This window comes from Sphingomonas sanguinis (assembly GCF_001476905.1).
GTDB lineage: Bacteria > Pseudomonadota > Alphaproteobacteria > Sphingomonadales > Sphingomonadaceae > Sphingomonas > Sphingomonas sanguinis_B.
Genome location: NZ_LDTE01000044.1, coordinates 1 through 57,152 on the forward strand (window position 1 = coordinate 1; position 57,152 = coordinate 57,152).

General features: G+C 66.5%; 51 protein-coding genes and 3 pseudogenes (1 of these 54 running past the window's edge). 30 read left to right on the top strand and 24 right to left on the bottom strand.

Translation table 11 applies throughout. The features are described from left to right. Positions 1-100 (top strand): annotated as a pseudogene (locus SB4_RS19530) (IS5/IS1182 family transposase); the annotation flags it as partial. 195 nt (positions 101-295) lie between these two features. Here the strand turns inward: SB4_RS19530 and SB4_RS08285 are convergent. The 9 genes from SB4_RS08285 to SB4_RS08320 all read right to left on the bottom strand — a co-directional run bounded on the left by SB4_RS08285 (position 296) and on the right by SB4_RS08320 (position 7,616). Then, complete coding sequence (locus SB4_RS08285; protein WP_058752191.1) at positions 296-751, bottom strand: TonB-dependent receptor plug domain-containing protein; 456 nt, start codon at positions 749-751, stop codon at positions 296-298. Positions 752-815: 64 nt separating this feature from the next. Then, positions 816-1,034: a copper chaperone PCu(A)C domain-containing protein gene (locus SB4_RS18895; protein WP_082670066.1), complete on the bottom strand. Its 219-nt coding sequence runs from the start codon at positions 1,032-1,034 to the stop codon at positions 816-818. A gap of 74 nt (positions 1,035-1,108) precedes the next feature. Beyond that, a complete protein-coding gene (locus SB4_RS08290) occupies positions 1,109-1,801 on the bottom strand; it encodes a superoxide dismutase (RefSeq protein ID WP_058752192.1) in 693 nt (230 codons plus the stop codon). 138 nt (positions 1,802-1,939) lie between these two features. Further along, positions 1,940-2,371: a DUF2946 family protein gene (locus SB4_RS08295; RefSeq protein WP_058752193.1), complete on the bottom strand. Its 432-nt coding sequence runs from the start codon at positions 2,369-2,371 to the stop codon at positions 1,940-1,942. A 443-nt stretch (positions 2,372-2,814) separates the two neighbouring features. Then, the gene (locus tag SB4_RS08300; protein WP_058752194.1) at positions 2,815-4,017 is read right to left on the bottom strand and encodes an FAD-dependent monooxygenase; all 1,203 of its coding nucleotides are present in this window, start codon (positions 4,015-4,017) and stop codon (positions 2,815-2,817) included. 18 nt (positions 4,018-4,035) lie between these two features. Next, positions 4,036-4,821 carry an alpha/beta fold hydrolase gene (locus SB4_RS08305; protein ID WP_058752195.1) on the bottom strand — a complete coding sequence of 262 codons (786 nt, stop codon included), beginning with the start codon at positions 4,819-4,821 and terminating at the stop codon, positions 4,036-4,038. Positions 4,822-4,850: 29 nt separating this feature from the next. After that, on the bottom strand, positions 4,851-5,483 hold the full coding sequence (locus SB4_RS08310) for an OmpW/AlkL family protein (protein WP_058752196.1): 633 nt from the start codon (positions 5,481-5,483) through the stop codon (positions 4,851-4,853). 232 nt (positions 5,484-5,715) lie between these two features. Further along, positions 5,716-6,645: a LysR family transcriptional regulator gene (locus SB4_RS08315; RefSeq protein ID WP_058752197.1), complete on the bottom strand. Its 930-nt coding sequence runs from the start codon at positions 6,643-6,645 to the stop codon at positions 5,716-5,718. Between the two features lie 44 nt (positions 6,646-6,689). Then, positions 6,690-7,616 carry a LysR family transcriptional regulator gene (locus tag SB4_RS08320; RefSeq protein ID WP_058752198.1) on the bottom strand — a complete coding sequence of 309 codons (927 nt, stop codon included), beginning with the start codon at positions 7,614-7,616 and terminating at the stop codon, positions 6,690-6,692. 109 nt (positions 7,617-7,725) lie between these two features. Here SB4_RS08320 and SB4_RS08325 point away from each other — a divergent pair, with 109 nt between their 5' ends. Genes SB4_RS08325 through pcaF form a run of 11 tightly spaced genes read left to right on the top strand, consistent with a single transcriptional unit; the run spans position 7,726 to position 17,194 of the window. Then, on the top strand, positions 7,726-8,883 hold the full coding sequence (locus SB4_RS08325) for a muconate/chloromuconate family cycloisomerase (RefSeq protein WP_058752199.1): 1,158 nt from the start codon (positions 7,726-7,728) through the stop codon (positions 8,881-8,883). A 3-nt stretch (positions 8,884-8,886) separates the two neighbouring features. Continuing rightward, complete coding sequence (gene catC, locus SB4_RS08330) at positions 8,887-9,177, top strand: muconolactone Delta-isomerase (RefSeq protein WP_058752200.1); 291 nt, start codon at positions 8,887-8,889, stop codon at positions 9,175-9,177. A gap of 59 nt (positions 9,178-9,236) precedes the next feature. Next, positions 9,237-10,130, top strand: a complete 894-nt coding sequence (locus SB4_RS08335; RefSeq protein ID WP_058752201.1) for a dioxygenase family protein — start codon at positions 9,237-9,239, stop codon at positions 10,128-10,130. 19 nt (positions 10,131-10,149) lie between these two features. Further along, the gene (locus SB4_RS08340) at positions 10,150-11,526 is read left to right on the top strand and encodes a Rieske 2Fe-2S domain-containing protein (RefSeq protein ID WP_058752202.1); all 1,377 of its coding nucleotides are present in this window, start codon (positions 10,150-10,152) and stop codon (positions 11,524-11,526) included. Then, the gene (benB, locus tag SB4_RS08345; protein ID WP_058752203.1) at positions 11,523-12,011 is read left to right on the top strand and encodes a benzoate 1,2-dioxygenase small subunit; all 489 of its coding nucleotides are present in this window, start codon (positions 11,523-11,525) and stop codon (positions 12,009-12,011) included. Before SB4_RS08340 ends, benB begins: the two co-directional genes overlap by 4 nt. Positions 12,012-12,035: 24 nt before the next feature. Then, complete coding sequence (benC, locus tag SB4_RS08350) at positions 12,036-13,067, top strand: benzoate 1,2-dioxygenase electron transfer component BenC (RefSeq protein WP_058752204.1); 1,032 nt, start codon at positions 12,036-12,038, stop codon at positions 13,065-13,067. Then, positions 13,064-13,840 carry a benzoate diol dehydrogenase BenD gene (gene benD, locus SB4_RS08355; RefSeq protein WP_058752205.1) on the top strand — a complete coding sequence of 259 codons (777 nt, stop codon included), beginning with the start codon at positions 13,064-13,066 and terminating at the stop codon, positions 13,838-13,840. Before benC ends, benD begins: the two co-directional genes overlap by 4 nt. Before the next feature lie 10 nt (positions 13,841-13,850). Further along, positions 13,851-14,564: a CoA transferase subunit A gene (locus SB4_RS08360; protein ID WP_058752241.1), complete on the top strand. Its 714-nt coding sequence runs from the start codon at positions 13,851-13,853 to the stop codon at positions 14,562-14,564. Then, positions 14,561-15,211, top strand: coding sequence for a 3-oxoacid CoA-transferase subunit B (locus SB4_RS08365; protein ID WP_058752206.1), 651 nt, complete (start codon positions 14,561-14,563; stop codon positions 15,209-15,211). The genes SB4_RS08360 and SB4_RS08365 overlap by 4 nt, the downstream gene beginning before the upstream one ends. Next, positions 15,211-15,987: a 3-oxoadipate enol-lactonase gene (gene pcaD, locus SB4_RS08370; protein ID WP_058752207.1), complete on the top strand. Its 777-nt coding sequence runs from the start codon at positions 15,211-15,213 to the stop codon at positions 15,985-15,987. Before SB4_RS08365 ends, pcaD begins: the two co-directional genes overlap by 1 nt. Before the next feature lie 4 nt (positions 15,988-15,991). Then, positions 15,992-17,194: a 3-oxoadipyl-CoA thiolase gene (gene pcaF, locus SB4_RS08375; protein ID WP_058752208.1), complete on the top strand. Its 1,203-nt coding sequence runs from the start codon at positions 15,992-15,994 to the stop codon at positions 17,192-17,194. Between the two features lie 44 nt (positions 17,195-17,238). On the opposite strand, the gene SB4_RS08380 is transcribed toward pcaF, so the two are convergent. Both SB4_RS08380 and SB4_RS08385 read right to left on the bottom strand, forming a co-directional pair. Continuing rightward, complete coding sequence (locus tag SB4_RS08380) at positions 17,239-18,357, bottom strand: NAD(P)-dependent alcohol dehydrogenase (protein WP_153006137.1); 1,119 nt, start codon at positions 18,355-18,357, stop codon at positions 17,239-17,241. Positions 18,358-18,396: 39 nt separating this feature from the next. Further along, positions 18,397-19,854 carry a benzaldehyde dehydrogenase gene (locus SB4_RS08385; protein WP_206597990.1) on the bottom strand — a complete coding sequence of 486 codons (1,458 nt, stop codon included), beginning with the start codon at positions 19,852-19,854 and terminating at the stop codon, positions 18,397-18,399. A 607-nt stretch (positions 19,855-20,461) separates the two neighbouring features. Here SB4_RS08385 and SB4_RS08390 point away from each other — a divergent pair. From SB4_RS08390 to SB4_RS08400, 3 genes are read left to right on the top strand one after another with little or no spacing between them, the layout of a single operon-like run. Further along, positions 20,462-22,057: a pilus assembly protein TadG-related protein gene (locus SB4_RS08390; RefSeq protein ID WP_058752211.1), complete on the top strand. Its 1,596-nt coding sequence runs from the start codon at positions 20,462-20,464 to the stop codon at positions 22,055-22,057. Next, entirely contained in the window at positions 22,054-22,650 is a 597-nt protein-coding gene (locus SB4_RS08395; RefSeq protein WP_058733494.1) for a TadE/TadG family type IV pilus assembly protein, read from the top strand. The genes SB4_RS08390 and SB4_RS08395 overlap by 4 nt, the downstream gene beginning before the upstream one ends. Beyond that, positions 22,560-23,423: a TadE/TadG family type IV pilus assembly protein gene (locus SB4_RS08400; RefSeq protein ID WP_241488537.1), complete on the top strand. Its 864-nt coding sequence runs from the start codon at positions 22,560-22,562 to the stop codon at positions 23,421-23,423. Before SB4_RS08395 ends, SB4_RS08400 begins: the two co-directional genes overlap by 91 nt. Positions 23,424-23,501: 78 nt before the next feature. On the opposite strand, the gene SB4_RS08405 is transcribed toward SB4_RS08400, so the two are convergent. After that, entirely contained in the window at positions 23,502-25,844 is a 2,343-nt protein-coding gene (locus SB4_RS08405; protein WP_058752213.1) for a bifunctional diguanylate cyclase/phosphodiesterase, read from the bottom strand. A gap of 167 nt (positions 25,845-26,011) precedes the next feature. After that, complete coding sequence (locus SB4_RS08410; protein WP_058752214.1) at positions 26,012-28,366, bottom strand: bifunctional diguanylate cyclase/phosphodiesterase; 2,355 nt, start codon at positions 28,364-28,366, stop codon at positions 26,012-26,014. 291 nt (positions 28,367-28,657) lie between these two features. On the opposite strand from SB4_RS08410, the gene SB4_RS08415 reads away from it, so the two are divergent. Both SB4_RS08415 and hemN read left to right on the top strand, forming a co-directional pair. Then, entirely contained in the window at positions 28,658-29,791 is a 1,134-nt protein-coding gene (locus SB4_RS08415; protein ID WP_241488543.1) for a DUF2252 family protein, read from the top strand. 71 nt (positions 29,792-29,862) lie between these two features. Then, positions 29,863-31,185 carry an oxygen-independent coproporphyrinogen III oxidase gene (hemN, locus tag SB4_RS08420; RefSeq protein ID WP_058752216.1) on the top strand — a complete coding sequence of 441 codons (1,323 nt, stop codon included), beginning with the start codon at positions 29,863-29,865 and terminating at the stop codon, positions 31,183-31,185. A gap of 6 nt (positions 31,186-31,191) precedes the next feature. On the opposite strand, the gene SB4_RS20500 is transcribed toward hemN, so the two are convergent. Beyond that, positions 31,192-32,793 carry an amino acid ABC transporter ATP-binding/permease protein gene (locus SB4_RS20500; RefSeq protein WP_058752217.1) on the bottom strand — a complete coding sequence of 534 codons (1,602 nt, stop codon included), beginning with the start codon at positions 32,791-32,793 and terminating at the stop codon, positions 31,192-31,194. Beyond that, a complete protein-coding gene (gene cydD, locus SB4_RS08430; protein WP_058752242.1) occupies positions 32,790-34,421 on the bottom strand; it encodes a thiol reductant ABC exporter subunit CydD in 1,632 nt (543 codons plus the stop codon). The genes SB4_RS20500 and cydD overlap by 4 nt, the downstream gene beginning before the upstream one ends. A gap of 124 nt (positions 34,422-34,545) precedes the next feature. Here cydD and SB4_RS08435 point away from each other — a divergent pair, with 124 nt between their 5' ends. Genes SB4_RS08435 through SB4_RS08445 form a run of 4 tightly spaced genes read left to right on the top strand, consistent with a single transcriptional unit; the run spans position 34,546 to position 38,164 of the window. Continuing rightward, positions 34,546-36,114: a cytochrome ubiquinol oxidase subunit I gene (locus SB4_RS08435; RefSeq protein WP_058752218.1), complete on the top strand. Its 1,569-nt coding sequence runs from the start codon at positions 34,546-34,548 to the stop codon at positions 36,112-36,114. A 13-nt stretch (positions 36,115-36,127) separates the two neighbouring features. Then, the gene (gene cydB / locus SB4_RS08440) at positions 36,128-37,267 is read left to right on the top strand and encodes a cytochrome d ubiquinol oxidase subunit II (RefSeq protein ID WP_058752219.1); all 1,140 of its coding nucleotides are present in this window, start codon (positions 36,128-36,130) and stop codon (positions 37,265-37,267) included. Positions 37,268-37,279: 12 nt separating this feature from the next. Further along, positions 37,280-37,396 (top strand): cytochrome bd-I oxidase subunit CydX, encoded by a 117-nt coding sequence (gene cydX / locus SB4_RS18900; RefSeq protein ID WP_082670070.1) that lies wholly within the window; start codon positions 37,280-37,282, stop codon positions 37,394-37,396. A 57-nt stretch (positions 37,397-37,453) separates the two neighbouring features. Continuing rightward, positions 37,454-38,164: a Crp/Fnr family transcriptional regulator gene (locus SB4_RS08445; protein ID WP_058731869.1), complete on the top strand. Its 711-nt coding sequence runs from the start codon at positions 37,454-37,456 to the stop codon at positions 38,162-38,164. Here SB4_RS08445 and SB4_RS08450 read toward each other — a convergent pair. Continuing rightward, positions 38,161-38,697 carry a hypothetical protein gene (locus SB4_RS08450; RefSeq protein ID WP_058752220.1) on the bottom strand — a complete coding sequence of 179 codons (537 nt, stop codon included), beginning with the start codon at positions 38,695-38,697 and terminating at the stop codon, positions 38,161-38,163. The genes SB4_RS08445 and SB4_RS08450 overlap by 4 nt on opposite strands. 117 nt (positions 38,698-38,814) lie before the next feature. On the opposite strand from SB4_RS08450, the pseudogene SB4_RS18905 reads away from it, so the two are divergent. The 4 genes and pseudogenes from SB4_RS18905 to SB4_RS08470 all read left to right on the top strand — a co-directional run. Next, positions 38,815-39,318 (top strand): annotated as a pseudogene (locus SB4_RS18905) (aldehyde dehydrogenase family protein); the annotation flags it as partial. Positions 39,319-39,387: 69 nt separating this feature from the next. Beyond that, positions 39,388-40,422 (top strand): zinc-dependent alcohol dehydrogenase, encoded by a 1,035-nt coding sequence (locus SB4_RS08460; RefSeq protein WP_058752243.1) that lies wholly within the window; start codon positions 39,388-39,390, stop codon positions 40,420-40,422. Between the two features lie 153 nt (positions 40,423-40,575). Next, positions 40,576-41,598 (top strand): annotated as a pseudogene (locus SB4_RS08465) (glycoside hydrolase family 43 protein); the annotation flags it as partial. Between the two features lie 189 nt (positions 41,599-41,787). Beyond that, positions 41,788-42,057, top strand: a complete 270-nt coding sequence (locus tag SB4_RS08470; protein ID WP_058752223.1) for a hypothetical protein — start codon at positions 41,788-41,790, stop codon at positions 42,055-42,057. 172 nt (positions 42,058-42,229) lie between these two features. Here SB4_RS08470 and katG read toward each other — a convergent pair whose 3' ends face one another. The 8 genes from katG to SB4_RS08510 all read right to left on the bottom strand — a co-directional run bounded on the left by katG (position 42,230) and on the right by SB4_RS08510 (position 53,476). Further along, the gene (gene katG / locus SB4_RS08475) at positions 42,230-44,455 is read right to left on the bottom strand and encodes a catalase/peroxidase HPI (protein ID WP_058752224.1); all 2,226 of its coding nucleotides are present in this window, start codon (positions 44,453-44,455) and stop codon (positions 42,230-42,232) included. A gap of 144 nt (positions 44,456-44,599) precedes the next feature. Beyond that, the gene (locus tag SB4_RS08480; protein ID WP_241488538.1) at positions 44,600-45,019 is read right to left on the bottom strand and encodes a DUF2721 domain-containing protein; all 420 of its coding nucleotides are present in this window, start codon (positions 45,017-45,019) and stop codon (positions 44,600-44,602) included. Beyond that, the gene (locus tag SB4_RS08485) at positions 45,016-45,552 is read right to left on the bottom strand and encodes a GNAT family N-acetyltransferase (RefSeq protein ID WP_058752225.1); all 537 of its coding nucleotides are present in this window, start codon (positions 45,550-45,552) and stop codon (positions 45,016-45,018) included. Before SB4_RS08485 ends, SB4_RS08480 begins: the two co-directional genes overlap by 4 nt. Further along, a complete protein-coding gene (locus tag SB4_RS08490) occupies positions 45,549-46,055 on the bottom strand; it encodes a 4'-phosphopantetheinyl transferase superfamily protein (protein WP_241488539.1) in 507 nt (168 codons plus the stop codon). Before SB4_RS08490 ends, SB4_RS08485 begins: the two co-directional genes overlap by 4 nt. A 56-nt stretch (positions 46,056-46,111) precedes the next feature. Next, complete coding sequence (locus tag SB4_RS08495) at positions 46,112-50,119, bottom strand: Pls/PosA family non-ribosomal peptide synthetase (protein WP_058752227.1); 4,008 nt, start codon at positions 50,117-50,119, stop codon at positions 46,112-46,114. A gap of 36 nt (positions 50,120-50,155) precedes the next feature. Then, positions 50,156-51,118 carry a glycoside hydrolase family protein gene (locus SB4_RS08500; RefSeq protein WP_153006138.1) on the bottom strand — a complete coding sequence of 321 codons (963 nt, stop codon included), beginning with the start codon at positions 51,116-51,118 and terminating at the stop codon, positions 50,156-50,158. Continuing rightward, positions 51,115-51,882: an SDR family oxidoreductase gene (locus SB4_RS08505; protein WP_241488540.1), complete on the bottom strand. Its 768-nt coding sequence runs from the start codon at positions 51,880-51,882 to the stop codon at positions 51,115-51,117. Before SB4_RS08505 ends, SB4_RS08500 begins: the two co-directional genes overlap by 4 nt. A gap of 82 nt (positions 51,883-51,964) precedes the next feature. Continuing rightward, complete coding sequence (locus SB4_RS08510) at positions 51,965-53,476, bottom strand: MFS transporter (protein ID WP_193753769.1); 1,512 nt, start codon at positions 53,474-53,476, stop codon at positions 51,965-51,967. Positions 53,477-53,650: 174 nt separating this feature from the next. On the opposite strand from SB4_RS08510, the gene SB4_RS08515 reads away from it, so the two are divergent. From SB4_RS08515 to map, 5 genes are all read left to right on the top strand, one after another. After that, positions 53,651-54,661 (top strand): alpha/beta fold hydrolase, encoded by a 1,011-nt coding sequence (locus tag SB4_RS08515; protein WP_058752229.1) that lies wholly within the window; start codon positions 53,651-53,653, stop codon positions 54,659-54,661. A 214-nt stretch (positions 54,662-54,875) separates the two neighbouring features. Next, positions 54,876-56,051, top strand: a complete 1,176-nt coding sequence (gene nhaA, locus SB4_RS08520; RefSeq protein ID WP_058752230.1) for a Na+/H+ antiporter NhaA — start codon at positions 54,876-54,878, stop codon at positions 56,049-56,051. Positions 56,052-56,104: 53 nt separating this feature from the next. Continuing rightward, positions 56,105-56,464, top strand: coding sequence for a YbaN family protein (locus SB4_RS08525; RefSeq protein ID WP_058752231.1), 360 nt, complete (start codon positions 56,105-56,107; stop codon positions 56,462-56,464). 43 nt (positions 56,465-56,507) lie between these two features. After that, positions 56,508-56,714, top strand: coding sequence for a ParD-like family protein (locus tag SB4_RS08530; RefSeq protein WP_058752232.1), 207 nt, complete (start codon positions 56,508-56,510; stop codon positions 56,712-56,714). Position 56,715: 1 nt separating this feature from the next. Further along, positions 56,716-57,152 carry the 5' portion of a type I methionyl aminopeptidase gene (map, locus tag SB4_RS08535; protein WP_058752233.1) on the top strand. It continues 328 nt past the right edge of the window, so 437 of the gene's 765 nt are visible here — the first part of the coding sequence; its start codon is at positions 56,716-56,718; its stop codon lies off the right edge, out of view.

Consider the following 57,152-nt stretch of genomic DNA (forward strand, 5'->3'; position numbering starts at 1 on the left):
TCGCAAGGACTTCCGCCGTGTCGCTACCCGCTACGATAAACTCGCCGTCAACTTCCTCTCAGGCGTCGCCATCGCAACCGCGCTCGCATTCTGGCTCTGATTGAGTCTCAGCCCTAGGGCCTGTCTTCAGCTCTCCATTTTCTGTCCCTCGTTCATCGTATCGATAGATAGGTCTGCCGCCCCGTGTCGTGTTTGCGATTGTCCAAACCCGCCGCACAGCTGACCCAGTGCTTTCGGGAGACGGAGAGCTGCAAAGCGAGCTACGATGATCCTGTAGCTAACGCTAATATATCCATTATACCGGATATATAGATAATGATTCGACCATCGCCGCCCTCGGCGCGCTCGCGCAGGGCATGCGCCCGGCATTGTCGTTGGACGGCACGCCATCGATCAGCAGCTTGACCGCGTTGATCTCGCCCTCGCCATTGAACCCGCGGATCGAGAAGCGGCCCGAGGTCGTGCCCTGGTTGAAATCGGTCAGGACGACGCCGGGCAGCCGCGCGAACAGCTCCCAGGCATTGTCGACATTCTGGCGCTGCGCGACGTCACCGCTCAGCACGTCGACCGAGGTCAGGACGTTGGCGGTCGAGCGCGCCATGGACTTCGCGGTAACGACAACCTCGTCTCCGCCGATCGTGACCTGCGTATCGGCGCGGGCGGGTGCATCGTCGCGCTGCTGCGCGGTGGACGGCGCAGCGATCAGGAAACAGGAGGTGGCGGCCGCCACCATCAAACCGGTCTTCGACATAAAATCCCCCAAGACCCGCTCCCAAGCGGGCCGAATGTGTTCGTTATGGTTGCGAACGGATGCGTCAGGCCATGCAGAGACGGGCCAAAGCCTCGACCCATCCGCAAAAGCCCGCGATCAGTTCGATCAGCATCAGGTGGTGGCCGCCGGTGGGCAGCACCGCGTCGCTACCCGCCGAGCTTTCGACGCCACCGGCGAGCGGACGCATCCGCACGATGCCGCCTTCCAGCGACATCATGCGAATCTCGACCTTGGCCGCACGAGGCGACGTGGCCGACAGCAGGCGCGGTCAGCACAGCGACAAGCTTCGACGCGACACGATAAGTCGTGATCGATCCTTCGGCCTTCGGAGGCGGATCAGCGCGTGAGCGTCGCGGCGTAGCGATCGGACACCGTTTTCCAGTCGACCACCTGCCACCAGCCATCGAGATAATCGGCCCGTCGGTTCTGGTATTTGAGGTAGTAGGCGTGTTCCCACACATCGTTACCAAGAATCGGCGTGCCTTTGACCTCCGCCACATCCATCAGCGGATTGTCCTGATTGGGCGTCGAAGTGATGGCGAGCGTGCCGTCGGCCTTCACCACCAGCCAGACCCAGCCAGAGCCGAACCGCTTGGTTCCGGCCTCCTTGAACGCGGCCTTGAACGCGGCGAGCGAGCCGAACTGGCGATCGATCGCGGCGGCAAGCGCCGGCGACGGCTGTCCTGCCTGCGCGGGCGGGGCCATCGTCTTCCAGAAGAAGCTGTGATTCCAGTGACCGCCCGCGTTATTGCGCACGGCGACGGGCAGCGTTCCGGCCTTTGCGACCAACGCATCGAGCGACTGGCCCTTCAGCGCCGGATCGGCCGCGACGGCCTTGTTGAGCGCGTCGACATAGGCCTGGTGATGTCGATCGTGATGAATCGTCATCGTCTGGGCGTCGATCACCGGCTCCAGCGCAGCGGCGGTATAGGGAAGCGGTGGCAGGCTGAAGGGAGCGGGCGCGACTTGCGCGACCGCCGAGGTCGCAACGCACAGGGCGGCGATGCCGAATATGGTGCTTTGGAACATGGGATTTGCTTTCGAGCTGAATCTAGGCCCCGCATCGTCGATCGCGCGCGACCGAACAACGACAGGAGACATGGTTCGCGCGGCAGCCGACAGGACTGCGCGACGACGGTTTAGCTGGCCGGTTTCCCGGTCAATTCGTCAGACCGAAAGCGGAGGACCGCGAAGGGGTGGTCGCAGATAGGGGGCGGCACGCGGTGCGACCTGTGGGGTCGAACGCAGCGCCATGATCGCGACGACGGCAAGCGCGATGGCCAGCAGCACGACGTCGACGGCCCCCAAGACCTGGGCGGACAGACCCGCAAAGGCGCAAGGCATTTCAGGCTTGCCGTGATCTGTCGACTCGCCTTTGTCGCGCATGGTGCCCTGCGCCATGGCCATGGGCTGATCCATGCTTGGCATGACCATCGCCTCAGGCTGAGCCGCCATACCGGAACAGAGCGTGAGGGCGATCCGCTCGTGATCGGATGCGATCATGTAGCCGGTGGGCACTAGCAGCTTCAACAGCATCGCGGCGGCACAAATCAGCGCCGCAAGGTGGCGTTGCGCCAGGATATGCCGGAAAGCCTGCACGATCGAGTCATTATCGTGAACCCCGTTTCATGTCACTTGGACAATCTGTCAGTGACATCATGGGTTGGTCTGTTGCAATCGGGAGAAGAGATGGCGGCGCGTGACAATCAGCCTCAATCGTACCATCGTTCAATCACACAGGTAGGGTGACCCGCTCCCCGGACATCATTCCATGGGTCGGTCACCACCCCTGATGTTCGGCATCAGCCCGATGGCGGCACCTCCCCCTTCCCATCGCCTTTCGGAAGCCGCCTGCGGCCGGAGAACCCCACGCTCGATCATTCTTGAGCGAGCGCTCGCATCGGCTGATCGGGGCACCCGCCGATTGGCGTCGTTCCCCCCTGAGATTCTCTCCTTCGGAAAGTGACGTCGTCAGCCTGTCTCTCGGACGGCCATGTGCCATGCCGTTACGCCGCCGGTCGGACGAACGATGGCCAATTCCCTCAGTTGCCCATCGCACGGCTGGCTGGGACGCCTGACAATCGCGCAGATGCATCGAACTTGTGAATCCAGCCATAGCGTTCGGGGAAGCGATGCATCGCACGGTGCCGGGTCGCATCGGGAAGGCCCGCATCGGTATGGAGCGCGCGATTGGCGTCCCATGAGCTGCGCTGGATGAGGCGGGTGCGGAGGGCCCGCTCCTTCTGATAGGCGGCAAAGCGCGCATCACGGTTGGACGACGTCAGACCATCGAGCATCGTCGCCAGGGTAATGGCATCCTCGATCGTCGTATTCGCACCCTGCCCATGATGCGGCAGCATCGCATGAACGGCATCGCCGATCAGAACAACCGGCCCGCGATGCCAGTCGCGAAGCGGCGGAGCCACGAACAGGCCCCAGCGTCGTTCGACATCACCCGCTGCGACCATCTGGCGAACGGCCGGGTGCCAGTCGGCGAAGGCCGCCACCGCTTCCCCCGGTTCGATCGGCACCGTCCCGCCGCTACCGGACCAGGCGGTGGGCCCCTCCACCACCGCGAAGAAGTTGACGTGCCCGCCATCGCTGCCGATCGCATAATGCAGCAGATGGGCATCCTGGCCGATCCAGAACTGAATCGCCTGGGGATCGGGCAAAGCGTTCAGTCGCTCGACCGGCACGATGCCGCGAAACGCGCTGGTCCCGGAATAGCGTAGCGGCTGTCCGCCGACCCATTGCCGGGTGATGGAGCGAACACCGTCGGCACCCACGACGATATCGGCCTCGACGGGATCGCGTCCGACGAAGTGGAGCGCCACCCGTTCGCCCACCGTCTCGATCCGCTCCAGCCGATGCGCCAGATGGATATGCTCCGTCCCGACCGCGCGGCCCAGCGTCGTCTGCAGATCGGCGCGGTGGATGCCGAGATAGGGCGCGCCGAACCGATCGCGATAGGCACCGCCCTTGCGCACCGCATGGGCCGCCAGGCGATCACCGGACAGCCCGTCGCGGTAGATCAGCTCGGTCGGCTCGACCCCCGTCCGCTCCAGCTGGTCGATCAGGCCCAGCCTTTGTAGCTCACGGGTGGCATTGGCCGACAGGGCGACCGCCGCGCCGATCTCGCTCAGCTCCGCCGCCTGTTCGTACAGCGTCGCCTCGATCCCTCGCGCCCGCAGCGCCAGCGCGAGGGTCAGTCCGCCGATACCGGCGCCGATGATCGCGATCTTCATGGATAGCCTCCGTAATCCTTACGCGGCCGTCGCCGTCTGGCGATACTCGGCCGGGGCATCGGCGAAATCGGCGATCGCCTCGGCCAGCCGTTCGGGCATCGAGTAATAGGGCGCATGGCTGGCCGGGAGCGACACGACCGCGACCGGACCGGGAAACTCCTTCTGCATCTGACGCTGCACGGCGATCGGAATCCCGACATCGTCCAGCGCCTCGATATAGAGGCGCGGGATATCCAGCGCGCGGCCCTCCATCGGATTGGGCGTGCCGAAGGGCACGGTCGTCTGGGTCTGGATGAACTGTTCGGCAGGCGGCATTCCCTCGCCGGGATAATCGCCCATGAAGACTTCGCGGAACCGCTCCAGTCGCGAGAAATCCGCCTGTAGCCCGCGTCCCTCATCGACCGGCTGGATCAGGTCCAGCGCGTGAGGCGTGCCCCGGTTGGGCTCGCCGGGCAGGACGAAGGTTTCCGGCGTAACACCGGGCGCGGTGAGGAACGCGGTCAGGTAGATCAGCCCGGCCACCTTGTCGGGATGGTGCTGCGCCAGCCACGAGATGGATGCACCGCCCATGCTGTGCCCCAGAAGGATCGACTGCCCCTCGGCCCGCGCCAGGATGTCTGCGACGGGGCGGGTATAATGCTCCATGTCGACGACCGACAAATGGCCGCCATCGCCGGGCGTATGGCCGGTCAGGTCGGGCGCATGGACGCGGTAACCGCGCGCTTCGAGAAGCGGGACGACCGCGTCATAGCAGGCGCCGCGGTTCCAGGCGCCATGGATCAGGATAATATCGGTAACGGTCATGACATGTCTTCCTGTTCGAGCCGGGGGGATCAGAAGCGATATTGCAGGCCGACCTGCGCGATGAGGGGATTGAGCTGGACGCGCGCCGTACCCGGCACGAAGCCGTTCGGCGTGCCAAGCCGGAAGCGGGCGTTGGTGCTGGTCCAGACCTTGCTGGCCGCGCCGAACACACCGATCCGCTCGTTGAGCGGCACATCGATGCCGCCCGTGATCGCGGGACCGACGGTATTGCTGGTGCGGAAATCCTTCAGCACGCCGTCTTCGGTCTTGAAGATGATCGTCCAGTTCAGGCCGCCGCCGATATAAGGCCGCACCCCGCCCGGACGCCCGAAATGATAACGCACGCTGTAGAGGCCGGGACCATAGGTCACCTTACCCAGCGTGCCCGCCCCCGCCAGCGTTCCCGATGCGGTCAGCGTGCTGGTCGGCGGCACGCCGACGGTCGCCGCGACCGACACGTTGGGGGTCAGAAAATAGCCGATATCGAGGCTGACGCCGTTGTTGTTCGACGCGGTGGCGTTGGCGCCCGGCAGCGGCTGCCCGGCGAGCTTCACATCGGCCTTTTCGTCGAACATGACACGCGCCGCGCCGAGCCGGACATAGAATCGCCGCTCCTTGCCGTCCGGCGATTGCTGGGCCTGTGCCACGCTCGGCAGCATCATGCACAATCCCGCAACACCGGCGAGCACCCCGCCCTTTCGCAAAGCTCGCGTATATCCATATGGTATTGAAGCCATTTTCCGCTTCCTCTCCATCTGCCGTCGCTATCTGTCGTGCGACTTGTCCCGAAGCGATTTCGCTTTCGTGAGGGGCAGAATGTCGGGGCGCGCATCGTGCGTCCAACACCAACTCCATATGATGGCCATACCCAAAAGGTTGGCCGGATCACGCCTCTTAGCCGCCCCCGGTCATCCGCAGGATCGCATCGGGGATGGGATAATCCCAGGCGCCGTAGCGCTCGCGGATCACCGCCGCCATGGCGACCAGTTCGGGCGAGCGGTCGTCCTTGCGAAAGCTCATGATGATCGGCGATGCGACCGGTTCGACCAGCGGGCGATAGCGGACGCCGTCGACCCGCGACCGGCGAACCGAGGCCGGGACGATGCAGACCCCCTCCCCAGCCGCGACCAGCCCGATCGCGATCTGCAACTCGCTGACCTCGTGCGCGATAACCGGGGTCACGCCAAGATCGCGGAAATGGCCGACGACCTGATCGGCATAACTGGGTCGCGGGGCGTTGGGATACAGGATCAGCGGGTCGGTCGCCAGCGACGCCAGGGACACCCCGCCCCCCGCCGTCAACGGATGCGTGGCCGGAAGCGCGACGATCAACGGCTCCTCGCGCAGCACCACCCGCGCCACGGCGTCATCCTCGAACCGGATACGCCCGAAGCCGACATCGATCCGTCCGTCCTTCAGCGCAGCGATCTGCGAAAGCGTGCCGCCCTCGATCAGCGACAGGTCGACCGACGGCATCGCCGCCCGATAGGCCCGAATGATCGCGGGGAGGCGCGAATAGATGGTGGAGGCGACGAAGCCGATCGCGAAGCGCCGCTGCTGCGACACCACGGCTTTCGCGATCATCGCATCCATATCGGCCATGCGCGCCAGGATGCTGATCGCCTGGTCATAGACGAGATGGCCGATCGGCGTCAGCCGCAGCGGCTTGGCGGAGCGATCGATCAGGGTCGCGCCGACCCGTTCCTCGATCTGCTGGATCTGGCGGCTGAGCGGCGGTTGTGCGATGTGGAGACGCTCGGCGGCACGGGTGAAATTGCCTTCCTGCGCAACGGTCACGAAATAGCGCAGCTGCCGTATGTCCATCCTGTCATCCTCTCCAAAGCCGGCGGGTCGGTGGCAGCCGTGTGTTATTCAAGGTTCGCCAGCAGCGCTTCGGGCACGCCATAGCCCCATTCGGTATATTTGCGGGCGATGATCCGCAGAACGGCGCGCAACTCGGGCGAGGCGTCGCCGACTCGGTGGCTCATGATGATCGGCGAATGCGCGGGTTCGACGAGATCTAGATAGCGCACATCCTCGGTCCGCGCCTTGCGTACCGACTCCGGGATCACCGCCACCCCCTCTTCGGCGGCGACCAGACCGATCGCGATCTGCAACTCGCGCGCCTCGACGATCTGGTTCGGGCTCAGGCCATTATCGTGGAACAGCGACAGGACCTGATCGGCATAGCTGGGACGCGATGCACTGGGATAGAGAACCAGCTTTTCGCGCGCCAGGGCCGACAGGGATACCGGCGCGCCGTCCTGACCCAAATGGCTTCCCATCGGGACCGCCGCGACGAGCGACTCCCGCCGGAGCACGGTGCGCCGCACCGCCGGATCGTCGAAGCGGATACGGCCGAAACCGATATCGATCCGCCCCTCCTTCAACGCCGCGATCTGGTCCAGCGTCGGGCTTTCGACCAGTGTCAGCTCGACATCGGGCATCTCGGCCCGGAACTCGCGGATCAGCGCGGGCAGGCGCGCATAGATGGTCGAGGCGACGAACCCCATGGTGAACCGTCGCCGGTCGGTCGCGATCGCGGCATCCATCATCGTCCGCATGTCATCGACGCGCCGCAGCACCTGCACCGCCTGATCGTGGAACAGCTGCCCCATCGGGGTCAGCGCGAGCGGTCGGCTCGTCCGGTCGATCAGGGACGCGCCGACCTCCGCCTCCAGTTGCTGGATCGACCGGCTGAGCGGCGGCTGCGCCATATGCAACCGTTCGGCCGCGCGGTTGAAATTCCGCTCGGCGGCCACCGTGACAAAGTAACGAAGCTGACGCAGGTCCATAGGATCATACTCTCCAAGTATCGCCAGAAGACCATAATGATCTTTGCGCGTCCAGATCGCCAAGCCTAGTTTCCGGGGAAATTCGGATAAAACTGGATAGGAAGAGGTTATGGCCACGATCGTCGAGATCGATACCTATATCGTCGATATCCCGACGATCCGGCCGCACGTGCTCGCGATGGCCACCATGCATCACCAGTCGATCGTGCTGGTCCGGCTGCGCGACTCCGACGGCGTCGAGGGGATCGGCGAAGGCACGACCATCGGCGGTCTCAGCTATGGCGAAGAAAGCCCGGAGGGCATCAAGCTCGCCATCGACACCTATATCGCCCCCGTCCTCGAAACCTGCGACCCGTCGCAGGTCGGGGCCGCGATGGCCAAGATCGGCAAGAGCATCTTCGGCAATCACCTCGCCAAATGCGCGGTCGAAACCGCCCTGCTGGACCTGGCTGGCAAGCGGCTGGGCGTGCCCGTCTCCACGCTGATCGGCGGCGGCGCGATCCGCGACCGGTTGCCGGTCGCCTGGACACTGGCCAGCGGCGATACCGCGCGCGACATCGAGGAGGCCGAACGGGTCCTGGCCGAACGGCGGCATAACATCTTCAAGCTCAAGATCGGCAAGCGCGACGTGCGCGCCGATGTCGCCCATGTCGCCGCGATCAAGCGCGCGGTCGGCGACCGGGGCAGCGTGCGCGTCGACGTCAACCAGAACTGGAGCGAGGCGCAGGCCGATCTCGGCATGAAGCTGCTGGAGGAGGCGGGCGTCGATCTGGTCGAACAGCCGGTCGCGCGGCACGATCATGCCGCCATGGCCCGGCTGTCCGCCAAACATGTCGTCCCGTTGATGGCGGACGAGGCACTGCACGGGCCTGCCGACGCCTTCGCCATTGCGGCGTGCGGCGGGGCGCGGGTCTTCGCGGTCAAGATCGCCCAGTCCGGCGGCCTGCTACCGGCCCATGCCGTGGCCACGATCGCACAGGCGGGGGGCGTCGGGCTCTATGGAGGTACGATGCTGGAGGGCGGGGTCGGCACCGCGGCGTCGGCGCATCTCTGCGCGACCCTGCCGTCGCTGGCCTGGGGGACCGAGTTGTTCGGCCCACTCCTGCTGACCGAAGACATATTGGCCGAGCCTCTGCACTATGCCGATTTCCACCTGAGCGTGCCGACCGGCCCCGGCTTGGGCATCGCGCTGGACGAGGACCGCGTCGCGTTCCACCGACGCGACCGTCGCTCCCCTACCCTTCATGTCGTCGCGGGAAGAGGTTGAACCATGTTGTTTCACGTCGAAATGGATGTCGACATTCCGCTCGGCTTCGATGCCGAGGAAGCGGCACGGCTCAAGGCCGCCGAGAAGGCCCGTTTCCAGGAGCTGCAACGCGCGGGCACCTGGCGCCACATCTGGCGGGTGGTCGGCCAATACGCCAATGTCAGCATCTTCGATGTCGGCTCCAATGCCGAGTTGCACGACATCCTGATGAGCCTGCCGCTCTACCCCTTCATGACGATCCGCGTGACGGCGCTGTGCCGTCACCCCTCGTCCCTCCACGACGACGACCGCTGACGATCGGAACCGCACGACCGCCGACGAGCGGCCGGACAGACAGAATATAGGAGAGTGTGATGGATATCAGCTTCGTGAAAACCCCCGCCATCCAGGATCTGCTCGACCGCGTCGCGGGCACGGCGTCCGACAAGGGCGATCCGCGCGTCAAGGCGATCCTGCGCGACCTGGTGGAATCGCTGATGGTGCTGATCGTCAAGCACGACATCGACGAGAACGAAGTCTGGGGCGCGGTCAACTTCCTCCAGAACGGCGCGGGCGAGTTCGGGCTGCTGATGCCGGGCGTCGGCCTCGAACATTTCCTCGACCTCTATATGGACGCCAAGGACGCCGAGGCGGGCAAGAGCGGCGGCACGCCCCGCACCATCGAGGGGCCGCTCTATGTCGAGGGCGCGCCGCTGGTCGACAATGACGCCAATCTGACCGACGATCCCGACGATACCGACACCCTCTACATGGCCGGACGGGTCACGGGACCGGACGGCGAGCCGGTCACGAACGCCATCCTCCATGTCTGGCACGCCAATTCCAAGGGCTTCTACTCGCATTTCGACCCCACCGGCGAGCAGACGCCGTTCAACAACCGCCGCCGCATCCGGCTGGGCGACGATGGGCGCTATGCGTTCCATTCCAAGATGCCCAACGGCTATAGCGTACCGCCCGGCGGTGCCTCCGACCGGTTGATGCAGGTGCTCGGCCGCCACGGCAATCGCCCGGCCCATGTCCATTTCTTCATCGAGGCGCCCGGCTATCGCCAGCTGACGACGCAGATCAATTTCGGCGACGATCCCTTTGCCGCCGACGACTTCGCGTTCGGCACCCGCGAGGGGCTGCTGCCGGTGCCGAACCGCCAGGGCGACACCGCGCACATCGCCTTCGATTTCCAGCTCCAGCGCGCCGACGATGCCGAGGAGGAAGCCTTCTCGCACCGCGCCCGTCTCGCCGTCGCCTGATCCCCGGAAGGATATTGTCATGACCGACCTTCGCGAACGCCTTGCCACCGCCGTCGTCGACGATCCCGCCACCGGGGCCTTCCGGTGCCGCCGCGACGTGTTCACCGACCCCGCGCTGTTCGAGCTGGAGATGCAGCACATCTTCGAGGGCAATTGGGTCTATCTGGCGCATGAAAGCCAGATCCCGGAGAATAACGACTATCTCACCACCTATATCGGTCGCCAGCCGATCATCATCACCCGCGACAAGACCGGGACGCTGAACGCTGTCATCAACGCCTGCGCGCATCGCGGCGCGATGCTGTGCCGTCGCAAGCATGGCAACAAGGGCAGCTTCACCTGCCAGTTCCATGGCTGGACCTTCAGCAACGCGGGCAAGCTGCTGAAGGTCAAGGACGGCAAGACCGGCGATTATCCCGCCGGGTTCAATACCGAAGGGTCGCACGACCTGACCCGCGTCGCCCGGTTCGAGAATTATCGCGGCTTCCTGTTCGGCAGCCTGAACGCCGACGTGCCGCCGCTCGAGGACTGGCTCGGCTCGACGCGCATCGTCATCGACCAGATGGTCGACCAGGCACCTGACGGGCTGGAAGTGCTGCGCGGCAGTTCGACCTATGTCTATGACGGCAACTGGAAGCTGCAGATCGAAAACGGTGCCGACGGCTATCATGTCAGTGCGGTCCACTGGAATTATGCGGCGACCGCCAACCGCCGCGCGGAGGACTCGATCAAGGCGGTCGATGTCGATGGCTGGTCCAAGAGCGTCGGCGGCGTCTATGCGTTCGACCACGGCCATATCCTGCTCTGGACGAAGCTGCTCAACCCCGAGGTTCGCCCGATCTATGCGCATCGCGAGGCGCTGGCGGCGCGGGTCGGCGAGGAGCGCGCGGAATTCATCGTCGGGCAGACCCGCAATCTGTGCCTCTATCCCAACGTCTATCTGATGGACCAGTTCTCGACCCAAATCCGGGTCGTCCGCCCGATCTCGGTCGATCGCACCGAAGTGACCATCTATTGCTTCGCGCCGAAGGGCGAGAGCAACGCCGACCGCGCCTTGCGCATCCGGCAATATGAGGATTTCTTCAACGTCAGCGGCATGGGCACGCCCGACGATCTGGAGGAATTCCGCTCTTGCCAGAAGGCCTATGAGGGCGCGGGCGAACTGTGGAACGACCTGAGCCGCGGGGCGACGCGTTGGATCGCCGGGCCGGACGGAAACGCGCGCGCCATGGGCATCGAACCGCTGCTCAGCGGCGAGCGCAGCGAGGACGAGGGGCTGTTCGTCCGCCAGCATGAATATTGGGCGCAGTCGCTGATCGCCGCGATCAACCGCGACGGCGGCGGGAATGGCGGTGCCACGCTGCGCCCGGTCGACCGGCTGGAGGTGGCGGCATGAGCCTGACCTACGACCGGCTCCTCGCCTTCCTCTACCGCGAGGCACGGCTGCTCGACGATCGGCAATGGGACGAGTGGCTGGACTGCTACGCCCCGCACGCGGTCTTCTGGATGCCCGCCTGGGACGATGACGACATGCTGGTGGAGGACCCGCAGCGCGAGATTTCGCTCATCTACTATCCCGATCGCACCGGGCTGGAGGACCGCGTCTTCCGGATCAAGACCGAGCGATCGGGGGCGAGCATGCCCGAGCCGCGCACCAATCACGCCGTATCGAACGTCGAGATCCTCGGCGAGGCAGACGGGCAAATGCAGGTGCGGTTCAACTGGCACACGCTGAGCCACCGCTACAACGAGACGCTGAGCTTCTTCGGCACGTCCTTCTACACGATCGACACGACCGGCGCGCAGCCGCTCATCACCAACAAGAAGGTCGTCCTGAAGAACGACTATATCCGCCAGGTGATCGACGTTTATCACGTCTGATGCCCGGCGCCCGGAGAGGATATCATGGGCTACAGTATCGCATTGAACTTCGAGGATGGCGCAACGCGCTTCATCACCTGCGCCCCGGGTGAGACGGTGCTGGACGCCGCGTTCCGCCAGAGGATCAACCTGCCGATGGACTGTTCCGACGGCGTGTGCGGCACCTGCAAATGCCGCTGCGAACAGGGCGCCTATGATCTCGGCGACGACTATATCGACGAGGCGCTGACCGCCGACGAGGCGGAGGAAGGGCTGGTCCTGACCTGCCAGATGCGCGTCTCGTCCGATTGCGTCGTCGCGGTGCCCGTCCCCTCCACCGCCTGCAAGGTGAAGCCCGCCGTGCATGAGGGTGCCGTGGCGGCGGTGGACCTGGTGTCCGACAGCACGATCCTCCTCACCCTGCGGCTGGACGATCCAGCCGCGCTCGGCTTCCTGCCCGGCCAATATGTGAATCTGGCGGTGCCGGGCACGGACCAGCACCGCGCTTATTCCTTCAGTTCCAAACCCGGCGCGGCGGAGGCCAGCTTCCTGATCCGCAACATGCCCGGCGGGCTGATGAGCGGATGGCTGACATCTGTCGCCAAGCCCGGCGCGCGCATGAGCTTCGTCGGCCCGCAAGGCAGCTTCTTCCTGCGGGCGGTGGAGCGGCCGACGATCCTGCTGGCGGGTGGCACCGGCCTGGCCCCGATCCTGTCGATGCTGGAGGTGTTGGCCGATACCGGGACGGACCAGCCGCTCCACTTGATCTACGGCGTGACCCGAGACGGCGACATGGTCGAGGTCCCACGGATCGAGGCGCTGGCAGGCCGCCTCCCCTCGCTGAGCTGGACCGCGTGCGTCGCCGATCCCGAGAGCGCGCATCCGCTGAAAGGCTATGTCACCGATCATCTGACCGATACGCACCTGAACGCGGGCGATTGCGATATCTATCTGTGTGGGCCGCCGCCCATGGTCGAGGCGGTGCGCGTCTTCCTGCGCGACAAGGGCGTCGAGCCCCGGCATTTCCACTATGAGAAGTTCGCGCCGAGCGAAGCGCCGGTTGCGGTGGCAGCATGACATTCGCCGGACGCTTTCGCGACAAGGTGATGGTGGTGACTGGGGCCGCCCAGGGCATCGGCCGCGGCGTGGCGCTGCGCGCCGCCGCCGAGGGTGCTGCCGTCCTGCTGGTCGACCGCGCCGACTTCGTTTCCGACGTCGCGCGGGAAGCGGGCGAGCGGGCGGCGTTTTTCGTGTGCGACCTCGAAACCCATGACGGAGCGGCCGCCGCGATGGCAGCGGCGGTGACCGCCTTTGGCCGCGTCGACATCCTCGTCAACAATGTCGGCGGCGCGATCCGCATGCGTCCCTTCGCCGCCTTCGAGCCGGAGCAGATCGAGGCGGAAATCCGCCGTTCGCTGATGCCGACGCTGTGGGGCTGTCACGCGGTCCTGCCGATCATGCTGGGCCAGGGCGGCGGCACGATCGTCAACGTGTCGTCCAACGCGACGCGCGGCATCCGGCGCGTTCCCTATTCGGCGGCGAAGGGCGGGATCAACGCCCTCACCCAGGCCCTCGCAATGGAATATGGCGCGGCGGGCATCCGCGTCGTCGCGACCGCGCCCGGCGGCACGCAGGCACCGCCGCGCATCGTGCCACGCAACCCGAATGGCGACGACACCCGCGAACAGGCCTGGATGGCCGAGGCGGTGGAGCAGGTCACCAGCTCCACCTTCCTGGGGCGCTATGCCACGCTGGACGAGCAGATCGCGCCGATCCTCTTCCTGGCCTCGGACGAGGCTTCCTACATCACCGGCTCGGTCCTGCCCGTGGCCGGTGGCGATCTGGGCTGACTGGAGCGATATGAAGAGCAAGATTTATCCCTCGCCCGCCGCGGCGCTCGACGGGCTGTTGTTCGATGGCATGACGATCATGTCGGGCGGCTTCGGCCTGTCAGGCAATCCCGAAAGCCTGATCCCGGAAATCCGCGCGAGCGGGGTGAAGGGGCTGACCGTCATTTCCAACAATGCGGGGGCGGACGGCTTCGGCCTTTGGATGCTGCTGGAAAGCCGTCAGGTCGCCAAGATGATCTCTAGCTATGTCGGCGAGAACAAGCTGTTCGAGCAGCAATATCTGTCGGGCGAGCTGGAGCTTGAGCTCAACCCGCAAGGCACGCTCGCCGAGCGCATCCGCGCAGGCGGCGCGGGCATCCCGGCCTTCTATACGAAGACCGGCGTCGGCACCGTCGTCGCCGAGGGCAAGCCGGTCGAGACGTTCGAGGGACAGGAGTATGTCCGCGAAACCTGGCTGCGCGCCGATCTATCGATCATCAAGGCGTGGAAGGCCGATCCGGCGGGCAATTTGATGTTCCGCAAGACCGCGCGCAACTTCAACCCGAACATGGCGACCGCCGGCAAGGTGACGGTGGTCGAGGTGGAGGAGATCGTCGAGGCGGGCACGCTCGACCCCGACGCCATCCACACGCCGGGCATCTATATCGATCGCATCGTGCTGAGCACGATCAACGAGAAGCGTATCGAAAAACTGACGACCCGCGCGCGGGAGGAAGTCGCATGAGCTGGACCCGTGACGAGATGGCGGCGCGCGCCGCCCGCGAACTTCAGGACGGTTTCTACGTCAACCTCGGCATCGGCATCCCGACGCTGGTGGCCAACCATGTCCCCGCCGGGATCGACGTGACGCTGCAGTCCGAAAACGGGCTGCTGGGCATCGGCCCCTTTCCCTATGAGGGCGAGGCCGACCCGGACCTGATCAACGCGGGCAAGCAGACGGTCACGACGCTGCCGACCTCCAGCTTCTTCTCCAGCGCGGACAGCTTCGCGATGATCCGCGGCGGCCATATCGACATGGCGGTGCTGGGCGCGATGGAGATCTCGGCGGGCGGCGACATCGCCAACTGGACCATCCCGGGCAAGATGGTGAAGGGCATGGGCGGCGCGATGGACCTGGTCGCGGGCGTCCAGCGCATCGTCGTCGTGATGGACCATGCCAGCAAGACCGGCAGCCCGAAGATCCTGCCCGACTGCACCCTGCCGCTGACCGGCAAGGCCTGTGTCGACCTGATCGTCACCGATTTGTGCGTCATGGCCTGCGACAAGCCGGGGCTGCGGCTGGTCGAACTGGCCCCCGGCGTCACGCTGGACGAGGTCCGGGCGAAGACCGGGGCACCATTCGCGGCGGATATGCTGGAAGGCGTCGTCTGATGCCGTTCGTCGCATCCAATGGGGCCGACATCTATTGGAAGGTCGAGGGCGAAACCGACCGGCCGCGCCTCGTGCTGCTCAATTCGATCGGCACCGACATGGACCTGTGGAGCCCGGTCCTGCAGCTGCTGCGCGAACACGCCACGCTGCTGAGGATCGACACCCGTGGGCATGGCGCGTCGGACGCGCCGCCGGGCGACTATAGCTTGGCCTGGCTGGCCCGTGACGTCGCGGCGGTGATGGACGCGGCCGGATGGGACAAGGCCCAGGTCGCTGGCGTGTCGCTGGGCGGCATGATCGCGATGCAGATGGCGCTGGACATGCCGAAGCGGGTGACGGGCCTGATACCGATCTGCACCTCCGCCACGATGGACCGTGCCGCATGGACCACGCGCGTCGATACGGTGCGCCGCGACGGCATGGCGGGGATCGCCGATCTGGCCATGTCGCGGTTCCTCTCCCCCGCCTTCATCGCCGAGCGACCCGGCCATGCGGCGACGATCCGTCGCGCGCTGCTCACCATGCAGGCCGAGGGCTATGCCGGATGTGCCGCCGCGATCCGCGACATGGCCCTGGCCGATCGGTTGGGTGGGATCGCCTGTCCGACCCTGGTGATCTCGGGCGAGCGCGACAGCTCGACGCCCTATGTCGGCCATGGCGAGCATCTGGTCTCGGCCATTCCCGGCGCGCGGCATATCGCCCTTCCCGCCGCCCATCTCGCGCCGCTCGAAGCGCCCGATGCACTGGCCGACGCTATCCTGAACCATCGGAGTTGACCTCATGACCGCCGCTTTCATCTGCGACGCCGTTCGGACCCCGATCGGGCGGCTGAACGGCGCGCTGGCCGATATCCGCGCCGACGACCTCGCCGCCGTGCCGATCCGCGCCTTGGTCGAGCGTAACCCGGGCGTCGACTGGAGCGCGGTCGACGACAGCATACTCGGCTGCGCCAACCAGGCGGGCGAGGACAATCGCAACGTTGCGCGCATGGCCGTATTGCTGGCGGGACTGCCCGAGGCGGTGCCCGGAACGACGGTCAACCGACTGTGCGGATCGGGCCTCAACGCGGTCGGCTGCGCGGCGCAGGCGATCCGCTCGGGCGATGCCGAGCTGATCATCGCGGGCGGTGTCGAGAGCATGACCCGCGCGCCCTATGTCATGGGCAAGGCCGCCTCCGCCTTCGACCGCGCACAGAAGATCGAGGACACCACGCTCGGCTGGCGTTTCGTCAACCCGGCGATGAAGGCGGCCTATGGTGTCGACACGATGCCGCAGACCGGCGAGAATGTCGCCGATCAATGGCGCATCTCGCGCGAGGATCAGGACCGGTTCGCGCTGGCCAGCCAGGAAAAGGCCGCCGCCGCCATCGCCAGCGGCCGGATGGCGGCCGAGATCGTCCCCGTCACCATCCCCCAGAAAAAGGGCGAGCCGCGCATCGTCACGCAGGACGAGCATCCGCGCGCGACCAGCCTTGAGGTGCTCGCCAAGCTGAAACCCGTCGTCCGCGCCGACGGCACCGTGACGGCGGGCAACGCCTCCGGACTGAACGACGGGGCGGCCGCGATGATCGTCGCGTCCGAAGCGGCGGCGGGGCGATACGGCTTGACGCCCCGCGCACGCATTCTGGGCATGGCCGCCGCCGGGATCGCGCCGCGCATCATGGGCGCCGGTCCCATCGAAGCGGCGCGCAAGCTGTGCCGCCTGACCGGCGTGGCGATCGACGATCTCGATGTGATCGAACTCAACGAAGCCTTTGCCAGCCAGGCGATCGCAACCCTGCGCGACCTGGGGCTGGCGCAGGACGACCCCCGCGTGAACCGCAACGGCGGGGCTATCGCACTGGGGCATCCGCTGGGCATGTCGGGCGCGCGGATCGTCATGACCGCCGTCGAGGAACTGCACAGGACGCAAGGGCGCTATGCGCTGGCCTTCATGTGCATCGGCGTGGGTCAGGGCATTGCCCTGATGATCGAGCGGGTCTGACGCCCGGGACGGGCGGGGGCAGGCGTCCCCCGCCCGCTTTGCCATCAGGCGGGCAGCCGCAGAATGGGCTTGATCGTCACGCCGCTCTCGCTGTCGGCGACCGCCTGATTGATATCGGCGAAATCATAGAATTTCACCAGCCGGTCGAAGGGGAAGCGCCCCTGGGCGTGGAGCGCGATCAGCTCGGGGATGAAGACCTGCGGCACGACATCGCCCTCCACGATGCCCATGATGCGCTTGCCCGGCACCATGACCATGTTCACGTCGAAGCTCGCTTCGGTGCCCAGCTTGGGCGCGCCGACGATGCCGCAGGTCCCCATGATGGTCAGCGCGTCGATCGCCTGGCGCAGCACCTCTGGCCGACCGCTGCTCTCCAGCGTGAAGTCCGCGCCGCCGCCAGTGATCTCGCGGATCGCTTCCACCGCATCGGTTTCGCGGCTATTGACGACATGCGTGGCGCCCAGTTCCTTCGCGAGGTCGAGTCGGCTGGTCGTCACGTCGACCGCGATGATCGTGGTCGCGCCCGCGACGCGCGCCGCCATGATCGCGCTGAGGCCCACCGCGCCCGAGCCGAACGCGGCGAAGCTCGCCCCCGACGGCACTTCCAGCGCGCGCAGCACGGCCCCTGCCCCGGTCTGGATACCGCAGCCGAGCGGCCCGAGCAGTTCCAGCGGCGCGTCCTTCGCGACCTTCACGATGTTGCGCTCGTGTGCCATCGCGAAACTGCCAAAGGAGGACTGGCCGAAGAAGTGATCGTGCAGCGCCCCGCCATGGGCATCGCACGTGGCCGTCGAGCCGTCCTTGCGGCCACCGCCGAAGTTCAGCGCGAAGAAGTCGCCGCAATGCGCCGGGTGCCCAGTCAGGCACGGACCGCAGACGCCGCAGGACGCGAAGCTGAGCACGACATGGTCGCCCGGCGCGACGGCGGTCACGCCCGGGCCCACCGCCTCGACCACGCCCGCGCCTTCATGGCCGAGGACGGCGGGCAGCGGCACCGGGTAATATTGGTCGCGCACGATGATGTCGGTGTGGCACACCCCCACCGCCACGATCCGCACGAGCACCTCGCCCCCTTGCGGTGACGCGATCTTCGCTTCCTCGATCGCAAAGGGGGCGCCCTGGTCGCGAACCACGGCGGTGGTGATGCTGCGCATCTCAGTCATTATCGTCTCCTGCATCATGATATGTGGTTGGGTGGGCGGTCAGAAGGGATAGGCGGGCGCGGCGCCCTTCACCGTCACCCACTGCCAATGGGTGAACTCCTCCCAATTGGCCGGGCCGCCGATCGCGGAGCCGTTACCGGAAGCGCCCACGCCGCCGAAGGGATTGACCACCTCGTCGTTCACCGTCTGATCGTTGATGTGGAGCAGGCCCGCGCGCAGCCGTTCGCCCAGCGCCATGGCCCGGCCGACATCCTTCGAGATCACCGCCGCCGACAGGCCGTATTCGGTGTCGTTGGCGAGCGCGACCGCCTCGTCGTCCGTGTCAAACGGCACCAGCACCGCGACCGGGCCGAAAATCTCCTCCTCGAACGCCGCCATGCCCGGCTTTACCCCTTCCAGCACGGTCGGGGCGAGGCATAGTCCCTCGGCCTTGCCGCCCGCCAGAAGGCGCGCACCGGCGGCGACGCTGCGTTCGACGATATCGACCGCATGGTCGAGTTGCGGCTGGCTGATCAGCGGGCCGATCGCGACCGTGCCCGACATCGGATCGCCCACCGGCAGCGCCTTCGCCTTCTCGGCCAGTCGGGTAGCAAAGGCGTCGAAGATCGCACGATGCACCAGAATGCGCCCGGCCGTCATGCAGATCTGCCCCTGATGCAGCCATGCCCCCCAGGCGGCGTTGCGCGTCGCGAGGTCGAGATCGGCATCGTCCAGAACGATCAGCGTGTTCTTGCCACCCAGTTCCAGCGAGACCTTCTTGAGGTGACGGCTCGCCGCCTCGCCGACCTTTCGGCCCGCCCCGGTCGAGCCGGTGAACTGGATCATCGCGACATTCGGGTCCGCGCACAGTGCCGCCCCCGCCTCGCCGCCGCCGGGCAGCACGGACAGCACGCCGGCGGGCAGACCCACCAGCTCGAACAGACGCGCGATCACCAGCCCGCCGCAGATCGCCGTGCGCGGGTCGGGCTTGAGCATCACCGCATTGCCGACCGCCAGCGCGGGCGCCACCGCGCGCATCGCCAGATAGAGCGGAAAGTTGAACGGCGCGATCACCCCGACCACGCCGAGCGGACGACGGCGCGCCAGGCTCAGCCGCCCCGGCTCGCTGGGCAGGACGAGCCCCTGCGCCTGATGCGGCATCGCCGCCGCCAGCTCGATCGCCTTGATCGTGATCGCCAGCTCGAACTCCGCCTTGGCGCGCACCGAGCCGCTTTCCCGCATGGTCCAGGTCACGATCTCCTCGGCATGCGCCCGCGCCAGCGCCGCCGCCTGCACGAAGACGCCCGCCCGGACATCCGCCGTCGCCGCGGCCCAGCCCTGCTGCGCGGCGCGGGCCGCCGTCGCCGTTTTGGTGACCGTGGCGGCATCGACCGAGGCGGCCCGTGCCAAAACCGCGCCAGTCGCCGGTTCGAGGACGTCATAGCCTTGGCCGCCCTCGATCCAGTGTCCGTCGAAGAACCGGCCGTCGAGATGCGCGGCGTCGAGCAGGGATGTCATTTCGCTCTCCATCATGATCGTTGAGATGTGGGACGGCGCGGTGCTGAGTGGCTCTGCGTTCAGTCGTCCATTAGGGCGTGGGTGCGGTCGGACACGGGCCGATGACGCTCCGAGCCAAAGAAAACCCGCATCGGGCCTGCCGAGAAGGGATGTGAGACAGCAGGTCCTTGGGATCGCCCCAGGCGCCGCTTGGACCGGAATCGATCCTGCCCGACGCTCCTGAAAAGGTCAGCATGCCGAACACCATCGAGTGGCATGATACCCATCATACGCTTCCTCTCCACAGGATATCGCATTCGGTCGTTGCGACTGGTCCGCAGCTCTCGCCGTTGTGGTGGCAAGCATGTCGGGGACGGCGCGGTCCGTCCAACACCAACTTCATATCCGAACGATACCCGCAGGGTTATCGAGCATACGCCGCCCTGCCCTACAGGCCGCTCGTCAAGATCGCCCCGTCCTCGTAAACCTGCCGTTTACGTTATGCCGGTACGGCCGCCGGATGAACTGCCGACTTCCGTCTTGTGGTTTGCCCCGACTGCGGTGGCCATCACGTTCCACGGAGTCAGGTGTCCTGGCCGGACTCACCGCCAATCGACGCGGCAATGTCATGACTTTGTGGGCATTTTTCCTCATTCCACTCGTCGCGCTCATCGGGTCGGCCATTGATCTCGGCACCGAATATGTGACGCGCAAGCAGATGCAGATCGCGTGCGACGCGGCGGTTCTGGCGGGTCGACGCGCGATGACCGACGGCACCGTCGACGACGGCGTGAGGGCCGAGGCCACCAAATTCTTCAATTTCAACTTTCAACAGGGCATGTTCGGATCGAAGCCGTTCACCCCCTCTATCTCCAGCACCACGGACTCGAAGACGACCGTCGTCATCAATGCCGCCACCACGGTTCCGACGTCGCTGATGCGGATATTCGGATTTGTCGAGCTGCCGGTGAGCGTCAGTTGCAATGCGTCCCAGGATTTCGTGAACACCGACATCGTCTTCGTGCTGGATACGACCGGCTCGATGCGGGACAAGGCGACGTCCAGCGACTCCCAGACCAAGATCGAAGCGCTGCGTTCGGCCGTGCTGGCGCTGTACGATCAACTGGAACCGATTCAGAAGCAACTGACCGCATCGGGCATGCGCCTTCGCTACGGCGTCGTTCCCTACGCCAGCGCCGTCAACATCGGTGCAGCGATCCGTGCCGCCAATCCCAATTACATGCTGTCCGGCCCCTGGACTTATCAATCCCGGCAGGTCGTGAGGGAGTATATGAGCTCCAGAAGTTGCTCATACTGGTATGGCAGCTATGATTCCGGACGCGGTATCTGCACCTATTTCAACTATCTTCCCCGTAGTTTCGACACCTCGCGATATGTGTCCGGGGCGAGCGTCGATGTGGCGGACCTGGTCGGCACCGCCGATGACAGAGGCATTACGCCGGTTCAAAACACGCCCAGGAAAGTGACCTGGGCAGGGTGCGTCGAAGAACGACAGACCGTGCGGATGGGCCCGAACGATACGGCCATTCCGGTCGGCGCGACGGATCTCAACATCGATCTGATACCGAACAATACGGAAACCAAATGGAAACCCTATTGGCCCGAGGTTGAGTACACGAGTTATCCGGCGCGAGCGTACAGCAACGACCCCTTCAAGCCACAATTTGCGTGTCCGTCTCCAGCCGCATCGATGCAGGGGTGGACCAGGGACGACCTGAACAAGTATCTCAACACCCTTAATCCCGATGGCGGCACCTATCATGACAATGGAATGATGTGGGGCGCCCGCTGGGCATCGTCCGGGGGCATTTTCGGTAGCAACAACCCGGAAACGTACAACATGATGCCCGTCAAGAAATACATCATCTTCATGACGGACGGGCTGTTCGACACCGGATACGCAAGCCTCTATTCGTCCTACGGCGTGGAAAGACTCGACGCACGGGTCACGCCCGGCGGACAATATTCGGATCAGAACGACCAGCTTGACCGCCACAAGCAGCGCTTCAACCTGCTGTGCTCGCGCGCCAAGTCCATGGGATATTCGATCTGGGTGATCGGCTTCGCCACCACGCTCGACTCGTCGCTGACCAACTGCGCGAGCACGCCCAGCCAAGCCTCCACCTCGTCGAACCAAGCAGAATTGATGGCGCGCTTTATCGAAATCGGCAAGAATATCGGCGCGTTGAGACTGACCCAATGAGACAGAGCTATAAGGACGCGCTTCGCCGCATCGGTGGCGACCGTCGCGGCGCCACGGTGGTGGAGTTCGCCCTGATCGCGCTCCCCGCCATCGCGATCATGGGCGGCCTGTTCGACCTGGGCTATCGCCAATATGTCGCCACACAGGTGCAGGATGCCCTGGATCGCGCAGCCCGGCGGGTCACGATCGGGACGGGCACGACGGCGGCGCAATTGACGGCCATGGTCGGCGACAGCGTCAAGGCAATCTCTCGGGACGCCGACGTCGTCGTCGTGCCCACCAGCTATGGCAAATTCCAGCAGGTCGCCAAGCCCGAGCCGATCACCACCGACACGCCGCCGCTAGGGCAGTACAACGCCGGGGACTGTTTTCGTGATATCAACGGAAATGGCGTCTGGGACGCCGATGGCGCACGTGCGGGCACCGGCGGTTCGGATGACGTCGTTCTCTACACCGCGACCGTGACCTATCCCGAGATCATTCCCATGAGCCGGTTGATGGGATGGAGCCCGGTAACGACATTGACCGCGACCACGATGTTGAAGAACCAGCCCTATGCCTCGCAGGCGGAGCCGGTGATCCAATGCGGATGAAACGCCTTGTGGAGCGGTTTGCCGGTGTGGCGGGCGATGGCCGCGGCGTTGCGATGATCGAGTTCGCGCTCGCCGCGCCCATAATCCTGCTCCTGGGTCTGGGCGGGGTGGAGGTCGGCAATTACGTGCTGGCCAATTTGCGCGTTTCGCAGATCGCGATGGCGGTGGCGGATAATGCGGGTCGGATTCGGACCACGATGGACGAGGCCGATGTCACGGAGATCATGATCGGCGCCATGAAGATGGGAGAGCCGCTCTCTTTTGCGGCCAAGGGTCGGATCATTCTGTCCGATCTCGAACAACGCACCACGACCACGGGCTCGGGGGGCCAAGGCCCGGTATCCGCCGGCAACCCCAATGGCTATCGTCAATGGTTCCGCTGGCAGCGCTGCGCCGGCGCCCTGGCGGCTTCGTCCTCGCTCGGCGTGCCCAGGAACGAGGGCGGTGGCCCGATCACCAATCTGGACGACACCACGAACGCCGATCATGGCGCGGTCGAAAACGTTTCGACCATGGACGGCGTGGGCACGCCGGGGAAACAGATTGCCGCCACGGGCGGTACGGCGGTGATGGTGGTCGAGGTCATCTATGACTATCAGCCCATCGCCCCGGTCAGCTTGGTCACTGCCGCACTCGGCAACCTGACGATCAGGCGCGTCCTGGCCTTCAATGTCCGCGAACGGACCAGCTATTCGCTGCGGAACGACGGAAGTCTGACGGGAACCAAACGCGCCGATTGCCAGATTTATGGCGCGGCGGTTCCGACCGTGTGAGCCGGTTAGGCATCGGTAAGATCTGACCGACCGTGGAACAACTTGCACCACGGAAGGCAGCCCTGAATGTCGATGTCCTTATGCCGCGTGCGAAGTGGATTCCGGGAGCGCGACACTCTCGTTGGGCTGCATCAACCCAGGCCTCCCCAACAGATATCCCTGGGCTTCGTTACACCCTTCCGCTCGCAGGAATTCGAGCTGCGAACGCGTCTCCACGCCCTCGGCAAGGACGGGGATCGACAGGCTTTCGCCCAGTGCAAGCACCGCCCGGATGATCGCGGCCGACTGCGGCGCCACGTCCAGTTCGGTCATGAACGAGCGATCGAGTTTGATTTTGTCGAACGGAAACGATCGTAGCGTCGAGAGCGATGAGTAGCCGGTTCCAAAATCGTCCATGGCGATCGACACGCCCAGCGACTTTAGCTGACGCAACACATGCGTCGTGCGCTCGGGGTCCGTAATCATCGCGGATTCCGTGATTTCCAGTTCCAGTCGGGCGGGGGCCATGCCGGTTTCGATCAGAATCTGATGGACGAGCCGAGGCAGATCGACATGACCAAGCTGGACGGGAGAGAGGTTCACCGCAATTTTCCACGGCATCGGCCAAGTCGCCGCTTCCTGGCAGGCCCGTCGCAGGACCCACTCGCCAATCGGCATGATCAAGCCGGTCTGTTCGGCAATCGTGATGAACTCAAACGGCGAAACATTCGTGCCATCGGGCTTCGTCCAGCGCAGCAGCGCTTCGTAACCGGTGATCTCGCCCGTCTCGACCGATGCCTGCACCTGCCAGTGGATAGCAAACTGATCATGATCCAGTGCGTCGCGCAGTTCGGTCGCGATCCGACGACGGGCGCGGACCGTTTGATCCATTTCCTCTTCATAAAAGCAAAAGTCGGTCGTGATGCTGGATTTCGCGCGGTACATGGCAAGATCGGCGTTGTTAATCAGCGCCGAAATCTCATCGGCATCCTGCGGCCACAGCGCGACACCCACACTCATGCCGCAGCTCAGCGTCGAGTGGTCATAAGCGACCGGCGTCGTAATCGCGCACCGCAGTCGATCGATCAGGTCGATCGCATCGTCGTGATCCTGGATGCCGATCAAAGCGACGAATTCGTCCCCGCCCAGGCGCGCCAGAAACTCGCCGGGCTGTGCCAGTTCCTTCATCCGCATGCCGATGGTCGACAGTAAATGATCGCCGGCGGCATGGCCATGCGTGTCGTTGACCTCCTTGAAGCGGTCGAGGTCGATCGACAGCAATGCCAGGCGGCGCCCAGGTTCGTCTGGCGCCGCCTGGCGATGGGACCATTCCAGGAAAGACGTCCGGTTGGGCAGTCCTGTCAGACTGTCATTTCGTGCCAAATGCGCGATGCGTCGCTCCTGCGCCAGCCGCTGACGCACGTCACGAAGAGCATAGATCATGTACGACTTTTTGTCGTCGGTATCGACGCGAAGCGCGACCTCCACGGGCATGGGGGAGCCGTCGGCCACCTCCAGACTACGCTGCGCGAGGGTACCGGGCTCGACCGATCCAATGTCCGAAACCCAGCGTTGCAGGGACTGGCCCACCACACCCTCGTCGATGCCCAAAAGCTGCGTAAATGCGCCGTTCGCCGCGACGATCACGCCATTGCTTTCGATGATCATCGCATCGACGCTGCCCTCCATCACCTGGGCCATGCGGCGGCGCCAGGCGACATTGGCAGACACGTCCAGGACATAGGTGGCAAAACCAGTGCCGAGCACGAGCATGCCGACTGCCGCGACTGCGCACGCCATGATGATCGTCGCGCTCTGGCTGTCGGTCTGGCCATGTTCCGCCGCGGTGGGAAAAACGGCCAGAGCCGCCATGCCTGTGAAATGAAGCAGGACGATGCTCGTCATCACGAGCGCGGTTGCAGGCCATGGGCTGCCCCGCTGGCCAGTCGACAGAGCGCGGGTGAAGGCCAGCGCGCCGAAGACAAGGGCAAACACAATCGACGCTGCCACATAGGCGGGCGACCATTCGACCAACCCTTTGGCCGCAAAAGCCATCATGCCGGTATAGTGCATGGCGGTGACCGCCAAGCCGAACAACAATCCTCCCGCCAGCGGCGCGAATGGCTGACGACGGACCGCAATGGTCAGGGCGATGGAACTGCCGATCATGGCAATGACGAGCGAAAGGGCGGTCAGCAGCGGGTCATAGGCGACTGCCACGCCCGGCTGATACGCCATCATCGCAATGAAATGCGTGCACCAGATCGTCGCGCCGGTCGATACGCCCCCCATGAAACCCCAGGCCAGATGCGTACCGGGGTCTGCGGTACGCAGCCGCTGAAGCAGCCTTACCGTGATCGCAGAGCCCGTCAGGCAGAATAGCGCGGCAAGCGCCACCAGTCGCAGATCATGATTTTCCGTAAGGCAAGTTAGAAAGCGCATCGGTCCTCCAGACCGGGCGACCTATATACATATGTTAAACCACTGTCTAAACTGGACAGTTAAAAGAGGTGGTTAACGGAATTTCAGTTTCGCTGCACCTGAATTTCAGAGCCTATAACCGGGTTAAACAGTCCTCAGCGGCACGCTTTCCGCCGCCGATCCGCACGTCACGCCACCTTCTCGGCAGGAACTTGGTGCAGCGTACCCATCTCCACCAATGGGATGAGCGGGCGACCGATATGGTAACCTTGCGCGGCGTCGCAGCCGATTTGTCGACACAAGTCGAGCTGTTCGGAGGTTTCGACGCCCTCGGCATGGGTGATGACGCCCAGCTCGCCGCCCAGCGCCACCGTCGCCCGCAGCACCGCCATCGACCGCGGATCACTCGCCGCACGCAGCACGAAGCTGCGATCGATCTTGATCCGGTCGAAACACAGGTCGCGAAGATGCGAGAGCGATGACTGCCCGGTGCCGAAGTCATCCAGGGCGACCTTGAAGCCCAGCTTGCGGATACGCTCCAACCGGCCTGCGACCGTTACCGGGTCCTGGATCAGCGCCGTTTCGGTAATTTCGATCTCCAGCCGCTCAGGCGCCAGGCCATTGACCAGGACAGCCTGGGCGAGATGGTCGAGCAACGCGTCCGATGCCAGCTGTGCGGCCGACACGTTGACCGCCACATACAGATGCGGCGACCAATCCACCATGTGTCGACATGCCTCGGCGATCACCCACCGTCCGATCTCCTCGATCAGACCCGCCTCCTCGGCGATGGGAATGAAGACGTCGGGCGCGATCCAGCCGCGGACGGGATGCTGCCAGCGCAGCAGCGCCTCGTAACCGCAGGTCACGCCGGACGCGAGGTCGGAGATCGGCTGGAACGCCAGGTGGAAGCCGCCGTCCCTCACCGCGTCACGAAGGCCTTCGACGATCTCCTGCCGCTGGAGAAGCGCCTCGGTCATACCATGCTCGTACCGATGGGCACGGCGGCGACCCGCCCGCTTGGCATCATAGAGCGCCAGGTCGGCGCGTCGCATAAGCTCCTCGCCCGTCAGCCCCGCCACCCATTCGGCCACGCCGATGCTGCACCCGGGAAGCAGGCGATAGCCGTCGATGGTGACGGCTTCCGTCATCCGGGTCACGACCGTCTGGGCAAAGGCGGTGGCCTGATCGATCGGCAAGGCCATCACGATCGCCATTTCGTCGCCGCCCATGCGAGCGACGAAGCTGTCCGGCCCGACCAACCCACGAAGGATGTCCGCGCAATGGACCAGCAGCTTGTCGCCGATGCCGTGGCCGAACGTGTCGTTGACCTGCTTGAACTCGTCGAGATCGATGAGCAGCAGGCTGAACGTCTCCGCCCTGCCGATCATGGCCGACTTGTGCTCCTGAAGCGCCCGGCGATTGCCGAGGTCGGTCAGGGCATCGTGATGGGCATGATGGCTCAGCTTCCGGCTGGCCTGCCGCTCGGCCGTCACGTCGTTGAAGGTCAGGACGACCCCCTGCTCGATCACCGGGCGGCACTGCATGACATAGGTGCGGCCGTCCTCCATTTCGCACTCGCGGTCGAACGACCCACCAGTGTAAACCCAGGATTTCATGGCCTGGCCGACAAGGGCGCGCTTGTCGGGATGCCAGTTCCGGTATCGCGCAATGGTGTCCAGAAACGTGTCGATCGTCACGCCGGTCCGGAGCGCTTCCGGCGGCGTATCGAATTGGGCCAGGAAGCGCCTGTTATATTGGCGAAGCCGCCCCGCCTTGTCGATGAAGACCAGGCCGTCCGACATGCTCTCGATCACCGCCTTAAGCGTCTGTGCCTCGCGTTCACGTCGCAACCGTGCCTGGGAGGCGGACAGGACGCCGCCCAGGCAGGCGATCGAGACGGCAAAGGCGGTGCAGGCCGCGACCAGGCCGGGCGACATGGCGCTGCCGTGAACGACAGCCAGCCGCGCGGTCACGATGTCCCCGGCCAGGCTGATGAAATGGACGGCGCACACCGCGCCCACAAAGGACATGCCGGTGGCCAGCCGCGGAAAGAGGGGCGCGCGACGGACTTGCCAGCCGACAAGGATCGCCGTCCCGACCAGCCCGCCGATCAGGTTCGTTGCAACGGAGAATTCGTGACCGCAATCGACCAGCGCCGACAGGCCGACGGCATGCATGCACCAGATGCCGAAACCGGCCGTCACGGCCAGAGCGACCTGCCTGCTCTGCTGCTCCACCCTGGCAAGCGCGGCGATGGGAAGCCCAACCAGCAGCACGCCCACCGCCGCAGAGATCGCCGTGCGGTACGGTGCATAGGTCAGGATCAAGTCCGGGCGATAGGCGGTCATCGCACTGAAATGAGTCGACCACACGCCCAGTCCTGCGGCCAGCGCCAGCCCTCCGTCGCGCCAGCCGATCGGGCCGGTGCGGGTATGGCGCACCTCTGCGGTCAACAGCGCGACCAGCCAGCCGGAGGTCAGGCAGATGCCGATGGAAACCGCCAGAAGGTACGGAGAATAGGGCAGCAGGGAGAAGATCAAGGGGAGCCGATCGCAGCTGGGAGATTGGCGGCGGCTATCCCACCTCCTTATTAACAATCTATTTTAATGAGGCGCTTTATGAGCCTTGGTCCTACCGATGATCGCGCCTGGACGCGGCGAACAAGGCTGTAGCAACACTGGCAGCCGAACGGGGCTCGCCATCGCTCAGCAATATTTTGTTACTTTTCCGGCCGCTCCGCGTTTTGACGACCCAACCCTTCGAGATCCCGACACCGCATGCCCCAGACCGCCGACCGTTCATCCATTCTCGAAGCCAAGCGCAATTTGAAGATGGCGCGATCCGTTCACGCCTATGTTCGCGGCAATACCGCCAAATTCTATGAGTGGCTCGCAGGGTCGGAAGTGGCGCGGCGAGTGCCCGAAGGACCTCCCGTCTGGATTTGCGGCGATTGCCATCTCGGCAATCTGGGGCCGGTCGCCAATGGCGACGGCTCGGTCGACATCCAGATTCGCGACCTCGACCAAGCGGTAATCGGCAATCCGGCGCATGACCTGATCCGGCTGAGCCTATCGCTGGCCACGGCCGCCCGTGGCTCCGACCTGCCGGGCGTGGTCACGATGCGTATGATGGAGGAAATGGTGGATGGCTATGCAACCGCCATGCGCGATCCGGTGGACGGCGATCCCGGCGTGGAGTCGGATATCGTGCGCAGCGTCGAGCGCGAGGCGCTGGGTCGCCGCTGGCGTCATCTGGCCAAGGAGCGGCTGGATGCGGTCGAGCCCCGCATTCCGCTGGGCAAGAAATTCTGGGAACTGACCCCGGAAGAACGCGACGCGCTGCATACCCTGTTCGCCGACGAACGCGTCGGCGCGATGGTCCTGTCGCTGAAGGGCAAGCCGCAGGACCGCGACGTCCGGCTGGTCGATGCGGCCTATTGGATGAAGGGATGCAGTTCGCTGGGCCTGCTGCGTTATGCCGTGATCGTGGCGCTGAAGACGCGCAAGGGCAACTGGTCCTATGCGCTGGTCGACCTGAAGGAAGCAACTGCCCCCATCGCGCCCGCCGCGCCGGGCGCGGACATGCCGCAGGACGATGCCGAGCGGGTCGTGACCGCCGCGCGCCACCTGTCGCCCTATTTGGGATCGCGCATGATGCCGGTCACCATGCTGGGCCGTTCGCTCTTCATCCGCGAGCTGACCCCGCAAGATCTGAAACTGGAGGTCGACCAGTTCAGCCGGGGCGAAGCGATCCGCGCCGCCCGCCACCTGGCCTTCGTCGTCGGCACCGCCCATGCGCGTCAGATGGACAAGGCCACACGCGCCCGATGGCTGGCGCTGCTCGACGCGGATCGGCGCGGTACACTCGATACGCCGTCCTGGCTGTGGGAAAGCGTCGTGTCGCTCTCGGGGCGGCATGAGGCAGGCTATCTCGACCATTGCCGACGCTACGCGCTGGCGGCGTGACGGGGAACGTCCGCCCATCCTTTTGACGGCGATCAAAGGCTTGGTGACGGCGCCGGGGCAGACCGTGTCGCATGTGGCCCTATCACCCCGCTCTGCTCGCCCGGCCCGTGCCGCGCTATACCAGCTATCCCACCGCCGCCGAGTTCGGCGATCAGGTAGCGCATGGCGATATGGTAACTGCGATCGAAGCGGTCGGGGCCGATACTCCCGTCTCGCTCTATCTGCACATCCCCTATTGTCACGAGATTTGCTGGTATTGCGGGTGCAACACCGGCGCGGCGAACCGGACGGCGCGGCTCGATTCCTATCTGGCGCGGCTCCATGCCGAGATCGACCTGTTCGCCCGGCACCTGGCGGGGCGGGGACGGATCCGCCGGATCGCCTTTGGCGGCGGCAGCCCCAATGCCATCGCGCCCACCGCCTTTGTAGCGCTCGTGGCGCATCTCCGCACCGCCTTCTTGTGCGACGATGCCGTCCTGTCGCTGGAGCTCGACCCGCGCGGCTTCGATGCGGACTGGGCGGCAGTCATCGGCGAGGTCGGGGTGGAGCGGGTCAGCCTGGGCGTCCAGACCTTCGATCCCGGCCTGCAAGCCGCGATCGGCCGCGTCCAGCCGCAGGAGCAGGTGGTCCGCTCCGTCGAGTTGTTGCGCGCCGCCGGGGTCGCCTCGATCAATTTCGACCTGATGTACGGCCTGCCGAGGCAGGATGCGGGCCGGTTGGAGCGGACGCTGGAGCAGACGCTCGCGCTTGCACCGGAGCGGCTGGCGGTGTTCGGCTATGCGCATGTCCCGCACCTGATCCCGCGCCAGCGCCGGATCGACGCCGCATCGCTGCCAGGGGCCGCCGAGCGCTTTGCCCAGGCGGCCTTGGCCCATGACTGGCTGACGGCGGCGGGCTATCGCCCGGTCGGCTTCGATCACTTCGCCAGGCCGGACGATCCGCTGGCGCAGGCGGCCGCGAAGGGTGAGCTGCGGCGCAATTTCCAGGGCTTTACCGACGACCCCGCTGAAATCCTGCTCGGCCTGGGCGCCAGCGCGATCAGCGCCTTTCCCGACCGGCTGCTCCAGAACGCCAAGAAGGCGGGCGAATGGCATGAGTCGATCCGCGCCGGTCGGTTCGCGACCGAACGCGGGCTCCACCGCGATCTCCTCGACCAGCAAAGGGGCGATCTGATCGCGGACATCCTGTGTCGTGGCGTCGCCGAGATCGGCAACCTGCCCGGGCGGGAGCTGATCCGCGAGCGGCTCGATCGGTTCGAGCAGGTCGGGCTGATCGCATGGCAGGACTGGCAGTTGCGGCTGGCCGACGACGCGCTGCCCTATGCCCGCAGCATCGCCGCCATGTTCGACGCGTGGCGAAGCGAGGACGAGCAACGGTTCAGCCAGGCCGTCTGACCCGGCTCAGGCGGCGCAGCGTCGGAGCCCGGTCGTCACCGGGTGATGCCGGTCGCACAAGGCGGACAAGGCCGGACGATGGCTGACCAGGATCAGCCCCTGCCCGGTGCGCCGCAACCGCGCATCCAGGCGGCGAGCGATCTCGGCCGCGACATCGGCGTCCAGCCCCTCACCCGGCTCGTCGAGGAGCAGCCAGGGCGCTTCTCCCAGATAGGCGCGCGACAGCGACAGCCGCCGCCGCTCGCCGCCCGACAGCCGGGCGCCGTCATCGCCCAGCCAGGTGTCGAGCCCTTGGGGCAAGGCCCGCACCACCCCATCGAGCGCGGCGTCACGCAGCGCGTCCCAGAGACGCTCCTCGGTCGCGTCGGGCATGGCCAGCCGGAGATTGTCGCACACCGTACCCGCCATCAACGCGGCATCCTGCGGTGCCCAGGCAAAGGTCGTGCGCAGAGTCTCGGGCCCCAGCGTCGCCGCGTCCCGGCCGTCGATCAGAACCCGCCCCGGCGACAGCGCGCGGAGGCCCAGCAGCCCCTCGACCAGGCTCGTCTTGCCAGACCCCGATGGCCCGGTCAGCGCAACCCGGCTACCCGGCGCGAACAGCTCGCCATCGATGACCAGCATCGCCGCACCGCGCGCCTCGATCACGGGCCGGGCCGCCTCCGCCGCCGCGAACACCGCGTCGAGCCGTGCCTCGGCCTCGCAGAGGCGGCCCGTCTCGGTCATGGAGCGCAGCATCGGCGCGATCGCATCGACCGTCATGGCAGCCGCCAGCGCGGCGAGCGCCGCGACGGGAGCCCCCGCCCCCGCCGACAGGACCAGAGCGGACGCCGCCGCCAGCGCGACGCCGATCGCGTGCAGCCCCTCGAACCGGGCGGCGACCGCCACCGCCTGTGCCTGCGCGTCGGCCAGACGGTCGCCCGCCGCTGCGATCCGCGCGACCGCCCAATCCTCCTGGCCGAAGCAGCGCAACTCCGCCGCCGCCCCGCCGCACATCGCCACCTCTTCGCGCAGCACCCCCATCGCCTGCTGAACCGCGCGGCCGGGCTGCTCCAGTCGCGTGGCCCAGAGCCGGCCCAGGCCCAGAGCACCCCCGGCACAGCCCAGGGTGGCGACCATGCTCCACCATCCGCCAAGCCAGGTCAGCGCCGCCCCCGACACCAGTGCGGCGACCATGCCCCATGGCCCCGACAGGCGGACGAAGCGCCATTCCACGGCATCGACATCGCCGATCAGCCGCGCCGTCGCCTCGCCCCGCCCCAGGCCGAGCGCCACCGAAGGCGGCGCAGCGGTGATCGCGCGGTAAAGGGCGGGACGCAGCCGGGCGAGCGCGCCGAACGCCGCGCCATGGCTCGCCAGCCGTTCGCCATAGCGCGCGCCAGTGCGCAGGATCGCCAGCAACCGGATCGCGGCGGAGGGCAGCATATAGTTGAACGCCTGCGCCGCCACGATCCCCGCTCCCCCGGCCAGCGCGGCGGCGGTCAGGAACCAGCCCGACAGCGCGAGCAGCATCACCGATGCAGCGGCGACCAGCGCGGCACACAGCCCCGCCCGGCGCAGGCGACGACGCTCCCGATGGCGTTCGGCGGCAATCAGATCGTGCAGCGTCATGCGGCGGCTCCCAGATGAACGATGCGCGTCGCGATGGCCGCGAGCGCAGGGCTGTGGGTGGCGATCAAGGTTGTCCGCCCCCGGGCGGCAACGGCGATGGTGGCGATCAGCGCCGCCTCGGCAGCGAGGTCGAGATGCGCGGTCGGCTCGTCGAGCAGCAGGAACGGCGCGGGCTTCAGCAGCGCACGGGCCAGCGCGATCCGCCGCCGCTCGCCACCCGACAAACCACTGCCGCGCGCATCGATCACCGCGTCCAGTCCGCCCGGCCGACGATTGAGCATCGGCATCAGCCTTGCGGACATTACCGCGCGCTGGAGCGCCACGTCATCGGCCTGCGGGTGCGCCAGCAGTAGGTTCTCGCGGATCGTACCCGCGATCAGCAGCGGATGCTGCCCCGCCCAGCTCGCCTGTCCCGCGAGCGATATCAGCGGTGCACCGCCAGCCTCGACGCTCCCGGCGGTCAGCGGTGCAAGACCGAGCAGCAGGTGCAGGACGCTGGTCTTGCCGCTGCCCGACGGGCCCAGCAAGGCCACCATCTCGCCGGGCTCGATCCGCAGCGACAGGTTCGACACGGCGGGGCCGTCGCTGCCCGGATAATGGATCGTCACATCGCGCAAATTCAGCGGCGCGGCCGCCGCGACGGGCCCGGCGCGCACCGGATCAGCGATGGGGATCAGCATGTCGGCCGCCGTCTCGGCCGCCTGCTTGTCGTGATAGGCGGCGGCCAGGCGACGCATCGGCGCGTAGAATTCGGGTGCCAGCGCCAGCACGAAGAAGGCACGGCCCAGCGTCAACGTCTCCGGCGCAGTGAACGGCAGCAAGCCGAGCAGCGAAAAGCCGCAATAGACCGCGACCAGCGCCACCGACAGCGCCGCAAAGAACTCCAGTGCGGCCGAGGACAGGAAGGCGACGCGCAGCACGCGCATCGTCCGGTCGGCCAGCTCCTGCGCCGCCGCACCGATCGCCCCGGTTTCCCGCGCCTCGGCCCGGAAGGCCAGCACGACCGGCAAGGCCCGCACCCGGTCGGCGAAGCGCGCCGACAGGCGGTGCAGCGCGACGAACTGACGCCGGGACTCGTCTGCCGCCGCGCCGCCCGCCAGGATCATCGCCGCGACGAAGGGCAGCAGCGTCGCCGCCAGGATCAGCGCGGCGACCCAGCTGGCACAAGCGGTCGCGGCCAGCACCAGCATCGGTGCGATGGCGGCGGCGCGGCGGGCGGGCAGGAAGCGGGCGACATAGCCGTCCAGCGCCTCGACCGCATCCACGGCTTGCGTCGCCAGCAACCCGCCATCGATCGGGGCACCGGCCGCACGGTGGAGCGTGGCGCCGACGACATGCCGTCGCTGCGCCCGCTTGACCTCGCCCGCCCGCGCCGCGCCGCGCCGCAGCGCCAGCGTCGCGAAGAGCGCGCGCAAGCCCCCCATAGCCAGGGCAAGCATCGCCCAGGGCCACACCGCTCCCTGCCCCGCCACCGCCGTCACGCCGCCCGCCAACCCCGCCGCGAAACCGGTGGCGGCCAGCGTATCGAGCAGCAACAAACCCGACGCGCCGTCCCGCCGCCCGGCGGCATCCTTCAACCAGCGATTGCGCGACCTGGCGGCCAGTGGAGCATGGGCGATCGTCGTCATGGCCCGACCCTCGCCCCGATCGGCCACCCCGTCTTTGACCATGGTCAATGTCGACGGGGGCCTGCGCGCCTAGCGAGTCGACACGCAAGGGGCCGGGGGGCGGCTCCTTCAATGGAGACATGCTATGGACCCCGGGGTCATCGACCTGTCGCGGCTGCAATTCGCGGCCACCGCGCTGTATCATTTCCTGTTCGTGCCGCTGACGCTGGGCTTGTCGATGATGCTGGTCATCATGGAATCGGTCTATGTCATGACCAATCGCCCGGAATGGCGCGTGACCACGCGCTTCTGGGGCAAGATCTTCGGCATCAACTTCGTGCTGGGCGTCGCCACCGGCCTGACCATGGAGTTCCAGTTCGGCACCAACTGGTCCTATTTCTCGCACTATGTCGGCGACATCTTCGGCGCGCCGCTGGCGATCGAGGGGCTGATGGCCTTCTTCCTGGAGGCGACGTTCGTCGGGCTGATGTTCTTCGGCTGGGACCGATTGTCGAAGCTGGGGCATCTGATCGTCACCTTCATGACGGCGCTGGGCACCAACCTGTCCGCGCTGTGGATTCTGGTCGCCAATGGCTGGATGCAAAACCCGGTGGGGGCGAGCTTCAACCCCGATACGATGCGCATGGAGGTCACCGATTTCGGCGCGGTGCTCTTCAATCCCGTCGCCCAGGCCAAGTTCGTCCACACGGTGAGCGCGGGCTATGTCTGCGCCTCGGTCGTGGTGCTGGGCGTGTCGGCCTTCTGGCTGCTGAAGGGGCGGTTCCTGCCCGTCGCGCGCCGGTCGATGACGGTGGCGGCGGCGTTCGGCCTCGCCTCGTCGCTGTCGGTCGTCGTGCTGGGCGACGAGAGCGGCTATGCGCTGACCGATAACCAGAAGATGAAGCTCGCCGCGATCGAAGCGGTCTGGCACACCGAGCCCGGCCCCTCGGGCCTCACCCTGTTCGGCCTGCCCGACACGGTCGCGCGCGAGACGCGCTACAAGGTCGAAATCCCCTGGGTGCTGGGCCTGATCGCGACGCGCAGCCTGGACGGCACGGTCGCGGGCATGTCCGAGCTGGTGCTGAAGGCGCAGGAGCGCATCGCCTCGGGCGTGATCGCCTATGACGCCGTGCAGCGGCTGAAGGCGAACCCGAACGACGTCGCCCAGCGCGCCCGGTTCGAGGCGCACAAGCGCGACCTGGGCTATGCCCTGCTGCTCAAGCGGCAGATGGCCGACCCGCGCGCCGCGACGGCGAAGCAGATCGAGGCGGCGGCATGGGACACGGTCCCCAATGTCGGCCTGCTCTTCTGGAGCTTCCGCATCATGGCCGCGATCGGCTTTGCCATGATCGCGCTGTTCGCCACCGCCTTCATCCTGTGTTCGCTCCGGATGCACATGGATGCGCGCTGGTTCCTCCGCCTCGCGGTGGCGGCGATCCCGCTGCCCTGGGTGGCGATCGAGCTCGGCTGGCTGGTCGCCGAACTGGGGCGACAACCCTGGGCGATCGAGGGTGTGCTGCCGACCTTCCTCGCGACCAGCTCGCTATCGCGCGGAGCGCTGTGGACCACGCTGGCCGGGTTTACCGCGCTCTACGGCCTGCTGGCGGTGATCGAGATTCGGCTGATCCTCGCCGCCATCGCGCATGGCCCGGAGGAGCGAGACGACCAGCCCGCGCCCGGACCGATCCCCGCCGCCATTCCCGTCACCGCCTGAAGGAGGCCAGGACATGTTCGACTATGAGATGTTGCGCCTGATATGGTGGGCGCTGCTGGGCGTGCTGCTGATCGGCTTTGCCCTGACCGACGGGTTCGACCTGGGGGTCGCCGCCCTCCTGCCCTTCGTCGCGAGGAGCGATGCCGAGCGGCGGATGGTCATCAATTCCATCGGGCCGACCTGGGAGGGAAACCAGGTCTGGTTCATCCTGGGCGGCGGCGCGATCTTTGCGGCCTGGCCGTTCGTCTATGCGGTCAGCTTTTCGGGCTTCTACCTCGCGATGTTCCTCGTGCTGGCCGCGCTGATCCTGCGGCCGGTGGGGTTCAAATATCGCTCGAAAAAGCCGGACGCCGCATGGCGCGCGCGCTGGGACTGGGCGCTGTTCGTCGGCGGGCTGGTTCCGGCCCTCGTCTTCGGCGTGGCGGTCGGCAATGTGATGATGGGTGCGCCGTTCCGCCTGGATGGCGACCTGCGCGCCTTTTACGACGGGACGCTGATCGAGTTGTTCACGCCCTTCACGTTGGCCTGCGGATTGCTGTCGGTCACGATGCTGGGGCTACATGGAGCGGCATGGCTGTCGATCAAGGTCGAGCATGGCCCCGTCCATGACCGCGCCCGCGCCTTCGGCACGGTCGCGGCTATCGCTTCCATTGCCTTGTTCGCGATCGGCTTCGCCTTCGTCGCGTGGGGCGATATCGGCTACCGGGTGGTCGGCACGGTCGATCCGTTCGGGCCATCCAACCCGCTGCGGATGACGGCGGAGCGGGCGGGCGGGGCCTGGCTGGACAATTATGCCGCCTATCCGTGGATGATGGCGCTGCCGGTGGTGGGCTTTGCGGGCGCGGTGCTGGCGTTGGCCGGTATCCGGGGGCGGCGCGAGGCGCTGGCCTTTGCCGGTTCGTCGCTGGCCGCGACGGGGATCATCGCCACCGTCGGCTGTTCGATGTTCCCCTTCATCCTGCCGTCCAGCATCGATGCGCATAGCAGCCTGACGGTGTGGAACGCCTCGTCCACGCAAAAGACGCTGGGCATCATGTTGTTCGTCACGGTCGTCTTCCTGCCGATCGTGCTGGCCTACACCGCCTGGGCCTACCGGGTGATGTTCGGCCGGGTGACCAGCGAAGCCGTCCGCACCAACCCCGACTTTTACTGAAGGAGCCCGATCATGTGGTATTTCTCCTGGGTCCTGGGCCTTGGCCTCGCGGTCGGCTTCGGCATCCTCAACGGCATCTGGCACGAATTCCACCTGCCGCGCGAAGACGACGTGTCGCCACGACACTGACAGATAGGACAATCGGTCCGACGACAGGGGATCATGGCTGCGCTATAAGGCAAGGCCATGATCCCAAACGACGTTTGTGCCGACTGCGCGGTACGCGACCGGGCCTTGTGCGGCAGCCTGAACGACCAGGAACTGGTCGCCCTCAACGCTATCGGCCAGCGCCGCCAAGTGACGCGCGGCCAGGCGATCGCCTGGGCGGGGGACGCGGCGGTGATCTGCGGCAATTTGTTGTCCGGCGTCTTGAAGCTGACCGCCGCCACCGCCGATGGGCGCGAGCAGACGGTCGGGCTGCTCTATCCGGCCGATTTCTTCGGCCAGCCCTATGCGGGCGATGTCGACTTCACCCTGACCGCGCTGACCGATGCGGAACTCTGCGTCTTTCCGCGGCCTGCGTTCGAGCGGGTGCTGGACGACCACCAGCGCATGGAGCGGTTGCTGCTCCAGCGGACTTTCGCGTCGCTGAACGAGGCGCGCGGGCGGATGCTGGTGCTGGCGCGCAAATCGGCCGGGGAGAAGCTGGCGGGCTTCCTGCTCGACATGGCGGCGCGCGCGGGCGCCAGCGGATGCCGGGCCAGCCGCGACGGCCCGGTGACCTTCGACCTGCCGCTGACGCGCGGCCAGATCGCCGATGTGCTGGGCATGACGATCGAGACGGTCAGCCGCCAGCTCACCCGCATGAAGCAAAGCGGCCTGATCGGCCTGCCCGGCGGCCGCGCCATCACGATCAGCGACCGCGAGGGCCTGGCCGCCCGCGCCGAAGCGGCTTAATCCAGCAGGCTGTCGGCCAGCGCCTCGATCAGCAGCGACCGGGCCTCGGGCGTCAGCCGGTGGCCCGCCAGCGCGATGATGGTCAGCTGCTCGAAATCGACCGCGCGGCGGCATCCGGTGAAGAAACTGCGCAGCATGTGACCCAGCGTCTCGGGCGTGGCGAAGGCGTCGCCTTCGTCAAAGGCGGCGACCAGTTCACGCGCCGCCGCGACATCGGCCAGCTGGCGGTACTGGACATGATCGAGCAGCGTCCGGCCCAGCGCATCCTCCCGCCCGCTCGACAGCATCATCCGCAGGTCATGCCCCTCCTCGCGCTGCCCACCCAGCACCAGCGAGTCGAGCGCCGTCAGGAAATCCGCCATGACCGGACCGGCGGGCCGTTCGGGCAGACCATCGGCCATCTCCTCCGCCTGCGTACAGAGCGCCAGCCGCTGGCGATGCGCGCGGATCAGGCGGATCAGGTCGATCTCATGGATGACGTGCCAGCGCCGCGCGAACGGTACGACGCGGGCTTCGGGCGGGTTGCGATCCATCGCGGGTCCATCTCCTTCGTCGCCCTCGTGACGAAGAAGAGCCGCCGCGACATTGACGCCCGTCAAAGACGCAGGCGGGCCAGATGCCGGTGGATCATGCTGCGGTGACGATTGTCTGACAGGGCGATCGAGGGCTTCGCCATGTTCGCGATTAACCCAGGCGAGCTCTGCACCTGCCCCGGCCGCGCGCTGGTGCATGAGCCCATCTATGACCGCGTTATGGGAAGGGCGGTCGCGCGGTTCGAGGCGATGATTCAGGGCAATCCGCTCGACCCCGCCAGCCATGTTTGGCGACCACAACAAGATGCGTGTTTTCCATGAAGAGATTTTCGGCCCCGTCGTCTCGGTCGCGACCTTCAAGACCGATGAAGAGGCGCTGAGCATCGCCAACGATACGCTTTCCGGCCTGCGCGATGGCATCCGCGCCTATCGAATGGGCCGCGCGATCCAGGCGGGGGGCGTTTGGACAAGTGCTACCACGCCTATCCGGCGCACACGGCGTTCGGCGGCTACAAGTGCTCCGGCATTGGGCGCGAGACGCACCGGATGATGCTCGACCACTACCAGCAGACCAAGAATCTGCTCGTCAGCTACTCGGCCAAGAAGTTCGGCTTCTTTTGACCCCGGTCAAGGCAGGGCTCGGTGGGTGCACCCATCCTCGACTGGTCCTTATCCGACAGGAGAAGTATGATGGCGAAGACGATGAAGGCTGCGGTCGTGCGCGCGTTCGGCGAACCGCTGACCATTGATGAAGTCCCGGTGCCCGAGGTCGGCGATGGCCTGATCCAGGTCGCGATCCAGGCATCCGGCGTGTGCCACACCGACCTGCACGCCGCCGAGGGCGACTGGCCGGTCAAGCCCAACCCGCCCTTCATTCCGGGGCATGAGGGTGTCGGCTATGTCTCGGCGGTCGGCAAGGGCGTCAAGCACATCAAGGAGGGCGACCGGGTCGGCGTACCCTGGCTCTACACCGCCTGCGGCCACTGCGTGCATTGCCTGGGCGGCTGGGAGACTCTGTGCGAGAGCCAGCTCAACACCGGCTATTCGGTCAATGGCGGCTTTGCCGATTTTGTCATCGCCGATCCGAACTTCGTCGGCCACCTGCCCGCCAATATCGGCTTCACCGAGATCGCGCCGGTGCTCTGCGCCGGGGTGACGGTCTATAAGGGGCTGAAGATGACCGATACCAAGCCGGGCGATACGGTCGTCATTTCCGGCATCGGCGGGCTGGGCCATATGGCCGTGCAATATGCGGTCGCGATGGGCCTGAACGTCGCGGCGGTCGATGTCGACGACGCCAAGCTGGACCTCGCCCGCCGTCTGGGCGCGAAGGTGACGGTCAACGCCCGGACCGAGGCCGATCCGGCGGCGGCGCTCAAGCGCGAGACCGGTGGTGGCGCGCAGGGTGCGCTGGTCACCGCGGTCAGCGAGCGTGCCTTTGCGCAGGCCGTGGGCATGATGGCGCGGGGCGGGACGGTCGCGCTGAACGGCCTGCCGCCCGGCGACTTCCCGCTCAACATCTTCGGGCTGGTGCTGAACGGCATTACGGTCCGCGGCTCGATCGTCGGCACCCGGCTCGACCTTCAGGAGTCGCTCGACTTCGCCGCCGATGGCAAGGTCAAGGCGACGGTGGCCACCGCGCCGCTCGCCGAGGTCAACCAGGTGTTCGACCGGATGCGGCGTGGCCAGATCGAAGGACGCATCGTCCTCGACCTCGCCGCCTGACCCCACTCGCCGCCGGACACGCCATAGACGCGTATCCGGCGGCTTTTCAAATGTCGGAGTGATAGGCTAGACATCCTGCATGGGTCGTCATCGCGACGGTCCGAACGATAAGGCACGACCGACAGACGGCGCGGCCATCGCGGAGGATGAGGAATGCTGAGCCGACGTTTTTTCCTGGCCGGGGCGACCACCGCCATGGCGACGCCGACCATCCTGCGGGCCAAGGGCGCGCCGGTGATCGTCAATCCGGTCGTCCGCCAGCGCGCCGACGCCCAGGTGTTCCGCCATACCGATGGCTGGTATTACCTGACCGGCTCGGTCCCCGAATATGACCGGCTGGTGCTGCGCCGCTCGAAGACGCTGGAGGGCCTGTCGACCGCGCCGGAGAAAGTCCTGTGGCGGCATCTCAAGAGCGGGCCGATGTCGGGCTTCATCTGGGCGCCCGAGCTGCACCTCGTGGGCGATAAGTGGATCATGTACTTCGCGGCGGGCCCCAGCGGCGGCGGCGAGGACGTGTTCCGCATCCGCACCTTCGCGGTGGTATGCGACGGGCCCGATCCGATGGCGGGCAACTGGTCGATGCTGGGCCAGCTTCAGACCGAATGGGATACGTTCACCCTCGATTCCACCAGCTTCGTTCACAAGGGCCAGCGCTATCTCGCCTGGGCGCAGCGCGAGCCGGGTATCGACACCAATTCCAACCTGTATCTGGCACCTCTCGCCACCCCGCTGACGCTGGCGGCCAAGCCGGTGCGGCTGTCGGTCCCGACGCTCGACTGGGAAATCCAGGGGTTCAAGGTGAACGAGGCCCCTGCCCTGCTGGCGCGCAACGGCAAGCTGTTCATGACCTATTCGGCGAGCGCGACCGATGCGCGCTATTGCATGGGCATGCTGACCTGCGACGCCAAGGCCGACATCATGAACGCGGCCAACTGGTCCAAGTCGCCGATGCCGGTCTTCAAGACGTCGGTAGAGCACAAGGTCTTCGGCCCCGGCCATAACAGCTTCACCGTCGACGAGCGCGGGCGCGACGTGCTGGTCTATCACGGCCGCGACTATGCGGAGATCAAGGGCGATCCGCTGTTCGATCCCAACCGCCACACCCGGATGCAGTATTTCCGCTACCGCCCCGACGGCACCCCCGATTTCGGCGAGCCGGTGGCGAACGGGCCGCTGCGGATGGGGTGAGATATGATGAATTCCTCCCCTGCAAGGGGAGGTGGCAGGGCGAAGCCCTGACGGAGGGGTGTCGCCCTCTCGATAGCGGGACACCCCTCCGACGCGCTACGCGCGCCATCTCCCCTTGCAGGGGAGGAATAGTCTGATGGTGCTTGGGTGCCGCGCGCCGCTCGGCTAAGAACGGGCATGGATTTCGACCAACTGCTCATCCGCTTCTTCGGCACCGAGGATATCGGCGACCTGTCGCCCGACCAACTGTCCGCCGGGATCGACCGGCTGCGGGTGCAATTCGGGCTGGAGCGCGACAGCGGCCGTCGCTTCGCTCTGTGGTGTCTCGCTTACATGCTGGGCGTCGCGCCAGACCTGGACGACGCCTTCGACGACGAAGCCGACAAAGAAGCCGCGCGCGATTTCATGGACACGATCGACCGCGAGATGGACGAAGACGAAGAGTGATCGGCTAGACGCACCCTCACCCTTCCCACCCGCTTGCGCGGCTGGGCCCCTCCCTCTCCCGATGGGAGAGGGAGGAAGGCGCGAAGCGCCGGAAGGGTGAGGGTGCGGCATCCATGAAAAAGGGGCCGTACCTTTCGGCACAGCCCCCTTCCCGTTCACCCGTTGCGCAGGATCAAATGTCCATGCGCCCGGCGTTCATCACCTTGTCCCAGGCCTTCACGAAGTCCCGAACGAACGGTGCGTTCGAGTCCGAGCAGGCATAGGCCTCCGCCAGTGCGCGCAGTTCGGAGTGGCCGCCGAAGATCAGGTCGACGCGGGTCGCCGTCTTGGTGTGCTCCTTGGTGCGGCGGTCGCGACCATGGAACAGGTTCTCGTCGCCGCTCGGCTCCCACTCGGTGTTCATGTCGAGCAGGTTGACGAAGAAGTCGTTCGACAGCGTACCCACCCGGTCAGTGAACACACCCTCGGTCACGCCCGGCGCATTGCCGCCCAGCACGCGCAAGCCGCCGACCAGCACCGTCATCTCCGGCCCGCTGAGGTTCAGCAGCTGGGCACGATCGACCAGTGCCTCTTCAGGCGCCATGAACTGGATGCCCTGGCGATAGTTGCGGAAACCATCGGCCATCGGCTCGAGCACCGCGAAGGACTCGGCGTCCGTCTGATCTTCCCGTGCGTCCATCCGGCCCGGCGTGAAGGGCACCGTCACCTCGACGCCGCCGTCCTTGGCCGCCTTCTCGACCGCCGCGTAACCGCCCAGCACGATCAGGTCGGCCATCGACACCTTCTTGCCGCCGGTGGCCGACGCATTGAACTCGGCCTGGATCGCCTCCAGCTTGGCCAGCACCTCGGCCAACTGCGCCGGGTTGTTGACCTCCCAGTCCTTCTGCGGTGCTAGACGAACGCGAGCGCCATTGGAGCCGCCCCGCTTGTCCGACCGGCGATAGGTCGAGGCCGAGGCCCAGGCCGCCCCGACCAGCGCCGGGACCGACAGGCCCGTGCCCAGGATCTTGGCCTTGAGCGAAGCGATGTCGCCCTCGTCCACGACCGGATGGTCGAGCGGATCGACACGGTCCTGCCAGATCAGCGGCTCCTGCGGTACGAGCGGCCCCAGATAGCCCTCGACCGGCCCCATGTCGCGGTGCGTCAGCTTGAACCAGGCGCGTGCGAAGGTCTCGGCGAAATAGGCCGGGTCCTTGTAGAAGCGCTCGGAAATCTTGCGATATTCCGGGTCCTTGATCATCGCGAGATCGGAGGTCAGCATACGCGGATGCTGCTTCTTCGACGGGTCGTGCGCATGCGGCACGTCGGCGGGGGCGGACTTGGCCTCCCACTGCCAGGCGCCGCCGGGGCTCTTCACCAGCTCGAACTGGTCCTCATATTCGAACAGGTTGCGGAAATAATTGTTCGACCAGCGCGTCGGCGTCTGGCTCCAGGTCACTTCCAGACCCGAGGTGATCGCGTCACCGCCCAGGCCGGTGGCGTGCTTGGAGCGCCAGCCGAGACCCTGATCCTCCAGCACCGCGCCTTCGGGTTCCGGCCCGACAAAGGACGGGTCGCCCGCGCCGTGGGTCTTGCCGAAGGTGTGGCCACCGGCGTTCAGCGCGACGGTTTCTTCGTCGTTCATCGCCATACGCGCAAAGGTCGCGCGGATATCGCGAGCCGAGGCGACCGGATCGGGCGTGCCGTTCGGCCCTTCCGGATTGACGTAGATGAGACCCATCTGCACCGCGCCCAGCGCCGGGTGCAGCTGACGCTCGCCCGAGTAACGCTCGTCGCCCAGCCAGCTTCCTTCAGGGCCCCAGTACAGCTCCTCCGGCTCCCAGGTATCGGCACGGCCGCCCGCAAAGCCGAAGGTCTTGAAGCCCATCGACTCCAGCGCGACGTTGCCGGTCAGGACATACAGGTCGGCCCAGCTGATCTTGGCGCCGTACTTCTGCTTGATCGGCCAGAGCAGGCGACGCGCCTTGTCGAGATTGGCATTGTCCGGCCAGCTGTTGAGCGGCGCGAAACGCTGCTGCCCGCCGCCCGCGCCACCACGACCATCGGTCACGCGGTACGTGCCGGCCGAGTGCCACGCCATGCGGATGAACAGGCCACCATAATGACCGAAATCGGCCGGCCACCAATCCTGGCTGTCGGTCATCAGCGCATGGAGATCGGCGACCAGCGCGTCGAGGTCGAGCTTGGCGAACTCCTCGGCATAGTTGAAATTCTCGCCCAACGGGTTCGAGCGCGGGTTATGCTGGTTCAGCCCTTCCAGGCGCAGCCGCTCCGGCCACCAGTCCTTGTTGCCGGGACCGCCACGGCCGCCGCCACGCTTGCCGGGACCATTGCCGCCACCGCCATGCGCGACCGGGCAGCCGCCCTGTTCCTGATGATCTTCAACCTGGGACGCCATGATCCACTCCTCGCGTTCGATCCGTCGGACAGTGAAACGCACCGCACGCTGCCCGTATGCAGTCATTAGCCATCAGATCGTCGCGGGAGTAAAACCGACTATCTTCGTCAGACTGATTGAGCGGAGCGAACAGAGCCGATCGGATCAGCCTGGATCATTCTCGTCGCGCAGTGTCCGGCCGGCCAGGATGATCTCGGCCACGAAGCAGCCCAGACCCGCGACCGCGCAGAGCAGGCCACCGCCAAAGAAGAAGAACAGGATCGCCGAATGGCCGGAGGCGCGCAGCACCCCGAAGAACAGGGTGATGGCGGCCCCGCAGGTCATGACGCCCGCCGCCGCCGCCAGCGTGACGGCGATGTCGAGAAAGCGGGACCGCAGCCGCAGCCGGTCCATCTCGATCCGGCTCGCCTGCGCATCCTTCTTCAGGACATGGATACGGTCGCTGATCCGTCCCAGCCGCGTCGAAAAGACGTTGAGCAGCGCGCCCACGGCCGTCAGCAGGAAGATCGGGGTCAGCGCCAGCTGAATGACATGCGCCGCCTCGCTGAGCGGTTCCTTGATCACACGCCCGTTCCCAGTCTTGCCTGGGCCGCCGCCAGCGCGGCATCGCGGCGGGCGACCAGTTCCTCGACCGACAGCCCGGAGAGATCCAACCGCAATTCATGCATCGTCATGCCCGAGCGATAGCCTTGCGGCCAGACGGCGGTTTCCTCGAAACCGCAATGGCGGAAGAATGGCGCGATCGCGGGCGAGGTGTCGACCGTGACATAGCGGGTCGGCGGATCGGCATGGAGCGCGACGTGCAGCAACCGCTCGAACAGCAACAGCTTGCCCAGACCACAGCCATGGAAAGGCCGCGCCGCCATGCCCCAATAGAGCAGTGCCTTGTTGTAATGCTCCCAGACTTCATAGCCACCGAACGCCGCGACGTCGCCAGCGACCGTCACGACAAAGGCGGGCCCGTCAGGCTCCTCCAGCGTCTCGATCAGCCATTCGCGGTCCCCGGCTCCGAAATAGTCGGGCAGGTTGGTGTCGAACAGGGCGAGCACCGCGTCGCGGTCGTCGGGCTGATACGGACGAACGAGAAGTGCGGTCATGCCGCCTCTGCCCAGAATGCGACGGTTTCGATCGCGCCGTCCTGCTCGCGGGTCCAGCATTGCGACACGCCCTGATGCGCCGCCGTTGCCCGGATCGGATCGATCAGCCGCGTCTCGATCGCCTCCGGCGCGATGCGGCGGGGCGTGCCGATCAGCTTGGCGTGCGCCTCCTTGATCGTCCAGCGGCGCAGCCATTGCCGGGCCTGCAGGGGAGCGCATGCGGCGCGGACCTCCGCCGCCTCCCGCGCGGTCATCATGTCCCATAGCGGCGGGCTATCGTCGATCGTCTCGCGATCGACCGCGACGGGCTGGCGGGCGGCGGCGATCAGGCAGAGCCCGGCACGCCCCGAAAGGCTGATATGCCAGCCATTTGGTGACAAGACCTCCGGCTTTCCCTCACTGTTGCGGGCCAGCGTCACCGTCGCCGCCGACACATGGTGCAGCAGCCTCGTGACCAGCGGCTCGCGCCGCCCCCGCCCCGGATCGTCCACGCGCCAAATCATGGGCGACGCCCCATCCCAGATCAGCCCATCGAGCGGTCCGTCATGCCAATGCGGGGTCATTCGCCGGTCACGATCCGGGCCGGGCTCCCCTCCCAGTTGGTGCCCGCGGGCAGGCTCTCGCCCTTCATCACCACCGACAGGTCGCCCAGCTGCGCATCCGCGCCGATCTCCGCATCATACAGCACGATGGCGAGCGAACCGATCGTGGCGCGGTCGCCGACCGTAATCGCGCCGACCTTCATCACCCGGTCCTCGAACAGATGCGTCTGGAGCCCCGCATAGTCGTTGAGCGCCACATCGTCGCCGATCGTCACCAGATCGTGTTCGGTCAGGTCGGTGGTGTCGATATAGCAGCGCTTGCCGACCTTGGCGCCCATCAGCCGCAGATACAGGCCGATCCAGGGCGTACCGCGCAACGGCTCCAGCAGATTGGCGACCGCCAGATTCTCATAGGTCGCGGTCACCAGCTCGGTCCGCCAGACGAAGGTGCTCCACAGCGGCGCGGTCGTCGCCTTGTAGCGCCCGACCACCAGCCACTTCAGCGCCAGCACGAACGCACCGCAGGCCAGGCAGAAACCGACATACAGGAATGGGAAGGCCGAGATGATGACCAGCCCGCCCTCCTCCAGATCGTCGAGATCGCCGACCACCGACAAGAGCGCGCTGAAGAACACCAGGAAAGCGGTCAGCGACAGGGTGGTGCGGATCGCCTCGATCGACAGACGCGTCGCGATCAGGCCACGCGACGGGTTGAAGCGGGCGCCCTCGTCGAACATCGTCGCCACCTGCCGAACCGGCAGCTTGATCGCGGGCGATCCGAACCAGGTGCTGCCCGCCTCGGTCGCCAGGCTGGGCTCCTCGGGCGGCTTGGAGAGGACGCCGATCAGCACCTCGTCGCCGATCTGCGCGCCGGTGGGCAGCAGCGCCGAATTGCCGATGAAGCTGCGGCGGCCGATTTTCGTATGCGCCAGCTCGATAGTGCCATGGCCGACCTTGGCCGCGCCGAAGATCACCGAGTCCGCGATGAAGCTCTCCGGCCCGATCTCGACCAGATCGGGGACGATCGCGCTGGCGGTCGAAATCTCCGCGCGCCGCCCGACCTTCACGCCCAGCGCGCGATACCAGGGGATAACATAGAGCGTGGCAAAGATCGGGTGCAGCAGCCGCAGCGCCAGGTCGTTGATCTGCCGCACCATCCAATAGCGGACATAGAACCAGCTATCGAGGCGATAGACGCCCGGCTTCACGCGGCCGAGGATCAGCCGCTTGGCGAGCACGGTCAGCACGCACATCATCACGATATAGGTCGCGGCGAGCAACGGCGAGACGAGCATGTACCCATAGCCGGTCGTCGCCCAATCCAGCTCGATCAGCGCGATCAGGCCCGGCGCGATCGGCAGGATGGCGATGATCGGCAGCAGCAGCGCGCCGATGAAGATCGCCAGTGACGGCCCTGCCCGCTTGCCGGTCGTGATGGCCTCACCCGGCTCGACCATCCGGTCGAAGGCGGCGGGCGATCCGGTCCAGCGTTGGCGGGCGGGGATGACCGTCTCGGCGGGGAGCGCGGCCATATCGTCGAGGATCGCATCATCCTCCAGGGCAGAATTGCGGCCGACCACCGCTTGGCCGCCGACAAAGGCGCGGTCGCCCAGCGTCACCGTGCCCAGCCGGAGCAGGCCACGCTCGACCGAGCTGGTCGCCATCACCGCCTGGTCGCTGACGATCGCATCGTCGCCGCAAGCGAACAGGTCGGCGGTGTCGATGACGCCATTGCCGATATAGGCGCGCTTGCCGATCCTGGCGCCCAGCATCCGGTAATAGCCCCGGATCATCGGCGTACCCGCCAGATAGGGCGTCGCCGTCACCGCGATGATCCGCCGCACCAGCCACCAGCGGAAATAGGTCCCGCCCCATAGTGGATAGTCGCCCGCCTTGAACCGCCCCGCGATCAACCACTTGGCGGCGATCGAGAACAGCATCGAGGCGACCGGCACGATAGTGAAGAACAAGGCACTGAGGATCAGCGCATCGATCCGGCTCATCCGCCCCGCCAGATGCGTATAGGCGACGTACGGGAAGAACCATTGCAGCCCGGCGATGGTGTAGATGGGCAGCAGCGCCACCGTCTGCGCGGCAACGCACAGCATCCGCTTCCATTCGGGGACGCGGTGGAAACTCTCCTCGGTCGCGACCGCCACGGGTGCGGTGCCGCCGATCCGGGTGGCCAGCGCGCGAATGGTCGGCGCGGCGTAGAGGTCCTCCAGCGACAAACCCTCCAGCCCCGCGACCTTGCGCGCGGCCGAAACGAGGCGCGCGGCCTTCAGTGAATGGCCGCCCAGATCCTCGAACAGATCGTCCGTCACCGACACCGGCTGCGGCGCGAACGCTTCGGTCCAGATGGCGTGGAGCTTTTCCTCCATCGGCGTGGCGGGCACTTCGAGCTGGCGGCCGGTGTCGACGGTGATTTCCGGCTTTACCAGTGCCTTGCGGTCGACCTTTCCCGACGCAGGCAAGGTCGGCAAAGCGGCCAGCAGCTGATAGGCGGCGGGGCGCATGTAGTTGGGCAGCCGCTCGGTCACCCGCGCCTTGATGTCGGCGATGTCGATCGTCTCGCCACTGCGGGCGACGAGGAAGGCGGCCAGAAACTCCGAACCGTCGGCATCGGTGAACAGATGCACCACCGCCTGTGCGACGCCGGGCGCTTCGCCGATCACCGCCTCGATCTCGGCCAGCTCGACGCGGAAGCCGCGGATCTTCACCTGGGTGTCGATACGCCCGACGAAATCGATATCGCCCGCCGCGTCCAGCCGTACGAGATCGCCCGAGCGATAGATGCGCTCCGGCCCGCCCGACACGGTGTCGAACGGGGTCATGGTGAATTTCTCGGCGGTCAGGTCGGGGCGGTTGACGTAACCGACGCCGACGCCGGGCCCGCCGATGACCAGCTCGCCCTCCTGCCCCGCCTCGACCGGTTGCAACGCCTCGTCGACGATCCAGGCGGTATAGCCGGGCAGCGGCTTGCCGATCGTGATGCGCTTGCCCGGCTGCACCTCGGTCCAGGTCGCGGTCACCGATGTTTCGGTCGGGCCATATGTGTTGAGCAGCCGCAGGCCGGGACGGGCCAGACGGCGCGGCAAGTCGGCCGGACACGCCTCACCGCCCATGTTGATCAAGCGCAGGGTCGGCACCGGATGCTCGACCAGCGCGATCAGCGAGGGGACGACGTGCCAGATCGTCGTCTTTTCCGCGGCCAGCGCGATGGCGACATCGGGCCCGCTCGCCGCCAGCGCCTCGGCCGCGACCAGCAGTTTCGCGCCGACGAAGAAGGCGCTCCACATCGTCTCGACCGACATGTCGAAGGCCAGGCTGAACCCGCCGAACACGATGTCGTCGGGCTCCAACGCCAGGATCGCGCTTTCGGAGCGGACGAGGTGACAGGCATTGGCATGGGTGATCATCACCCCCTTGGGCCGCCCGGTCGTGCCCGAGGTATAGATGATATAGGCCAAGTCCTGCGGGTCCGATCCGGTCACCTCGCGACCCATCGGCAAGGGCGGCTCGGCGGCGAGGTCACCCAGTTCGGCGTCGAGGGCCAGGGTCGCCCCCGGTATCTCCGCCGACCGCGCGCCGGTGGTGATGGTCAGCGCGGCACCGCTATCCTCGATGATGAAGGCGATGCGGTCCTGCGGATACCCCCAGTCGACCGGGACATAGGCCGCGCCGGTGCGCAGCACGCCCAGGATCGCCATATACTGGTCGAGCCCGCGCGGCAGGCAGAGGACCACCCGGTCCCCCTTGCCTATCCCCAGCGCCCGCAACCGGTGAGCCAGCGACAGGCTGCGATGCGCGAGCATGTCGTAGGTCCAGTCCTTGGGGCGACTATATTCCTCGTCCGCGCCGATCAGCGTCAGTGCGGTGGTCCAGCCCCGCGACCGGCAGGTCGCGTCGAACAACTCGTGCAGCAGCTCGTCGCGGGCATAGGGTCGGTCAGGGCGCAGCGCCGGGGCCGGGGCGATCGAGGCATGGATGCTCGGCGCGACGGGGACTTCGGTATCTGCGGACATCGATACGCTTTCTGGACCAGGACGTGAAGGATCGGCTCAACTGCGCCGGATCAGGGCCCGCGACAATCGCCGATCTTCGAGCGAATAGTAAAGCCAGATGCCATCCTCGGCGACCACGACCGAGGCGGCAAAGGCGATATCGGTCGCGCCCCGATCATCGGCGGGCGGCGGCAGGATCAGCGGCTCGATCCCGCGCGCGACGACACGGGTATAATGTTCGTCGAACGCGACCCAACCGATCCGCCAGCGCGCATCACGCGTCGCACCGTTGTAGAACATCACCGGACACGCCTTGTCGTCCGTCAGCAGCGGGCCGGTCGACAGGTGCCAGTCGTCCCAGCTATCCTCGCGCGGCATGAAGGGAGTGGGCTGCTCGGTCCAGGGCCCCGCGACATCCTCGCCGATCGCCAGCCCGATGCGAGAGGCTTCGTCGGCCGCATATTCGTAGAAGAGACGCCAGCGACCATCGGCCGTACGATCGACCGTCGCCTCCTTGGTATTGCCCTCCGACTTGGACGAGGCGAGCGCGACGCCGCTCTTGACCAGCCGATCGACCGAGGGACCGGTAGCATAGGACAGCTCGCCATGCGCATGGTCGGCCAGCACGCCGGAATAATAAACGATATAGCCGTCGTCGGTGCGCACGACCGTCGGGTCCTCGACCCCGCCCGCATCATGCTCGCCGGGCCCCGGCGCGATGGAGGGCGCGTCCAACATCGTGAAATGCCGCCCGTCCTCGCTCCATCCGGCCCAGATCACACCGGTATCGGTCAGCGTCTCGCCCTGCGGCACGACGGCGCGGACCATCATGCCCCAGCGGCCATCCGCCTCGCGCCAGACATAGGGGCTCATCAGGTCGCGAGCCATCAATGCGGGCGGCCCTTCGAGCGTGACGTCCTCGATCCGCTTGACGTTGAAATCCAGGTCTAAGGGAGCGTCGGCCACCCGGTCCTTGCGGTGCGGATCGGCGACCGAGGCGTCGGTTGCTGGGCCCATCATGCGCCCAGCGCCTGCATCAGCGACAGACCGCCATCGATGACGATCCGCGCACCAGTGATGTACTTCGCCTTGTCCGACGCCAGGAACACCGCGAGGTCTGCGACTTCCGAGGCATTCCCGGCACGCCCCATCGGGATATTCTGCTCCAGCGTCTTGCGATAGACGGGATCGGCCTGCGCCTTGGCGTTCATCGGGGTCAGGATCATGCCCGGCTCGATCGCATTCACGCGGATGCCGCGCGGCGCTTCCTCGATCGCCAGCGTCTCGACCAGATTGGAAAGCCCGCCCTTGGCCGCGCAATAATCCGCGCCGCCCGCGCGCACCGCATAGGCGTGGATCGAGGAGATGTGCAGGATCGCCGCATCCCCCTTTGCCTCGCCGCGCCCGTTCAGAAACCGGCGCGAGGTCAGGAAGGCGCCGGTCAGGTCGGTGTCGATCAGCCGCTGCCACTGGGCCAGCGTCATCTGGCGCACCGTCACGCCCGACATGTTGAGCCCGGCCGAATTGACCAGCACATCGGCCGCGCCCCATTGCTTCTCCACGGTGGCAAAGGCCTGGTCGACCGATGCCTCGTCATCCACCGCGACCTGGACCGTCATCGGCTCGCCGCCCGCCTGGCGTACCGCCTGGGCCGTGGCGTCGGCGGCTTGCTGGTCGCTGTGGAAGAGGATCGCAACCCTGGCGCCTTGCGCACCGAACGCCTCGGCGCAGGCCGCGCCTATGCCGGATTCGGCCCCCGTCACGATCACCGTCTGCGCTGCCACCGGATTCCTCCTGTTCTGGATGAACCCTCGTAACGATTGCTACCCGGCATTGTTGCTGAACGGGAACGACATTACCGTTCCGTCATTCGCCGTCTGTCCCATTGTCATGATGACCACTCATCGCCGCACCCGCATCGGGGGCGAAGCGACGGTTCCAGATCACGGCGGAGGCGGAGATGATCGCCACCACCATGAACGCCGCCGAGAAGCTGTTCAGCGTCGGCCCGCCCTTCCCCTCGATCAACGTCCCCAGTTCCAGAACGGTCGCGGCGGTACAGATGCCCAGCGACAGGGTCAGCTGCTGGAACGTCGCGTAAAAGCTGGTGGCGGCGCTCATCCGGTCCTTGGTCACATCGGCATAGGCGATGGCGTTGAACCCGGTGAACTGGAACGAGGTGAAGAAGCCCGACAGCGCCAGGATCAGCGTGATGAGCGGGATCGACCAGTCGGGGCGGAACAGCGCACAGGTCGCGTACCCTGCACTGCTGACCAGGCCCGACACGATCAGGCTGCGGCGAAAGCCCCAGCGGCGCAGGACGCGCGGAGCCAGCGCCTTCATCGCCAGCGCACCGACCGCACCCGCCATGGTGATCGTGCCCGTCTTGGCCGCGCTCAATCCGAAGCCCAGCTGGAACATCAGCGGCAACAGGAAGGGCTGCGCGCCTTGGGTGATACGGGTCAGCGATCCGCCGATCACCGACAGGCGAAAGGTCGGGACCCGCATCAGCGTGGGGTCCAGGATCGGGTCATGGGTGTGCCGGGCGTGGCGGATGTAGAACCAGCCGAACGCCACCCCGACGACCAGCAGGCCGAGCGCGACCCAGCCGGTGCCGGGGCGGCTCGCCAGCTCGAACCCGAAGAGCAGGCACCCGAGCGCCACACCGGAAAGGACGAAACCCGACACATCGAACCGGGCGCGCGGATCGCCGCGGATCTCCGGCACCAGCATCCAGGCACCGACCATGCCGAGAATGCCGATCGGGATGTTGAGATAGAAGATCCAGCGCCAGTCGAGCCAAGTCACGATGAACCCGCCCAGCGGCGGCCCCAGGATCGGACCGATCAGCGCCGGCATGACCAGCCAGGACAGTGCCTGCACCATGTCCGCCTTGGCGACGCTACGCAGCAGGACCAGTCGCCCGACCGGCACCATCATCGCGCCGCCGATCCCTTGCAGGAACCGCGCGGCGACCAGGGTAGGAAGCGTCCCTGACTGGGCGCACAGGATCGAGCCGAGCAGGAAGATGCCGATCGCCGAACAGAAGACGGTGCGCGACCCGAACTTGTCGGCCAGCGTGCCGCTCGCCGGGATGAACAAGGCCAGCGCGAGGAGATAGCTGGTCAGCGCCAGGCTGAGGCTGGTGGCCGGGGTGCCCAGGTCGCGCGCCATGGTGGGCAAGGCGACGGTCAGGACGGTGCCGTCCAACTGCTGCATGAACAGCGCCGAGGCGACGACGAGCGCTATCACGCGGTAGCCGCGTGTCTGTGTGGGCGCGGCGGGACGTGTGCTGCTGGTCACCGCCTCGACGGCGGGAGCCAGCCCGTCATTCACGTCGGCACTCATCGAGGCCAGATTACGCCGTCTCCACCGCATATCGTTCCATTCGTCTGTCGCGTGCCATCACCAAAGCCCCGCATCCCTAAAAGGCGATGCCGCCCCGGTCGATCGCCTTCAATTGCGGGCACAGGAAATGGTTCATGGGGCCGTGTCCTCGCTCGCCCTGCCCGCCGCGTCGGAACGGGGCGGCGCGGTGCGGGTTACCGATCCATGCCGACCATCACCACCGACCATCTGACCATCGCCTACGACCTCTACGGACCGGAGGGCGCGCCCGTCGTCCTGCTGCTCCATGGCTGGCCCGACGATGCCACGACCTGGGACAAGGTCGCGCCCCGCCTTGCCCAGGCGGGCCTGCGCGTCGTCGTGCCGACCCTGCGCGGGTTTGGCGCGACGCGGTTCCGCCATGACCATACACCTCGCAGCGGCGACAGCGCGATCCTGGCGATGGACGCCATCGCGCTGATGGAAGCGCTGGGAGTCGAGCGGTTCATGGTCGCCGGGCACGACTGGGGCTCCAACGCCGCCGAGGCGCTGGCGGTCGGCTGGCCCGAGCGGGTCCAGCGGCTGGCGATGCTCAGCACCCCGCCGCGTCTGGGCGGGATGCCGACGCCTTCCTTCGACCAGGCCCAGCGGCAATGGTATCACTGGTTCCTGGCGACCCGGCGCGGCGCGCAGGCGGTGCGCGACGACCGGCGCGGCTTTGCCCATGCCCATTGGGTCAACTGGTCGCCGCCCGGCTGGTTCGACGAGGCGACCTTCGCGCGCGTGGCCAAATCCTTCGACCATCCCGACTGGCCCGCCGTGACGATCCACAGCTACCGCGTGCGCTGGGACGAAGCGCAGCCCGATCCGCGCGGGCGCTGGCTGGCCGACCGGGTGAAGACGACCAAGACGCTGTCGCTGCCGACGCTCTATTTGCATGGCGCGGTCGACGGGGTGAACCCGCCCTCGACCGCGCGCGATGTCCCGGCCAAGTTTACCGGCGCGTTCAAAATGGTGGAACTGGCGGGCGTCGGTCATTTCCCGCAGCGCGAAAACCCGGAAGCGGTCACCCGCCACCTGCTGGAGCTATTCGGCGAGCAGGACGCGGAGGGCGGCCCGTGGAAGCTGGCCGCCGGGATCGCTGCTGCGGGATTGCTGGCGGCGGCGGTCGGGATTGCCCTTAGGCGAGACAAAGCCGACGAATCCTCCCCGCCACGGGGAGGTGGCAGCGCGTAGCGCTGACGGAGGGGGCATGCGTCATGGGATGACCTTTGCGGCCATCCCCCTCCACCATGCTTCGCGTGGCCCCTTTCCCCGTGTCGGGCAGGATTGAGATTGCCGCCCCGCCCGGCCCATGCCAGAAGCGCCCCAGGGTGTTCGTGGGCCAGACACGGGCAGGATGATCGTTGGTCGGGCCGCCAGCGACGATGAGCCTTGTCGGAGCCCTATCATGATTCAGCGTCTTCGCATCAGTGCGATCCGTCGCTTCCTCGAAAGTCAGACCTCCGCCGGTCTCGTCCTGATGGCGGCGGCGGTGATCGCCTTGATCCTTGCCAATTCGCCGGTCGCGAGCGACTATGAGGCCGCCCTTCACCATCATCTGGGGCCGCTGTCGCTGGGCCACTGGATCAATGACGGGCTGATGGCGATCTTCTTCCTGCTGGTCGGGTTGGAGATCAAGCGCGAAGTGCTGGATGGACAGCTGTCCACCTGGCCGCGTCGCATCCTCCCCGGTCTGGCCGCGCTGGGCGGTATGGTCGTGCCCGCGCTGATCTACCTCGCCTTCAATCGCGGCGGCACCGCTTCGGGCTGGGCGATCCCGGCGGCGACCGATATCGCCTTTGCGCTGGCGGTCATCCGGCTGGTCGGCAACCGGGTGGCCGCCTCGCTGCGCATCTTCCTGGCGGCACTGGCGATCATCGACGATCTGGGGGCGGTGGCGATCATTGCCGCCTTCTATTCCACCGCGCTCTCGACGATCGACCTGGGCGGTGCGGCGGCGATGCTGGGGGTGCTGATCGCATTCAACCGGCTGGGCGTGAAGCGTCTGTCCCCCTATCTGCTGATCGGCGCGATACTCTGGGTCTTCATGGTCCGCTCGGGCATTCATGCGACCATTGCGGGCGTGCTGCTCGCCTTCACCATTCCGATAACGCGCACCCCCGCGCGGCCCGACTGCGATGACGACACGCGGGACAGCCCGCTCCACCGACTGGAACATGCTTTGCACAAGCCGGTCGGTTTCCTGGTCGTGCCGATCTTCGGCCTCGCCAATGCCGGGGTGCCCGTGCTCGGCCTGCCCGCGGCGGCCTGGGGAGCGCCGGTGACGCTGGGTGTGGGCGCGGGGTTGCTGCTGGGCAAGGTGCTGGGCGTGTTCGGCATGACGATGCTGGCGGTGCGCCTGAAGCTGGCGGACGCGCCCGCCCATGCCAGCACCGCCCAGATGCTGGGCACGGCATGCCTGTGCGGCATCGGCTTCACGATGAGCATCTTCATCACGCTGCTCGCCTTTCCCGGCGATCCGCTGCTCCAGGCGGAGGCGAAGCTGGGGGTGGTGGCGGGGTCGTTGCTGTCCGGCCTGATCGGCTTTGCGATCCTGCGGCGGGCCTCGCCCCAAAGAGCCTGACAAACGTCGAACGCCCCTATGCCTCGCGTCCCGGCGCGGATAGGCAGGGCGGGATGATACGGATCGGCTGGCTAATTCTGGGATGCCTGTTCGTCGCGCTCGGGGTGATCGGCGCGATCCTGCCGCTGATGCCGACGACGATCTTCCTGATCCTGGCGGCGGGATGCTTTGCGCGTTCCTCGCCCCGGCTGGAGGCGTGGCTGCTCGACCATCCGCGCTTCGGCCCGACCTTGCGGGCTTGGCGGCAGAACGGTGCGATCGGGCCACGCGGCAAGGCGATGGCATGCGGCGGCATGGCGCTGGGCTACGGGCTGTTCCTGCTGACGGCACGCCCCCACTGGCCGCTGGCGCTGCTGGTTGCGGCGGTCATGGCGGGGTGCGCCACCTTTGTGCTGACCCGCCCCACCGCATGATCCGGCTTGCGCGTCGAATATACGAAGCATAAACGCTTCATATATGGGTATCGTAAAAATCGACGACCAGCTTCACGAAGAGGTCCGCCGCGCCGGCACGGTCATGTGCCGTTCGATCAACGCGCAGGCCGAGTTCTGGATGAAGATGGGCATGCTGGCCGAGGCTAATCCGACGCTGACCTTCCACGAGATCGTCCAGGCGCAGATGGCCGCCGCCGACCTATCCGTGCCGCAACCGCTGGTCGCCTGACATGGTGAAGACGGCGGACGAGCTGGCGCTGATGCGCGCCTCCGGGCGCTTGCTGGCGCAGGTGTTCGAGATGTTGGACACGCTGGAGCTGGCGGGGATGTCGACGCTGGCGATCAACGATCTGGTCGAGCGCTACATCACCCACGACCTGTCGGCGCGCCCCGCGAGCAAGGGGCAATATGGCTTTGCCTATGTGCTCAACAGCTCGATCAACCAGGTCGTCTGTCACGGCGTACCGAGCGCCGAGGACGTGGTAAAGAACGGCGATATCGTCAATCTCGACATCACGCTGGAGAAGAACGGCTTCATCGCGGATTCGAGCAAGACCTATATGGTCGGCGAGGTGTCGCCCGGCGCGAAGCGGCTGGTCCGCGTGACGCAGGAAGCGATGTGGAAGGGCATCAAGCAGGTCCGCCCCGGCGCGCGGCTGGGCGATGT

What these genes read in the sequence shown, in the direction of transcription:
- SB4_RS08285 (WP_058752191.1), bottom strand. Translation starts at nt 751, where the DNA reads ATGTCGAAGACCGGTTTGATGGTGGCGGCCGCCACCTCCTGTTTCCTG.
- SB4_RS08290 (WP_058752192.1), bottom strand. Translation starts at nt 1,801, where the DNA reads ATGTTCCAAAGCACCATATTCGGCATCGCCGCCCTGTGCGTTGCGACC.
- SB4_RS08300 (WP_058752194.1), bottom strand. Translation starts at nt 4,017, where the DNA reads ATGAAGATCGCGATCATCGGCGCCGGTATCGGCGGACTGACCCTCGCG.
- SB4_RS08305 (WP_058752195.1), bottom strand. Translation starts at nt 4,821, where the DNA reads ATGACCGTTACCGATATTATCCTGATCCATGGCGCCTGGAACCGCGGC.
- SB4_RS08310 (WP_058752196.1), bottom strand. Translation starts at nt 5,483, where the DNA reads ATGATGCTGCCGAGCGTGGCACAGGCCCAGCAATCGCCGGACGGCAAG.
- SB4_RS08315 (WP_058752197.1), bottom strand. Translation starts at nt 6,645, where the DNA reads ATGGACATACGGCAGCTGCGCTATTTCGTGACCGTTGCGCAGGAAGGC.
- SB4_RS08320 (WP_058752198.1), bottom strand. Translation starts at nt 7,616, where the DNA reads ATGGACCTGCGTCAGCTTCGTTACTTTGTCACGGTGGCCGCCGAGCGG.
- SB4_RS08325 (WP_058752199.1), top strand. Translation starts at nt 7,726, where the DNA reads ATGGCCACGATCGTCGAGATCGATACCTATATCGTCGATATCCCGACG.
- catC (WP_058752200.1), top strand. Translation starts at nt 8,887, where the DNA reads ATGTTGTTTCACGTCGAAATGGATGTCGACATTCCGCTCGGCTTCGAT.
- SB4_RS08335 (WP_058752201.1), top strand. Translation starts at nt 9,237, where the DNA reads ATGGATATCAGCTTCGTGAAAACCCCCGCCATCCAGGATCTGCTCGAC.
- SB4_RS08340 (WP_058752202.1), top strand. Translation starts at nt 10,150, where the DNA reads ATGACCGACCTTCGCGAACGCCTTGCCACCGCCGTCGTCGACGATCCC.
- benB (WP_058752203.1), top strand. Translation starts at nt 11,523, where the DNA reads ATGAGCCTGACCTACGACCGGCTCCTCGCCTTCCTCTACCGCGAGGCA.
- benC (WP_058752204.1), top strand. Translation starts at nt 12,036, where the DNA reads ATGGGCTACAGTATCGCATTGAACTTCGAGGATGGCGCAACGCGCTTC.
- benD (WP_058752205.1), top strand. Translation starts at nt 13,064, where the DNA reads ATGACATTCGCCGGACGCTTTCGCGACAAGGTGATGGTGGTGACTGGG.
- SB4_RS08360 (WP_058752241.1), top strand. Translation starts at nt 13,851, where the DNA reads ATGAAGAGCAAGATTTATCCCTCGCCCGCCGCGGCGCTCGACGGGCTG.
- SB4_RS08365 (WP_058752206.1), top strand. Translation starts at nt 14,561, where the DNA reads ATGAGCTGGACCCGTGACGAGATGGCGGCGCGCGCCGCCCGCGAACTT.
- pcaD (WP_058752207.1), top strand. Translation starts at nt 15,211, where the DNA reads ATGCCGTTCGTCGCATCCAATGGGGCCGACATCTATTGGAAGGTCGAG.
- pcaF (WP_058752208.1), top strand. Translation starts at nt 15,992, where the DNA reads ATGACCGCCGCTTTCATCTGCGACGCCGTTCGGACCCCGATCGGGCGG.
- SB4_RS08380 (WP_153006137.1), bottom strand. Translation starts at nt 18,357, where the DNA reads ATGACTGAGATGCGCAGCATCACCACCGCCGTGGTTCGCGACCAGGGC.
- SB4_RS08385 (WP_206597990.1), bottom strand. Translation starts at nt 19,854, where the DNA reads ATGACATCCCTGCTCGACGCCGCGCATCTCGACGGCCGGTTCTTCGAC.
- SB4_RS08390 (WP_058752211.1), top strand. Translation starts at nt 20,462, where the DNA reads ATGACTTTGTGGGCATTTTTCCTCATTCCACTCGTCGCGCTCATCGGG.
- SB4_RS08395 (WP_058733494.1), top strand. Translation starts at nt 22,054, where the DNA reads ATGAGACAGAGCTATAAGGACGCGCTTCGCCGCATCGGTGGCGACCGT.
- SB4_RS08400 (WP_241488537.1), top strand. Translation starts at nt 22,560, where the DNA reads ATGGAGCCCGGTAACGACATTGACCGCGACCACGATGTTGAAGAACCA.
- SB4_RS08405 (WP_058752213.1), bottom strand. Translation starts at nt 25,844, where the DNA reads ATGCGCTTTCTAACTTGCCTTACGGAAAATCATGATCTGCGACTGGTG.
- SB4_RS08415 (WP_241488543.1), top strand. Translation starts at nt 28,658, where the DNA reads ATGGCGCGATCCGTTCACGCCTATGTTCGCGGCAATACCGCCAAATTC.
- hemN (WP_058752216.1), top strand. Translation starts at nt 29,863, where the DNA reads ATGTGGCCCTATCACCCCGCTCTGCTCGCCCGGCCCGTGCCGCGCTAT.
- SB4_RS20500 (WP_058752217.1), bottom strand. Translation starts at nt 32,793, where the DNA reads ATGACGCTGCACGATCTGATTGCCGCCGAACGCCATCGGGAGCGTCGT.
- cydD (WP_058752242.1), bottom strand. Translation starts at nt 34,421, where the DNA reads ATGACGACGATCGCCCATGCTCCACTGGCCGCCAGGTCGCGCAATCGC.
- SB4_RS08435 (WP_058752218.1), top strand. Translation starts at nt 34,546, where the DNA reads ATGGACCCCGGGGTCATCGACCTGTCGCGGCTGCAATTCGCGGCCACC.
- cydB (WP_058752219.1), top strand. Translation starts at nt 36,128, where the DNA reads ATGTTCGACTATGAGATGTTGCGCCTGATATGGTGGGCGCTGCTGGGC.
- cydX (WP_082670070.1), top strand. Translation starts at nt 37,280, where the DNA reads ATGTGGTATTTCTCCTGGGTCCTGGGCCTTGGCCTCGCGGTCGGCTTC.
- SB4_RS08445 (WP_058731869.1), top strand. Translation starts at nt 37,454, where the DNA reads ATGATCCCAAACGACGTTTGTGCCGACTGCGCGGTACGCGACCGGGCC.
- SB4_RS08450 (WP_058752220.1), bottom strand. Translation starts at nt 38,697, where the DNA reads ATGGATCGCAACCCGCCCGAAGCCCGCGTCGTACCGTTCGCGCGGCGC.
- SB4_RS08460 (WP_058752243.1), top strand. Translation starts at nt 39,388, where the DNA reads ATGGCGAAGACGATGAAGGCTGCGGTCGTGCGCGCGTTCGGCGAACCG.
- SB4_RS08470 (WP_058752223.1), top strand. Translation starts at nt 41,788, where the DNA reads ATGGATTTCGACCAACTGCTCATCCGCTTCTTCGGCACCGAGGATATC.
- katG (WP_058752224.1), bottom strand. Translation starts at nt 44,455, where the DNA reads ATGGCGTCCCAGGTTGAAGATCATCAGGAACAGGGCGGCTGCCCGGTC.
- SB4_RS08485 (WP_058752225.1), bottom strand. Translation starts at nt 45,552, where the DNA reads ATGACCGCACTTCTCGTTCGTCCGTATCAGCCCGACGACCGCGACGCG.
- SB4_RS08490 (WP_241488539.1), bottom strand. Translation starts at nt 46,055, where the DNA reads ATGATTTGGCGCGTGGACGATCCGGGGCGGGGGCGGCGCGAGCCGCTG.
- SB4_RS08495 (WP_058752227.1), bottom strand. Translation starts at nt 50,119, where the DNA reads ATGTCCGCAGATACCGAAGTCCCCGTCGCGCCGAGCATCCATGCCTCG.
- SB4_RS08500 (WP_153006138.1), bottom strand. Translation starts at nt 51,118, where the DNA reads ATGATGGGCCCAGCAACCGACGCCTCGGTCGCCGATCCGCACCGCAAG.
- SB4_RS08510 (WP_193753769.1), bottom strand. Translation starts at nt 53,476, where the DNA reads ATGCGGTGGAGACGGCGTAATCTGGCCTCGATGAGTGCCGACGTGAAT.
- SB4_RS08515 (WP_058752229.1), top strand. Translation starts at nt 53,651, where the DNA reads ATGCCGACCATCACCACCGACCATCTGACCATCGCCTACGACCTCTAC.
- nhaA (WP_058752230.1), top strand. Translation starts at nt 54,876, where the DNA reads ATGATTCAGCGTCTTCGCATCAGTGCGATCCGTCGCTTCCTCGAAAGT.
- SB4_RS08525 (WP_058752231.1), top strand. Translation starts at nt 56,105, where the DNA reads ATGATACGGATCGGCTGGCTAATTCTGGGATGCCTGTTCGTCGCGCTC.
- SB4_RS08530 (WP_058752232.1), top strand. Translation starts at nt 56,508, where the DNA reads ATGGGTATCGTAAAAATCGACGACCAGCTTCACGAAGAGGTCCGCCGC.